Genomic DNA, 55,980 nt, shown 5'->3' on the forward strand with positions numbered 1-55,980 from the left:
CGGCGATTTTCAGCAGGATGTGCGAACGCTCCTGCACGCTGGTGCGGCCCCAGGCGTCGGCAGCGGCGTGAGCAGCATCGAGAGCCTTGTCGATGTCGGCGGCGTTGGAGCGGGGGAATTCGCCGATTACCGAGCCATCGACCGGGCTGGTATTGCTGAAGTACTGACCGCTGAGCGGGGCGACGAACTCACCGCCGATGTAGTTGCCATAGCGCGGCTTGAGGGTGACGAGGGCGCCGCTGGTTCCAGGCTTGGCATAAATCATGAGCGTTCTCCGAAACGATGTTGTTGTAGTTGTACGTAGCAGGTGAGCTGACGTTCAGCCTGGGTCGATCATGAGCCGATTTCATGGGCGCAACTTGACTGCACAGGGGGCTTGCTGTCGTGCAAAGTCAACTTTGCAGGCGCCGACGCTGCCTGTGTCGTAATGGGTCAAGTCGTCCGCTGCGTTTTGGTGCGGATGTTTCAAAATGACTCACTCGCCCGGCAGGGCGGGGCACGGAGGTGGCGTTTGAACCGTGGTTTTGCGGTGCGACAGTGCAGGCGTATTTCTTGCTTGCCGAAACGCATTGTTACCAAGGAGGCCCCGATGAGTGCCTTTTTCTCCCAGGCGGGTGGTTCGTTCGGCGCTTCGCTGTTGTCCGGTGCGCCGGCTAATGCGGGTGTGCTGGCGGCTGCTGCGAGTGGCCTGTGCGGCTTCATCGAAAAGCAGGGCGGTGACCCGGATCGTATCCTCGGGGTCTCCGGCATCGACCCCGAGTGCCTGCGCCATCCGACCCTGAGCCTGGCGCTGCCCAATTACTGCCAGGTGCTGGAAGAAGCCGCGCATCAGTCTGGCTGCGATAACTTCGGTCTGTACTACGGCCAGCAGTTCAAGCCGCAGGCGCTTGGCCTGCTTGGTTATATCGGGCTGTGTTCGGCGACCCTGGAACAGGCGCTGATCAACTTCGCCCGTGCCTTCCCGCTACATCAGCGCAACAGCCTGATCCGCCTGGTCGATGAGGGCGAGTGCTACCGCTTCGACTATCAGGTACGCCATGGCGCCATTCTCAGCCGCCGCCAGGATGCCGAGTTGACCCTGGGCATGGCCCTCAACCTGGTGCGTCATGTGCTTGGCCCGCAGTGGGCGCCGCGCGCGGTGCACTTTGAACACCCACGGCCGGAGCATTGGCACGAGCACTGTAAGGTGTTCGATGCGCCGGTGTATTTCGAGCAGCCGTGCAATTCCCTGCTGATTCCCAAGCGCGGCCTCGACCGCGCCATGCCGGACAGTGATCCGGTACTGCTGATGGTCATGCAGGACTCGCTGAACCAGATCAGCGCCCTGTGCGGGCGTGGTGAGCGGGATATGGTCAACGATGTGCGCGAGCAGATTCGCCAGCGTCTGCTGTACGGCGAGCCGGCGCTGGAAGATGTCGCGGAAATGCTCGGCATGGCCAGTTGGTCGCTGCAGCGGCGTCTGCGTGAGCAGGGGCTGAGCTTCTCACAACTGGTGGACAACGTGCGTCGCGAACTGGCCAGCCGTTACCTGCGTCAGCCGCAGCTACCCATTTCGCACCTGGCGCCGTTGCTCGGTTATTCGGAAACCAGCGCCTTCTCGCGCGCCTTCCGCCGCTGGTTCGGCGTCAGCCCACGGCAGTGGCGGCGTGAGGATAGTTCGCTGAGTTGAGGTCAGTAGGCGGCGCGGATGGCGCGCACGTCGTAGCCGTGAATCACTTGGCCGCGCAGGTCGATCACCGGCACGCCCCGGCCACCCAGCGCCTGGTACTGGGCGCGGCCAGCCGCATCGTTCTCGATATCCACTTCGCGATAGACAATGCCATCCTCGGCGAATAACTCGCGGGTCTTGGCGCAGTAACCGCACCACTGCGTCGCGTAGAGCACGATCTCGCCGCTGGCATTGCCGGCCTGTGGCGGGTTTAGCCAGCGGTCGATCTTGTCCCAGTTCTGCCACAGAGCCAGCGCGGCGAGCAGCAGCACAATCGTCTTCATGGTTGCGCGTCCTTGTGCGATAGCGCGGTCAGGTTTGTAGGGTGGGCTTCAGCCCACCAACAACGATCTCAGCTTCCTAAGGTAGCTCGGGTGCTGACTTGGACTGCTTTGGTGGGCTAACAGGCTGTTGAAAAACTATCTGCGTTGCCACTGCTGCGTTAAAAACAGGCTCGTGCGCGAGTCCGATCAAAATGCTCATTTACAGCTCGTAAACTCCGCTTTTTCGCCTGTTTTTGCCTTGCATTGGCTGCCTCGCCTACGTTTTTCAACGGCCTGCTAAAGCGGATCGCCGCCCGGCCCGCCCTACGAATGCATCAATCCTGCCGCCGCTTGAGCTGATCCTTCAACTGGGTCGGCAACTGACGAATGATCAACATGTCGCGGCCCTCGTCGTATTCGATCTTCGAGCCCAGCAGGTGCGCCTCGAAGCTGATCGACAGCCCTTCGGCCCGCCCGGTAAAACGCTGGAACTGGCTCAAGGTGCGTTTGTCCGCCGGAAATTCCGGCGCCATGCCGTAGTCCTTGTTGCGGATGTGCTCGTAGAAGGCCTTGGGACGCTCCTCGTCGATCAGCCCGGAGAGTTCTTCCAGGGTAATCGGTTCACCCAGTTTGGCCTGGCCGCTGGCGTAGCCGACCAGGGTCTTGGTCTTCTCGCGGGCCTGTTCTTCGGGCAGGTCTTCGCTTTCCACGAAGTCGCTGAAGGCCTTGAGCAGGGTGCGGGTTTCGCCGGGGCCGTCGACGCCTTCCTGGCAACCGATGAAGTCACGGAAGTAGTCCGAGACCTTCTTGCCGTTCTTGCCCTTGATGAAGGAGATGTACTGCTTGGACTGCTTGTTGTTCTGCCACTCGCTGATGTTGATGCGCGCGGCCAGGTGCAACTGGCCCAGATCCAGATGTTTGGCCGGCGTCACGTCCAGCGCGTCGGTCACCGCCACGCCTTCGCTGTGGTGCAGCAGGGCGATAGCCAGGTAGTCGGTCATGCCTTGCTGGTAGTGGGCGAAGAGCACGTGACCGCCAGTGGAGAGGTTGGATTCTTCCATCAGCTTCTGCAGGTGCTCGACGGCCTGGCGGCTGAAGGCGGTGAAGTCCTGCTCGCCATCGAGATAGGCCTTGAGCCAGCCGCTGAACGGGTAGGCGCCGGATTCCTCGTGGAACAGCCCCCAGGCTTTGCCCTGCTTGGCGTTGTAGCTCTCGTTGAGGTCGGCCAGCAGGTTCTCTATGGCTTGCGACGTGGCCAGCTCACTGTCGCGGGCGTGCAGCACGGCAGGGCTGCCGTCGGGCTTCTTGTCGATCAGGTGGACGATGCAGTGACGGATCGGCATGGCGGTCTCGTGGGCAAATGAAACAAGAGGCGAAGTTTACCCGAAGCGGGTCATGGATTCTGGTGCGCATGCATCGGTGAACGCTATGCAGCTGCTCGCGGCTAAAGCCCACAGAAGTCGTCGCGGGCTCAGTCCAAGTGATGGACAAACTTCACGTTGTCCACGAACTGTAGGAGCCCCGCCCCGGGGCGAATGGTGGGTTCAGCTCATGATCGAGGTTGCCTGAACCATTCGCCGCGAGGCGCGGCTCCTACCCGTCAGAACTGGCTACTCCACCCTTACGCAGAGTGGATGACGCTGCCCACCATTGCGTCAGTCCAAGTGATGGACAAACTTCGCGTTGTCCACTAACTGTAGGAGCCCCGCCCCGGGGCGAATGGTGGGTTCAGCTCATGATCGAGGTTGCCTGAACCATTCGCCGCGAGGCGCGGCTCCTACTCGTCAGAAACGGCTACTTCACTTTTACTTTTACTCAGGGTGGAGACGCTTTTTCCATCCGCTGCGCATCGGTGGACATGAAAAAACGATGTCCACCCTACGGCTGCCGCCGCCGCTGCAACTCGCGCAAGCGCTCGATCACATAGCGCACATGCATGTGCAGCTCGTACAGCTCATTGGAATACGACAGCGGCACTTCCACCGCGGCGAGTTCGTCTTCCAGTTTCTCCAGGCGCTCGATTTCGCTGCCGAGCGCGTCCGGCAGGGAGCCAGCGTGCAGTTTGCGGTCGATCTCGCGCAGGTACTTGTACCAGCGGTAGATGCGCGCGCGGATACGCCACTGGTAGATCGGCCCGACGGCCTTGAACAGCGGGATCATCACCACGATCAGCGGGATCAGCAGGATGATGTAGCGGTCGGCCAGCGAGGCGATGCGAAACGGCAGGTAGCGCTGCAAAATCGGCAGCCCCTTGGCGTAGTAATGCCCGGCATCCTTGTGCAGCTCGAAGGTGCGCGGCTCTGCGCTGGGGAAGGTGCCGGCGGCGTCGAGCAGGGTGCCGCTGCGCATCACTTCACGGCTGGCTTCGAGAAACAGCGGTACCAGGCCAGGGTTGAAGTCGTCGTTGACCACCAGGGTAGCGACTGGAGAGAGGGTGACGATGTCGCGATCCGGCGCATTGCTGGCCAGGTCGAGCAGACCTTCACCGACCTTCACCTGATTGAAGAACGGCAGTCGCGCCTCGTAAGCGGCGGCGCGCCGAAAGTGTGCCAGGGCGATGTCCGGGTTGGCCGCCAGTTGCTGAACCAGTGCGTTCTCTGCCGGACCGACGAAGAACGCTGCATCCAGTTCGCCGGCCATCAGCGCCCGAGCGGCTTTGCCACCGCCGAGGCTCTGCCAGGTGTCGGGATATTGTTCTGGCTCGATGGCATTGGCGCTGAGAATGGCATCACTGGCGGCGCGGGTGCCGCTGCCTTCGCCGCCCAGGCCGAGGCGCAGCGGCAGCAGGTCGGCAATGCGATCCAACTCAACGTCACGGCGATAGAACAGCCACAGCGGCTCCTGATAGATCGCCCCCAGGCTCTGCAACTGACGTTGTTCGTCAGGCGCCAACTGGCGCTCCAGGCCGCTCTGCACCAGGGCGATCTGCACCTCGGGCGCTTCGGCGAGCAGGCGTTGCAGGTTGTCACGCGAGCCAGAGGTGGGCACCAGGGTAAGCTCGAAACCTTCCTTGGCCAGTTCTTCCTTCAGTCGCTCGGCAAAGTGCTGATAGGCGCCGCCTTGCGTGCCGGTGGCCATGCTGGCACTCATCGGTGGTGGCGGCGCGACGAACTGGAACAGCGCCCAGACCAGCGCGGCCATCACCGGCACGATCCACAGGTTGGCCAGGATCATGATTTTCAGGTCATTGAGTATGCGGCGCATGAGGCTTCCTTTCGGCAAATTCAGCCTAAGGATAGAACCCATGTTCCCCACGGTCATCCGTGGTGAGGATGACGCTCTTTCATCCGCCACCAGGCGTGCGCGGAGGATCGCTACGCCAACGCCTTGTGCCGGGCGCGCAGATGATCGAGCAGCAGCAGGGCGACGAGCAGCGCCACGGCATACAACGCATCGCTGCCGAGCATCACCAGCACCGCCGCACAGAGCAGCGTGCTGAGCCCGGCCAGCAAACGCCAGATGCCTCGCAACAGCACCCAGCCCGCTGCCATGCTGAACAGGTAGATCAGCACGAAGTTGCCATTGGCATAGCGAATCAGGTCATCCACCGACAGCTTCAGCGTGGCCGACAGTACGGCGCACAGCGCGCAACTGATCACCACCAGCAACAAGGCCTTGCCCGGCACGCCCTGGCGGTTGCGCACGGCCAGGCTGGCAGGCAGGCGACCTTCTTCGGCCAGGCTCCAGATCAGCCGGGCGAACCCCTGGATGTATACGTTCATCGAAGCGAAGCAGGCCAGGTAGCCCAGCACCGCCACCAGCGCGCGCGCCTGCTCGCCGAGCAACTGCTCGAACAGGCGCGGTAGCGCGGTGGTATCGCTGTGCACGTCACCGTAGGTGGCAAAACTCAGCACCGCCACCGAACAGGCCCAGTACACCAGGCCAGCCAGCAGCACACCGAGCAGCAGCGCCAGGGGGAAGTCGCGCTCGGGGCGTTTGAACTCCTCGCCCAGGTGAGTGAAGGCCTCGATGCCGACGAAGCACCAGAACATCACCCCCAGCGCTGTCGGCAGCAAATGCCATTGGCCGTCCATGGCTGGCAGCAGCGGTTGGCTGGTGCGCGGCAGATCACCCATCCACCAGATCAGCGCAACGCTGGCAACGATGGCCACGGCGATCAGCCCCTGCAGCAGGCCCGAAGCTTTTGGCGGGCGCTGGCCAAGCAGCAGAATGGCAGCCAGCGTGACCAATTCGATGGCCAGCAGGCCGACGCGGTCGAGGTCGAGCAGCGCCAGCCAGAAGCCGCTGGCGATATGCAGCGCAGCCGGCAGTCCGACCGGCAGTACGGCGAGAAACAGCAGCGCACTGACGCCTTCCATGCGCAGGCCGAAGGCGCGGCCGATCAGGTGCGGCGCGCCGCCGGCATGTGGGAAGCGCTTGCCCAATTGAGCGAAGGTGAAGGCCACCGGCAGCACCAGAGCAATGAGGATCATCCAGGCCCATAGCGACGCCGCGCCTGCGGCCGTGGCGGCCAGCGCTGGCACCACGAAGATGCCTGTGCCGAGCAGCGAGGTGCTGAGCAGGGCGACACCCTGCAGCAGGCCCAACTCCTTGTTCAATCGACTCATGGGGTATGCTCACGCCTTTATTGGAGCCGCCATGGTAGAGCGCCGCCCGCTTGCAGGCTGTCGCCTTTTGCCGACGAAATGGCGGTTTCCTCCGTCAACCTGATTGCCACCCCGAGAAGCCCGTGGACAAGTTCGATCGCCAGATCCTCGCCCTGCTGCGCAGCGACGCGCGCACCTCCGTCAGCCACATCGCCCGTGAGGTCAACCTGTCACGTTCGGCGGTCAGCGAGCGCATTCGCCATCTGGAAAAGAGCGGGGTGATTCGCGGCTATCACGCGCAGGTCGCGGTGCCGGGCGAGGGCGGGGTCAAGGCCTTTCTCGAGCTCTTCTACCAGAACGGTCGCTGCCAGGATTATGTCGAGCGCATGCGCGAATACCCGGAAATCCGCCATTGCAGTGGCATCAGCGGCGAGACCGACATGCTGGTACTGGTCGAGGCGCCGAGCATGGCGCGCCTGAGCGAAGTGCGCGCGGCCATCGAAACCTTCCCGCACATGCAGCGGGTCAAGACTCATGTCGTCGTACAGGACTGGCCGCTATGAGCTTGCGCATCCTGCACACCTCCGACTGGCACATGGGCCAGCATTTCATGGGCAAGACCCGCCAGGCCGAACACCAGGCTTTTTGCGCCTGGCTGCTGGAGCAGGTGCACGCGCATCAGGTGGACGTGCTGCTGATCGCCGGCGATGTGTTCGACACCGGTGCGCCGCCCAGCTATGCCCGCGAGCAGTACTACCGGCTGGTAGTGGAGTTGCGCGACGTCGGCTGCGCCCTGGTGGTGCTCGGCGGCAACCACGACTCGCCAGCAATGCTCGGTGAAAGTCGCAGCCTGCTGGGGCAACTGGGCACCCAGGTGGTGCCGAGCGTAGGCGTCGACCTGGCTGAACAGGTACTGGTACTCAATGATCGTACTGGCCAGCCGGGCGCCATCCTCTGCGCCATTCCCTTTATCCGCCCGCGTGACGTCATGGCCAGCCAGGCGGGGCAGAGCGCGCAGGACAAGCAGCAGTCGCTGCAGCAAGCCATCGCTGAGCATTACCGGGCACTGTACGAACTGGCGGTTATCAAGCGTAACGAGCTGGGCCTGACGCTACCGATCATTGCCACCGGTCACCTCACCACAGTTGGCGCCAGCGCCAGCGAATCGGTGCGCGAGATCTACGTCGGCAGCCTGGAAGCCTTCCCCACCAGCGCCTTCCCGCCGGCGGACTACATCGCCCTTGGCCATATCCACCGCCCGCAAAAGGTCGGCGGCCTGGAGCACATTCGCTACAGCGGCTCGCCGATTGCCCTGTCCTTCGACGAGGCGCGCCAGCAGAAGGAAGTGCTGCTGCTGCAGTTCGGCGAGGCTGCGCTGCACTCGATCATAGCGCTGCCCGTGCCGGTATTTCAGCCAATGGCCAGCCTGCGCGGCTCGCTGAAGGAACTGGCCGATGCCATCGCCGAAACCGCCAAGCAGGGCATGCCCGAACGGCCCGTATGGCTGGAAGTGCAAGTGAGCACCGACGACTACCTGAGCGACCTACAAAGCCGCATCAACGCCCTGTGCGAAGGGCATCCCGTGGAGGTGCTGCGTATCCGTCGTGAACGCGGCAATGCGGCAGCCAGCTTGGCCTGTGAAGCGCGAGAGACGCTGGACGAGTTGAGCGTGGAAGATGTTTTCGCTCGCCGCCTTCAGCAAGAGACGCTGGACGAAGAGGATGCCCTGCGCCTGCAGGGTTTGTATCGGCAGGTGCTGGAGGCGCTGCCCAAGGCCTAGCGGCACAGACCTCGTAGCCCGAATGCAATTCGAATGGCGGTCGTGACAACCCAGCCAAGTGCTTGCCGCGCTCACCCCAGCGGGCTGACTACACCGGCAAAGCCCTGTCCCAGCACATGCGTATAGATCTGCGTCGTACGTATATCCGCATGCCCCAGTAGCGTCTGCACAGTGCGAATATCACTCCTTCGACGCAGTAACTCGGTGGCGAAACTGTGGCGAAAGGTATGGCAACTGGCAGGCTTGTGCAGATTGGATTGCCGCACGGCATGTCTGACAGCTTTCTGAATGGCACTGACATGAAGGTGATGACGAACGATCTGCCCGTCCTCATCCGTGCAAAGTCCGGTCGACGGGAACAGCCACTGCCACTCGAATGAACATCCCGCCTTGGGGTATTTGCGACGTAGCGCAAATGGCAGGCTGACGGGAGCGTGATAAAAACTGTCCCGCTGCTTCCAGGCGCGAAACATACGCTCTCTGCGCTCCAGCAGCTGTGTGATCAAGGGCGCCGGCAGAAGTGTCGTTCGGTCTTTGGCGCCTTTGCCGTCATGAATGGTGATGATCTGCTTATCGAAATCCACATCCTTGATACGCAAACGTGCAGCTTCCACCACTCGCAAGCCGGCGCCATACATCAGCGAAGCCAGTAGCTGATGCGGTTGGCCGAGCCTGGCAATGAGCGCCGTGGCTTCCTCATGCGTAAGTACGCAAGGAATACGCGCTGAGCGTTTTGCGCGCACCACCTCACCCACTTGCCCGAGTGGTTGTTGCAAGACCTTGTCGTATAGGAAAACCAGCGAATTGAGTGCCAGATTCTGGGTGGCGGCAGCCACCTGACGCTCAACTGCCAGCCAAGTGAGAAAAGCATTGACCTCGGTAGCACCAAGCTCCAGTGGATGGCGCAGCTTATGGAAACGGATGAAATAGCGAATCCAGTACCAGTAGGATTTTTCGGTGCGGATGCTGTAATGATGCAAGCGCATCACCGCCCTGAACTTCTCCTGCAGGCGAGGTTTGCTGGAGGTTTCCATGGTCGACTCCTTAGCTGTGTTTTTGTACAGTAGTAATGGTAGAGCAAAAATGAGGAAGTCAAGCGAATACATCCAGGCATCAGGGGCTGGCTGGTAATGCCATGATTTGAAAAGAGTTTTTCCAGGGCGGCGATGGCGATAGTGCGGAGTTAGATGGAAGGCTCTACTATCGGATTAGTACCGCCTTCCATCTAATCACTGTTAGGAGGCAACATGGCTCGTGCCTTGGACTGGGAGACCGCTAATCGCAATGATCGTGCTCGCAAAGAAGATATTGAGCCTGTAACTCCGCCACGCAAAGGGTCAAACATCGATCTTGCGAAACGGTTAGAAACAGCAATTAAACTAATCGAGTCAGAGCAGTGGGCCACAAAAAAGCCAGGATTCAAATCCCAATACCTAGTACAAATAGCCAGCGCTTACGAAAAGATCATTGCTTCTAAACCAAGCTTCAAGTCAAGCGTATTAGGGAAAAAGGTATCAACAATACTGCGTGAGCACTCCTAACAATGCGCTCAACTATCGCTCACTTCGTTCGCTGGACGTCCAAAAGCTGCGCTTTTGGCCGCCAGTTAGCTTAATCGTTAGGCACTGCAACAAAATCGCAAAGGGCGTACTCTTAAGCCAAAAGAGATATTACATTGAAAAAAATATTAATATTAATAGCCATTTTTACCTCGCATCCGCTCATTACACATGCTGAAAATTACAGACTAGATGGGCTTTATGAAATATCTATACCCAAAGATTGGCGTATTGTATCTAGTTCTCATGCGACCGAGCTAATGAACCAAGCGAGCACAATTGCCAATAAAGCAAAAGTAGAACACTATGTCGATCTAAAAGATATCGCCACACCTTTCATGATCTACAAAGAAAATGGCAATGAAGTATTCCTAACAAGAATCCTGATCGGACCTCCAGAGTTAACAAAAGAAGAATTTGATAGCCTGACAGTTTCAGATATAAACACGCTAGGAAATGAGCTATCCAAAAGACAAAGTGAAATCATGAAAGTCTCTGGAATCAAGCTAGTTTCATCGCAGTCCGGCACCGGGACATTTAAAGGCACTCCTGCAGTTCGGACTGAAAGTTTATCTTACAACTCCATGGGATTTAAAGTTTCGCGTGCACAGTACATTGTGTATCGAGCATCCGCAACACTGATAATTAGCCTTGAGCACACCGTATTTAGCGGCGAGCCAAACTACAAACTAATCGAAAACCAAATATCCAGCTTCAATGTCCTAGCGCAGCGATGAAATCAAAAATATCTTACAAGCAACTCCTGGCAACGAGCTCAACCTGCTCGTTTCACGGGCTTGAGCCTAGCTGAATCCGACACTGCAAAAAAACGCCAGACAAAAACTAATCGAGAGAACTCATGAAATCAGCAATAGTTGCAATGTTAAAATTTAACGGAATTATACTTTTTATATTTTTAGCCATTGTACTATACGTAGAGCAATCTGGAATCCGGCCGCCTAGCATAAAACTTACTGGGCTGGCAGTACTCTTGCTAGCAGCATGCGTTATCGGAAACATAAAAATAGTCATAGGAAAGAGAAACGAAATAATAACTTCAATTAAAAATGGCGCAATAGAGGCTGCTGCCGCAACTATTGAGTTTAAAGAAACTGCAAATTTACGCGCACAAGAAAGAATCAAAGAAAAAAATAATAAGGATTAATAAAAATCAGCATCGCACCACGCCTAACAAACGGTTCAAATCGCTCGCTCTGCTCGCTGGGACGGGCTAAAGCCCGCCCCTTAACCAAACGTTAGGCATTAAAAACATGAAATCGCAGCATAGAGACTGGTATGGAATGTTTGCCTTAGCTATATGCGTTCTCGTTTGGGCGCAAATTGCTAGATCATTTTTCATACACACCTATAACGAGAGCATGATGTACAAAGTATTCTTTAATGCTTTCTCGTATGCTCCAATATCTTATGCCGCTAGTATTTTCGCAGCAGTTAAAAAGCGTTTAAACGGCAAGAATAAATTTGGCACTGCAGAAATTGCTCTACTCGGCTCTTTATTGCCAACGGGAATATTTTTATCGCAAGACATTCCGCAGCGAATATACGACAGCCGTGATCTTGCAATAACTTTTGCTTTGATTTTACTTATTCTTCCAACAATTATTTCTATTGTTTCCTGTTGGCTTGCCAAACGGCGTTATAATTCTATCTATTCGTCAAAAGCCTAACAAATGGTTCAAGCCGTTCGCTTCGCTCACTCGGGACCGGCTAAAGCCCAATGTCATCAACTTTGGAAATTATCCATAAATATCATATAATTAGCGCTCAAATCAGTGCATGGGAGAAGCCCTTTTGACTACCTATACCGCATCGCTTGACACCGCCAGCTAAGCCCTGGTTTGAAAATTGTACAAAAAATAACCAGTCCGCTCGATTGTCCCGCCTTCATCGCCGCCCACCGCCAGAATCCTCAAGACTTTACCCGCCGACGCCAGCTCACCTTCAAGAACCTCGTCCTGTTCCTCTACATACCTAGGCCCAGAAATGCACATCCTTATCCCGAGGGTCGCTTCGCGTCACATACCCGAGGCAGAAGCCGTATGCGGTAGTTCCGCACGTACGGATCTGTGCGGGGGGCGGCAGGTAACTGCCGTCCCTACCGCGACCATGCCAGTTTATGTACTGTTGATTGATTCGTTTGGTGTTCCGGCGCCATTAAGGCGCGCCGCGAAAGTACTGATGCTCTGCTCGCCGGGGAGTGTTAAGGTCTGAGTTTGCTCGCGCGAACCTGCAAAATCGTTCTTCCAGAGGAGTCAGATTCATGTCGTATAAAGCCATCTATCTCAAGCCGGGCGGCGGCTATGACAATGTCGTTATCGGCAGTTGCGAAGCGGCGGCGCCAAAGGTTGGTGAAATTACAGTAAGGCTGCGTGCCAGTTCCCTTAATTACCATGACTTTGCCGTCGTAAGCGGCCTGTGGGGACCGAGCGTGCAGCGGATTCCCATGGCAGATGGTGCTGGAGAGGTGGTTGCCTTAGGTGAGGGTGTCACCGAGTTCGCCGTAGGCGATCAGGTCGTGAGTACGTTCTTTCCTGACTGGCTTGATGGCGAGCCGCAGCAGGAGGGTTTTGGAACGGTACCGGGCGATGGTGTCGATGGTTATGCTCGGGAAGCCGTTACGGCGCGAGCCACGTCTTTTACCAAGGCGCCCCAGGGCTGGACTCATGCTGAGGCTGCAACGCTTACCACGGCCGGCCTGACCGCCTGGCGCGTGTTGATGGCCGACGATTCGTTGAAGCCTGGGGACAGCGTTCTTATACAGGGCACCGGCGGTGTTTCGATCTTCGCGCTTCAGTTCGCCAAAATGGCCGGCGCGACGGTCATTGCCACCTCTTCCAGCGACGGGAAGCTGGAGCGGTTGAAGGCCATGGGGGCCGACCACCTGATCAACTATCGCCGTACGCCCAACTGGGGCGAGAAAGTGCGTGAGTTAACCAATGATCGGGGCGTTGACCACGTCATCGAAGTAGGCGGGCCCGCGACCCTGGAGCAGTCGATGATTGCGGCACGTATTGGTGGGCATATTTCTGTGATTGGTATCCTTACCGGCGTTGCCGGGGAGCTGAGCATCGTTACTGCGCTGACACGGCAGTTGCGACTGCAGGGTGTGCTGGTTGGAAACCGTACCCAGCAGCAGGAGATGATCAGGGCTATCGATGCCAATGGCATGCGTCCGGTTATCGATAGCCATTTTCCGCTGGACGAAATTGTTGAGGCGTTCCGCTATCAGGAAAGTAATCGTCACTTCGGTAAGATCTGCCTCGATATCTAAGCAGGATTGCTTCCTGATCGCTAGGGTCTGTTGCCGTTTCGACGCGGCCGTGCGCGAAACGGCAACAGACCCTAGGTAACCCAGGTCCTGAACTGTATGCTTCTGGGCATCCCGTCTTGCGCAACTAAACCAGTCGCCACCTATGCGGCAGCAGCTCCGCAATCTCACTTGCCCGCTGCGTCGGCAGGCGCGTGAGGACGTCCTTCAAATAGGCGTACGGGTCATGCCCGTTGAGTCGAGCTGACTGGATCAAACTCATGATCGCCGCTGCCCGTTTACCGCTGCGCAGTGAACCTGCAAAGAGCCAGTTCTTGCGCCCCAACGCCCATGGCCGGATCTGGTTCTCTGCCCAATTATTGTCAATGGGTACGGCGCCGTCATCGAGATAGCGCGACAGCGCCGTCCAGCGTTTGAGGCTGTAATCCAATGCTTTGCTGATGGCCGAGCCATCGTGCACAAGTAGGCGCTGGGTGATCATCCAGGCATGCAAAACGTCCATCACCGGCACGGCTTTTTCTTGTCGTATTCGGCGGCGTAAATCCGGTTTTAGGTCGCGGACTTCATGCTCGATTTCGTACAGCAGCTGGATGTACCTCAAGGCCTGCTCGGCAAGCTGGCTTTTATTGGTGGCGTGTAGCTCGAAGAATTTGCGCCGGGCATGGGCCATGCAGCCGATCTCGGTGACACCGAGTTCAAAGCTGGCCTTGTAGCCACCAAAATCATCGCAGACCAGCTTGCCCTTCCAATCTTGCAGAAAGTTGCGGACGTGTTCTCCGGCTCGGCTGGGGCTGAAGTCGTAAACGACCGCTGCCACGTCCGAGAACTGGCTGGTGGCGTAGGCCCAGACATAGGCGCGATGGGTCTTCTTCTCGCCGGGCGCGAGCATCGAAACCGGGGTTTCGTCGGCATGGATCACGTGCTGGGCAAGCACCGCGTCGCGCAGGGCATCGACCAGCGGCTGCAACTGCACACCACAGTTGCCGACCCATTGGGCCAAGGTCGAGCGGGCGATGACCAAACCGGCTCGACCGAAAATCGATTCCTGGCGGTAGAGCGGTAAATGATCCGCGAACTTGGCGATCATGACATGGGCCAGCAGCCCTGAGGTTGGGATGCCCTTGTCGATGACCTGAGCCGGAACCGGTGCCTGGATCAGGGTTTCGCACTGATCGCAGACCCATTTGCCACGGATGTGCCGCTCAACGGTGAACACGCCCGGTGTGTAGTCGAGTTTCTCGCTGACATCCTCACCGATACGCTTGAGCGCGCAACCGCACTGGCAGTGGCTGTTATCGGGTTCATGGTGGATCAGAGTGCGTGGAAACTGTGGCGGCAAGGCGGTGCGTTTAGGTTTTTGCCGAACCTCAGTCGAAGCGCGAGCAGGTTTCAGCGCTTCAAGTTCTGCTTCGATGGCCGCAATGTCGGTGTCGATCAGGTCATCAAGCAGACTGACTTGATCCGGGCTCAATTGCTCGCTGCGCTTGGCAAACTTGAAGCGCTTGAGCTGCGCAATCTCGTGGGTCAGCTTTTCGATAAGCGTTTGGTCGCGGTGGATCTTCTTGCCCATTGTCTCGACTTTCTGATCGAGACTCTCGACACGTTGCATCAACTGCGCCGCCAGAGCGCGCAGTTGTTCAGGGGGCAGTTGGTCTAGATTGGGCAGCGAAGTCATGCCGCCGATTTTGCCCGAGCAGGCTAAACCCGACGAGAGGCTCATCGGACAATTGCACGGTCAGGCAGGCCATGGCAGGCATCACAGAATAGAAATTGCGCTATCCGGCCAAGTCGTTGCCAGGGTAAACCCAGCACCAGGGCGTGTAGTTGTTCGGCACCCAATTCCATCTGAGAGCCGTGTCGAGAACCGGGCCAGAAGAACTTGCCTTGGTGCAGGCGGCGCGCCGCCAGCCAGATACCCAACCCGTCGTGCACCAGCACTTTCATCCGATTGCCGCGGCGATTGGCAAACAGATAAGCACAGTGCGGCTGCGCCGCACCGAACACCGCCACCACCCGCGCCATTGCGGTGTCGGTGCCAGCACGCATGTCCATAGGCTCGGTGGCGAGCCAGATGGAGTCGATGCGGATCATCGCAGCAGATCTCGCAGAAAGGTCGCGCAGGCAGCGGCGCTTTCGGTCGGCCAGTTCACTTTGATGGTACCGCGCGGGTGTGGGATTTCCAGGCAGATAGTCGATGACGCGGAATCCGACTTTGTCCCGATAGCCTGCAAGGACAGAGGAATGAAAGCAGGTTGCAGCGCCATGGCTTTCTGCGTGTGCACTCGGATCCATTTATGGACGAGGTTTGCGTTGAGGCTGTGGCTCAGCGCAACGCTGGCAATCGAGGCCCCGGGCTGGGCGCACTCTTGAATGATCTGGGCCTTGAAGGATTTGGAGTAGGAACGGCGTTGTGGCTGCATGAAAGACCCGCTTAAAAGGCTAGAAATGGTGTCCACTTAAATCAGGTGGACACCATCGCCTTTGGCGTCGGGGCCAGGAAGGTGTGTTGGCCGGACGGATACGGCTTGTCGTGGCGGGAATACGAGGAAGGTCTTCTCCAGCGGGTAACCGATTTGCACGCAAAGCTCCACAGCGGAGCTTATCGGGCAACGCCATCACGACGGGTCTACATTCCCAAAACCGATGGCAGGCAACGTCCGCTTTGGTCGTTTTGCTGCGAGAAATCGTAGGAAGCGAGGCTTGGGTAAACCGGAAACGTTTGACTTTCTGGGCTTCACACATTGTTGCAGCACCAACAGAAGCGGTGGTTTTCAAGTGCTGCGACTGACGGTCAAGAAGCGAATGTGTGCAACGCTACTGGCCATTCGGGATGAGCTGAAACGTCGACGTCATGAACCCATCCGGGTTCAAGGGCAATGGCTCACTCGGGTGGTGAGTGGTTACCTCAATTACCACGCGGTGCCGGGAAACCTGATACGTCTTGGTGGTTTTCGTTCGGCGGTCTGCCGCCTCTGGCGGCAAGCTCTCAAGCGGCGCAGCCAGCGTAACCGGCTCCAGTGGTCACGCTTTGGTCGTCTCGCAGACATCTACATACCGAAGCCCAGAACTGCACATCCCTATCCGGAGGAACGCTTCGCGTCACGAACCTGAGGCAGGAGCCGTATGCGGTAGTTCCGCACGTACGGATCTGTGCGGGGGGCGGCAGGTAACTGCCGTCCCTACCGCGACCACAAAAACGCCGGGCATTGCCCGGCGTTGTGCGTTCAGCTCAGGGCTCAGGCCGCTTGCGACTCGGCCTGGCTCAGGGCGCGGTTCAGCGCGCTGAATAGGGCGCGGAAGCTCGCGGTGGTCAGGTTCTCGTCGATGCCGATGCCGTGCAGGGCACGACCGCCGTTGACGCGTAGCTCGATGTAGGCCGCTGCCTTGGCATTGGTGCCGGCACCGATGGCGTGCTCGCTGTAGTCCATCACCTCGACGGCAACCGGCAGGGCTGCCGCCAGGGCTTCCAACGGGCCTTTGCCGATGCCGTGCCAGTGGTGTTTTTCAGCACCTTCGATGACCTCGATATCCACCGCGCTGGTGCCGTTTTCTTCCTGCAGACGATGGCCTTTCAGGGTGTAGGGGCTGCGCGCTTGCAGGTATTCGGTTTCGAGCAACTGATAGATCTGCGCAGCAGTCATTTCCAGGCCGAGGCGATCGGTTTCACGCTGTACCACCTGGCTGAACTCGATCTGCATGCGCCGCGGCAGGCTGATGCCGTATTCCTGTTCGAGCAGGAAGGTGATGCCGCCCTTGCCGGACTGGCTGTTGACGCGAATCACCGCCTCGTAGTCGCGGCCAATGTCGGCCGGGTCGATCGGCAGGTACGGCACTTCCCACAGCGCATCGTCCTTCTGCTGGGCGAAGCCCTTGCGGATGGCGTCCTGGTGCGAGCCGGAGAAGGCGGTGTGTACCAGGTCGCCGACGTACGGGTGGCGCGGGTGTACCGGAATCTGGTTGCAGTCCTCGACCACCTTGCGCACGGCGTCGATGTCGGAGAAGTCCAGCTCCGGGTCAACGCCTTGGGTGTAGAGGTTCAGCGCCAAGGTCACCAGGCAGACGTTGCCAGTGCGCTCGCCGTTGCCGAACAGGCAGCCTTCGACGCGATCGGCACCAGCCATGACGGCCAGCTCGGAAGCGGCGACGCCGGTGCCACGGTCGTTATGGGTGTGCACGCTGATCAGCACGCTGTCGCGGCGGTCGACGTGGCGGCCGAACCACTCGATCTGGTCGGCGTAGTTATTCGGCGTGGCGCACTCGATGGTGGCCGGCAGGTTGAGGATCAGCTTGTTCGCCGGGGTCGGCTGGAACACGTCGATCACTGCGTTGCACACCTCGACGGCGAAGTCGATCTCGGTACTGCTGAACACTTCCGGCGAGTACTCGAAGCCCCACTGGGTCTCGGGCGCGGCATCGGCCAGGCGCTTGATGGTGGTGCCGGCGGCCACGGCGATGGCTTTGACACCGGCCTTGTCCTGGTTAAAGACGATCTTGCGGAAGCTCGGTGCGCAGGCATTGTAGTAGTGGACGATGGCCTTCTTGGCACCTTTGAGCGACTCGAAGGTGCGCTCGATAAGGTCGTCACGGGCCTGGGTCAGCACCTGGATGGTCACGTCGTCGGGGATGTGGCCGCCTTCGATCAGCTCGCGGACGAAGTCGAAGTCGGTCTGCGAGGCGGACGGGAAGCCCACTTCGATTTCCTTCAGGCCCACGGCCACCAGGCACTTGAAGAAGCGCATCTTCTTCTCGGCATCCATCGGCTCGATCAGCGATTGGTTGCCGTCGCGCAGGTCGGTGGACAGCCAGATCGGCGCCTTGTCGATGATCTTGTCCGGCCAGGTGCGGTCCGGAATCTGGATCTGGGTGAACGGACGGTATTTCTTCGACGGGTCTTTGAGCATGGTCATGAGAGGATCCTGCGAAATGGGAGTCGAACACGAGGCCGGGCGGCCATGTAAAACGGATTTTCAGGCGGGGCTTCGCAGTCGCGGGCTGACCAGTCGCAGGCATGCGAGCTGGCGGACGAGAAAGATGTTTTTCATGTGGGCACCCTATCCATAGCAGGTGGATATGGCAATGCTTGCTTAAAAAACGCCGATTTATTGCTGGATAGCTTTTGTTGGCGGATTTTATTGCTTTGAAAGTGATGTTTTCGGCGAATCGTGTTTCCAGGGGGCGTGCACAGGCTCGCCTCCGTCCCTCGATGATCCGTCTTCAGTCGGCGTAGTCGTAGGCGCCGCCTTTTTCCAGGGCACGGCGATAGGCTGGCCTGGCATGGATGCGTTGCAGGAAATCGCTCAGGCGCGGGTGGTTGTTGAGTACGCCACGGGCGGCAGCTGCTTCAAGCGGGAAGCTGAGCTGAATATCGGCAGCGCTGAAGGCATCACCGGCAAACCAGTCGCGCTCGCTCAGTTGGCTCTCCAGGTAGTCGAAATGCAGCTTCAGCTGCGGCGAGATGAACGCCTGACTGACCTTGTTCGCGATGCCTCTGGCGATGGGTTTGATGAAGAACGGCATTGGCGCGCTACGCAACTTGTCGAACACCAGCTTGAGCAACAGTGGTGGCATCGCCGAACCTTCGGCGTAATGCAGCCAGTAGCGGCAGCGCAGGCGCTCCGGGCTGTCGGCGGCCGGTAGCAGCCAGTCGCCGTAGCGTTCGGCCAGGTATTCGATGATGGCGCCGGATTCGGCCAGGGTCAGCTCGCCGTCGGTGATCAGCGGCGACTTGCCCAGAGGATGCACTTGGCGCAACTCGGCAGGGGCGAGCATGGTCTGCGGGTCGCGCAGGTAGCGCTTGATCTGGTAGTCAATACCTATCTCTTCGAGCATCCAGAGAATGCGTTGCGAGCGCGAGTTGTTCAGGTGATGCAGGGTAATCATGGCAAGCTCCGACCGATTTTGGGGCAAAGGCTCTGTAACACGTCGTTCAGGGACGCACCACTAGCGTTTCATTGAGCCGCCCCGCGCTGTTCGACGATTGCTGGCCGCAGTTCGCGCATGTCTGCACCGCTCGGATGCTGGAACACGCGCAGGCCGAACTCGGGGAGGATGGCCAGCAGGTGGTCGAAGATGTCCGACTGGATACCTTCGTAGGCATTCCAGGCGATGGTATTGGTGAAGCAGTAGATTTCCAGCGGCAGGCCGTCGGCAGTCGGGCTGAGCTGACGCACCAGCAGAGTCATGTTCTGGTGGATGTTCGGATTGTGCCGCAAGTAGTGCTCGACGTAGGCACGGAAGCTGCCGATGTTGGTGATGCGGCGGGTGTTCACCGCTTCCTTACCGTGCTCGGCCAGCTTGGCGTTCCACTCCCGCAGTTCCTGGTTCTTGCGATCTAGGTACTCATCCAGAAGCATGAAGCGGCGCAGCCGTGCGATCTCCTCGTCGCTGAGGAAATGTACGCTGGTCTGATCCAGAAACAGCGCACGTTTGATCCTACGCCCACCCGACTCCTGCATGCCGCGCCAGTTCTTGAACGGGTCGTTGATGAAGCGCTTGGTCGGGATGGTGGTAATGGTCTTGTCCCAGTTCTGCACCTTGACCGTGTGCAGGGCGATGTCGATCACGTCGCCGTCAGCGTTGAGCTGAGGCATCTCGATCCAGTCGCCGACACGGATGATGTCGCTGGAGGAGATCTGCACGCTGGCCACCAGCGACAGCAGGGTGTCCTGGAAGATCAGCATCAGCACGGCGGCCATGGCGCCGAGGCCGGAGAGCAGGATCAGCGGCGAGCGGTCGATCAGCGCCGCCACCATGAGGATCGCGGCAATGGCGAAGATGGCGATCTTGATCACCTGCAGGTAGCCCTTGATCGGCTTCAGGTGCGCATTGGGCCGGCGCTGATAGAGCGTGTTGAGAATGTCCAGCAGGGCGCCGATGGCCAAGGCGATGGTCAGCACGATGAAGGCGCCGCAGACGTTCTGCGTGACCGTTACCACGGCTTCGGGCATGCCCGGCACCACGGCTACACCGGAGGACAGCACCAGCGCCGGGACGATGTGCGACAGGCGCTTGATGATGCCGCTTTCCTTGATCTGGCCATGGCGACCCAGGGTGGTCGCGCCGACCACGCGGTAGATGGCGCGCACCAGGATACGTTTGACGATCCAGTTCGACAGCCAGGCGGCGACGATCAGGGCAAAGGTGGCGGTGAAGGTGAGCAGTTCAGGCTGTTCGTTCAGCCAACCCATCCAGGTATCGAACTCATTCGGCATTTCCGGCTCCGAAGCAGGCAGGAGGAAAGACCGACGCTTAAAGCCGGTCATTTTGGCCGCCGTACCCTAACAAAAATACGCCAGCAACCCAAACCGCAGGTATTGCAGGCTGCGTAGTTTCAGGGCTTGAACGCACCGATGAAGATCGCCGGGTCAACCCGTGCGTCGTTGAGGCTGACGTTCCAGTGCAGGTGCGGGCCGGTAGCGCGCCCGGTGGCGCCGACCTTGCCGATATGGCCGCCACGGGCGATCTCGTCGCCGAGCTGCACATCGATCTCGGACAGGTGGCAGAACATGCTGATCAGCCCCTGGCCGTGATCGATAAATACCGTCTTGCCGTTGAAGAAGTAGTCGCCGATGAGGATGACCTTGCCGGCGGCTGGCGCCTTGATCGGCGTGCCACGGTTGGCGGCGAAATCCAGGCCCGAATGCGGGTTGCGCTCTTCGCCGTTGAAGAAGCGCCGCAAGCCGAAGGGGCTGGACAGCGGGCCGTTGACTGGCCGGTCGAACAGCAGGTTGCTCGGCTGGCGTGCGCTGAACTGCTGGTAGGCGCGGGTCTGCTCGGCCAGTTCGCGTTCGATGCGCTTGAGGTTCTCGGCGTTGGGGGTGACCTGCTGCTGGTTCTTGATGGTGATGCGCTGCTCGGTGTAGTGCTTGGCACCGACCTGGAAATTCAGCTTCTGGCCGCCCTCGACCTCTATCTGCTGAGTGCCCGGCTTGACGCTGAGTGGAATGCCGACGATGGCGATCCAGCGCTTGCTGTCCTCATGCACGGTCAGCACCGGCTTGCCCTGATAGCGCACCTTGGGCGCCTGCGCCGGGTTGCCCAGATCGATCACCGCCACACCGCCCGGCACCGGCTTGTTCAACAGGCGGGTGATAAAGCCTTCGGCGTGGGCGGGCAGGGCCAGGCACAGAGCCAGGACGAACAGACACAACTTGTGTAGGAGCGAGCTCTGCTCGCGAAAAGAGGGGCTGAAAAAGCTTCGCGAGCAGAGCTCGCTCCTACGCAGAGATGCTGGCATTAGTTCAATCCAGTAGCGACAAGGTCGCCGGTTGTATGTGGTTGTCTTCGATGCGCACGTCTAGCTCACCCTCGCCAAGGCGCGCCTTGAGGCGCTGGCCGGGCTGGGTCTGCGCGGCGCTGCGTACGGCCTGGCCACGTTCGTCTAGAAGGATGCTGTAACCGCGGCCCAGGGTGGCCAAGGGGCTGACGATCTGCAGTTGCGCAGCCAGGGCACCCAGTTGCTGGCGCTGGCTGCGGAGCTGGCTGTGCATGGCGCGCGGCAGGCGCGTGGCCAGGCCATCCAGGCGCTGGCGCAACAGAGCCAGGCTGCGCCCCGGATGCTGCGCGGCGAGGCGTGCGTCGAGGCGGGCCAGGCGTTCGCGTTGATTGGCCAGTTGCTGGTTGAAGGCGCGGCGCAGGCGCATGTCCAGGTCATCCAGGCGCTGGGCCTGCTGGCGCAGGCGTTCGCCGGGGTGGCGCAGGCGTCGGCTGGCGCCTTCCAGGCGCAGGCGTTCGCGGGCTAGACGGCCCTGCATGTGCAGCGCCAGGCGCCGTTGCAGGTTGTGCAGGCGCTGCACCAGCTCGCTGCTGTCCGGGGCCAGCAGTTCGGCGGCGGCCGAGGGCGTCGGCGCGCGCACGTCGGCGACGAAGTCGGCGATGGATACATCGGTCTCATGGCCCACGGCGCTGACGATGGGCGTGACACAGGCGGCCACGGCGCGGGCCACGACTTCCTCGTTGAAGCACCAGAGATCTTCCAGCGAACCGCCGCCACGGGCCAGGATCAGTGCGTCGTAACCTTGCGCATCGGCGCGCTGCAGGGCGCGGACGATCTGCGCCGTGGCCTCGCGGCCCTGTACGGCGGTGGGGATCAGGTTCAACTCCACCTGCGGCGCGCGGCGGCGGAACACGCTGATGATGTCGCGGATCACTGCGCCGGTGGGCGAGGTGACGATGCCGATGCGCTTGGGATGAGCGGGCAGGGCAATCTTGCGTTCGGTAGAGAACAGACCTTCGGCGCCGAGCTTTTCCTTGAGTGCCTCGAAGGCCAGGCGCAGGGCGCCGTCACCGGCTGGCTCGACGGCATCGAGAATCAACTGGTAGTCGCCGCGGCCCTCGAACAGCGAAACCTTGCCGCGCACCTTCACCGCCAGGCCATCACGCAGGGCCTGGCGCACGCGTGCGGCGTTCTGCCGGAACAACGCGCAGCGCACCTGGGCCTGGCTGTCTTTCAGGGTGAAATAGATGTGGCCGGACGCCGGGCGGGCGAGGTTGGAGATTTCTCCCTCGACCCAGATGCCGGCGAACACGTCCTCCAGCAGCAGGCGGGCGCGGTTATTCAGTTGGCTGACGCTGAGCACCTCGCGGTCGAGGTTCAGGCGGGCAAAAGGGTCATTGATCATGGGGCGGCATGATAAGCGCAGAGGCGCTCAACTGTCTTCGAGCAGACGCCCGAGCAGCCAGGCTGCCACCGGGCCAAGTTCACGCTGGCGCGACCAGATGGCGTCCACCGTGACCCGCCGTGGCCAGCCATTGCAGGGCAGCTCATGCAGGCCGCCAAAGCCGTAGGCATCGACCAGTTGCCTGGGCAGTTCGGCCCAGCCGAAGCCCAGACGGGCCATTTCCAGCAGCATCAGGTAGTCCGGCGCGGCCCAGCAGCGTCCGCCGCTGCCGGGCAACTCGTCCGTGTTCGCATCGTCATGGGCGACGCTGCTCAGGCGCAGCAGACGCCAGCGCGACAAGTCGTCCTGACGCACTCGTGGCAGCTTGCTCAGCGGATGATCCTTGGCCACGAACAGGCCGAACTCGCTGCTCATTTCCAGGCGGGCGTGGGCGATATGCGGTGGATAGGCCGCTTGCGCGGCGAGCAGTCCCAGCTGCGCGCGGCCCTGGGTGATCAGGTCGAGCACATCGGCCTGTTCGGCGATCAGGCTTTCGAACTGCAGATCGGGGAAGCGCTGATCCAGTTCCTGCAGGCGAACTTCGTATTGTTTCGGCTGGTAGGCGTCGGACAGTGCCAGGGTCAGTCGCGCCTCCTGGCCTCTGGCCAAGCCTGCGGCGTGTCGCGCCAGGCGGTCGCTGGCGCAGAGCACTTCTTCAGCGTGGGCCAGCAGGCTGGCACCGGCTTCGGTCAGCTGCAGCTTACGTGGGCCGCGTTCGAACAATGCCACGCCCAGATCGATCTCCAGGCGCGCGACGGCCTCGCTGATGGTCGACTGGCTTTTGCCCAGGCGCCGCGCTGCAGCGCTGAGCGAGCCGCTGCTGGCGGCTTGGGCGAAGGCCTGGAGGGATTCGGGGGAAATATTCATATCGGTTTTGCCGATGGCAGCTGCCTTTGGATTGGCTGATATTCCGATGATCATAGCGCTCGTTGTCACCTATCACGAGGTTTGTTTCATGACTCACCCCCTGCCGCGCTCCCTGCGTGAGCGCATCGGTCACGCCCTGGCCTTCGAAGGTATTGCCGTGCTTATCTGCGCACCGGCCATGGCCTGGTTCATGGACAAGCCACTGCTGCACCTGGGTGTGCTGACCCTGATGTTCTCAACCGTGGCGATGCTGTGGAACATGCTGTTCAACTACCTGTTCGACCGCGCACAGAGTCGTCTGGGCTTCGAGCGCGGCCTGTGGGCGCGGGTCAGTCATGCGCTGCTGTTCGAGGTGGGCTTGATCGTCGTACTGGTGCCTCTGGCTGCCTGGTGGCTGTCGATTGGCCTGCTCGAGGCGCTGCTGCTGGATATCGTGCTGATTCTGTTTTTTCTGCCCTACACCCTGGCGTTCAACTGGATCTATGACCTGTTGCGTGCGCGTTGGCTGGCCCAACGTCAGGCGCAGCTGGACGATGCGGTCTGTCGAGGGGCTTGATTGGCTGGCCGCAGCGCCTAAGCTGCCGCCCTTTCCCTATCAGCTCCGAGCACCATGACCGCGCAACTGATCCTCGTCCCGCAGATATCCACGCTTCCTGCACATGAGCAAAAGGCCCAGGCTATGCTGCGCTGGCTGGTCAAGCGGGAGATCGTCGAGGCGTTGCCGACCACCTGCGGCCAGGGCGGCAATGGCATGGCCTACGCCATCGGGCCGGGCGCTCGGCGTATCGCCCAGCGCCCAGAGTTGCTGCCCTATGGCCAGGCTCACAATGGCCTGGAAATCATCACCCACCGCTGCATCTATATGCCGACACGCAGCTTCCTCGAAGAAGCGGGCTGTGCCGAATGCCGCAGGGAAGTGGGCGTGCCGCTGTTCGACAGCCTCGAGGTTTGGTGGCCAGGGGAAACCGACAACTTCACCTGCCCGGAATGCGGGCATGAAGATGACATCAACGGCTTCCTGTTCCTGCAGCCATGCGGCTTTTCCAACCTGGGTTTCATCTTCAACGGCTGGGCCGAGGCAGGTCTGCACCAGGCGTTCGTCGAAGAATTCGGCGAACGCCTGGGCTTTGCCGTGAGGCAGGTGCGGGTCGACGATCCGGCTTGAGCGGTTTTCAGCCGATTGTGGGAGGGGCTTTAGCCGCGACTTCATATGGTTTCAGTTGCCGCTGAATCGCCTCCCACAGGCGCTCAGCAGTTGCCATCGGGATTGGCTCAAAACTTGACGTTGGCCGACAGGCGCAGTTCGCGTGGCTCGCCCACTGCAACGCGCAGGTTGCCGCCGCTGGAGGGGTAGAAGCGCTCGTTGAACAGGTTACGTACGTTCAATTGCAGGCGTGTCTTTTCTCCAAGCAATTGGCTGTCCCAAGTGACGAAGGCATCGGCCACGGTGTAGCTATCCAGCCAGAATGTGTTGGCGTTGTCGCCAGCACGCTCGCCGACATAACGCGCGCCGCCTCCCAGTCGCCACTGACCCAGCTCCAGGGGTAGATGCAGGTGATGGACGATGTAGAGACTGCCGACATTGCGTGCGGCGTTGACCAGCTCGTTGCCTTCGTTGCTCGGGTCATCGAGGATTTCCGTATCGGTGTAGGCGTAGCTGCCGAGCAGCTCCCAGCGCTCGCTCAGGCGGCCACTGATATCCAGTTCCACGCCGCGCGAACCGACCTTGCCTGCTGCTTCCGATACGGAGTTGTTGGTGACCACGACGTTTTTCTTCTCGATATCGAACAGCGCAAGGCTGGCGCCGATGCCTTGAGGCAGATCGAGTTTCACCCCCAGCTCGTAGCTGCGGCCTTCTTCGGGATCGAATGCCTGGCCAGTATTGGTATCCGAGGCATTGGGCACGAAGGAGTGGCTGTAATTGCCATAGAACGCCACCTGGTCGCTCAGCTGGAATACCAGGCCGCCGAAGGGCAGGAAGGTGGTATCGGTACGGTCGGTGGTGCGGGTATAGGCGGCCCCATGGCTAATGCTGATCAGATAAGTTCGTCACCACCCCCTCCTACTTGCAGTAGAGGGGCGTTTTTCGTAGGAGCCAGCTTGCTGGCGATGCTTTTTATGGCGGATCGCCGGCAAGCCGGCTCCTACAAAGATCGAGTGCAACGGCTTAACTGACTGGCATTAGCCCCATGGCCCTGTTCGACGAACTGCTCGAAACGCTGATAACGACCGCCAAGCACCACGATCCACTGGTCGTTCAGGTGCCAGTTGTCCTTCGCGTAGAGCGAGCGTGAATGCAGCTCGTCGCTGCGATCACTCTGCGCCGCGTTGAGTGCGGAAGGTGCGGCGAGGTTGCCGTATACCGGGTTGTAGATATTAAAGCCACCCACTGCCGGGCCGCGCCAGGTGTCGCCACGGAAGTTGTCGACTCGCTCGGTGTCGGCACCGATCAGCAGGTCATGACGCTGGCCGAACAGGTTGGAGTTGCCGATCCAGTCCCAGGCCAGGTATTGGGTCTGGTTGTCATGCGTGCTGCCATCGGAGCGGCGGCTCATTGCGCCCGTGCTGGCATTGAGCGTGTTCGGCCGTGCTTCGGCATAGTCGTAGCGCTCGTTGTTCCAGCCGTAGGTAAGGCGGGTCGACCAGTCGTCGCTGAGCTGATATTCGGCGGTGGCAGTGAGCAATTCGTCGATGCCCTCTGCCTTCGACCAGCTCTCGCCGAAGCGGTCGTTGTAGGACACATTGGCTGGCTTGCCATTGACGATCACCGTGCCGCGATCCACCAGCGTGCTGTATTCCTTGTATTCATAGGCGATGTTGAGGCGTAGGCGTTCGCCTTCCTAGCTCAGCGAGGGGGCAATCAGGCTGTTTTCCTTGGTGCCGAAGTTGCGCCAGTAGTCCTCGTTCTGCCGCTCGGCGATCAGGCGAAAGGCCAGGCCACTGTCGGCAATCGGACCGGTCACGTCGACTGCCAGGCTGCCACCGCCGAAGCTGGAGTTGTCCGCGCTCAGTCGCGTGCCCCATTGGTACTGCGGCTTCTTGCTGATCACGTTGATCAGGCCGCCCGGCTCCAGTGCGCCATACAGCAATGAGGCGGCCCCTTGAGCACTTCCACGCGTTCGGTGGTGGCGCTGAAGTTGCGCGACAGGCTGGAGCGGATGCCGTCTCGCAAAATTGAACCATCGGCGTTGCTACCGAAGCCGCGCTTGATGAAGCCGTCCTGGGTACCGGCCAGGGTGTTGCTCTGGGTTATGCCACTGACGAACTTCATCGCATCGTCCAGCGACTTGACCTGAAAGTCTTCGAGGGTCTGGGGTGTCACCACCAGTACCGACTGTGCTTCATCCCTGAGTTCCACGGAAGATTTGCTCGCCGAGCTGGCGCGTCTGGCCTGATAGCCGTCATCTTCCTGAGTAGGCCTGGCCACCACTTCCTGGCTGGGCAGCTGCAACTCTTGAGCGAGTGGTTGGCTGGCGGGCAGCAGGCAAAGGGTCAGCAGGACGGCGCATGGGCTGCCCAGGCAAGAGCGGGTGAAGTTCATTTGGTACTCGAGTGCAGGTGTTTTTGAGAATCATTATTTTATTGTTTTCAATACAGGCCTGCCTAGGGATGCACTTTGCATTGAGTGCAGCGAGGTCGCTGGGTATAATGCCGCGCTTCTTATTTTCCCGCTCGGGAGCCCTCCATGCTGCGCATCAGCCAAGAAGCACTCACTTTCGACGACGTCCTGCTCATCCCCGGTTATTCCGAGGTGCTGCCCAAGGACGTCAGCCTGAAGACCCGCCTGACCCGCGGCATCGAACTGAACATCCCGCTGCTGTCCGCTGCCATGGACACGGTCACCGAGGCGCGCCTGGCCATCGCCATGGCACAGGAAGGCGGCATTGGCATCATCCACAAGAACATGACCGTCGAGCAGCAGGCTGCCGAAGTGCGCAAGGTCAAGCGCTTCGAGTCGGGCGTGGTGAAAGATCCGATCACCATCGAGGCCGATGCCACCGTGGGTGATCTGTTCGACCTGACTCGGCAGAACAATATTTCCGGTGTGCCGGTGCTGCATCATGGTGATCTGGTCGGCATCGTTACCAGTCGGGATGTACGTTTCGAAAGCAATATGGCTGCCAAGGTGCGCGACGTGATGACGCCCAAAGAGCGTCTGGTCACCGTCAAGGAAGGCGAAGACACCCAGGTGGTACGTAAACTGCTGCACAAGCACCGCATCGAGCGCGTGCTGATCGTCGATGACCAGTACCGCCTCAAGGGCATGATGACCGTCAACGACATCGAGAAGGCCAAGGCCTACCCGCTGGCGAGCAAGGATGATCAGGGCCGTCTGCGCGTGGGCGCTGCCGTGGGTACCGGTGCCGATACCGGTGACCGTGTTGCGGCGCTGGTCGCAGCCGGCGTCGATGTGATCATCGTCGATACTGCCCACGGCCACTCCAAAGGCGTGATCGACCGCGTGCGTTGGGTCAAGCAGAACTTCCCGGAAGTCCAGGTGATCGGCGGCAACATCGCCACGGGCGCCGCTGCCAAGGCGCTGGTTGAAGCCGGCGCCGATGGCGTCAAGGTCGGCATCGGCCCGGGCTCCATCTGCACCACCCGTATCGTCGCTGGCGTTGGCGTGCCGCAGATCAGCGCCGTGGCCAACGTCGCCGCTGCTCTGGCCGGCACCGGTGTACCGCTGATCGCCGACGGTGGTATCCGTTTCTCCGGTGACCTGTCCAAGGCCATCGTTGCGGGCGCATCGGCTGTGATGATCGGCTCCATGCTGGCCGGTACCGAAGAAGCACCGGGCGAAGTCGAGCTGTTCCAGGGCCGCTCCTACAAGGCCTACCGTGGCATGGGCTCGCTGGGCGCCATGGCGCAGGCGCAGGGCTCCTCGGATCGCTACTTCCAGGACTCCTCGGCCGGTGCCGAGAAGCTGGTGCCGGAAGGTATCGAAGGCCGTGTGCCGTACAAGGGTGCCATGAGTGCCATCGTTCACCAGCTGATGGGCGGCCTGCGCGCCTCCATGGGCTATACCGGTTGTGCCACCGTCGAAGAGATGCGTACCAAGCCCGAGTTCGTGCGTATCACTGGCGCCGGCATGGCTGAGTCGCACGTGCATGACGTGCAGATCACTAAAGAGGCTCCCAACTACAGAGTTGGTTGATTCGCCACACTGTTATGAATAACGGGGCTGTTCGATCAGCCCCGTGTCATTTGTGAACACCTACGAGAGACGGCCATGGCCCACGATATTCACGCCCACCGCATCCTCATTCTGGACTTCGGTTCCCAGTACACCCAGCTGATCGCGCGCCGTGTGCGCGAGATCGGTGTCTATTGCGAACTGCACCCCTGGGACATGAGCGACGAAGATATCCGCGCCTTCGCTCCGCGCGGCATCATCCTCGCCGGTGGTCCGGAGTCGGTGCACGAAGCCAATAGCCCGCGCGCACCGCAAGCGGTGTTCGACCTGAATGTGCCGGTATTGGGCATCTGCTACGGCATGCAGACCATGGCCGAGCAGCTTGGCGGCAAGGTGGAAGGTTCCGACCTGCGTGAATTCGGTTATGCCCGTGTCGACGTGGTCGGCAAGAGCCAACTGCTGGCCGGCATCGAAGACCATGTCGATGCCGACGGCGTGCTCGGTCTCGACGTATGGATGAGCCACGGCGACAAGGTCACCCGCCTGCCGGAAGGCTTCAGCATCCTGGCCAGCACGCCGAGCTGCCCGATCGCCGCCATGTGCGACGACACCCGCCATTACTACGGCGTGCAGTTCCATCCGGAAGTGACCCACACCAAGCAGGGCGGTCGCATCCTCTCGCGCTTCGTGCTGGAAATCGCTGGCTGCGAAGCCCTGTGGACGCCGGCCAACATCGTCGAAGACGCCATCGCCGCCGTGCGCGCTCAGGTTGGCGACGCCAACGTGTTGCTCGGCCTGTCCGGTGGTGTGGACTCCTCGGTGGTCGCGGCGCTGCTGCACAAGGCCATCGGCGACCAGCTCACCTGCGTCTTCGTCGACAACGGCCTGCTGCGTCTGCACGAAGGTGATCAGGTGATGGCCATGTTCGCCGAGAACATGGGCGTCAAGGTCATCCGCGCCAATGCCGAAGAGCAGTTCCTGTCCAACCTGGCCGGCGAAGCCGACCCGGAGAAGAAGCGCAAGATCATCGGCCGCACTTTCATCGACGTGTTCGATGCCGAGGCCAGCAAGCTGGACAACATCCAGTTCCTCGCCCAGGGCACCATCTACCCGGATGTGATCGAGTCGGCTGGCGCCAAGAGCGGCAAGGCTCACGTGATCAAGAGCCACCACAACGTCGGCGGCCTGCCGGAGGAGATGAACCTCAAGCTGGTCGAGCCGCTGCGTGAGCTGTTCAAGGACGAAGTGCGCAAGATCGGCCTGGAGCTGGGCCTGCCTTACGACATGGTCTACCGCCACCCGTTCCCGGGCCCGGGCCTGGGCGTGCGCATTCTCGGCGAAGTGAAGAAGGAATACGCCGACATCCTGCGTCGCGCCGACCACATCTTCATCGAAGAGCTGCGCAAGGCCGACTGGTACCACAAGACCAGCCAGGCGTTCGTGGTGTTCCAGCCGGTGAAATCGGTCGGCGTGGTCGGTGACGGCCGTCGCTACGCCTGGGTCGTTGCCCTGCGCGCCGTGGAAACCGTGGACTTCATGACCGCTCGCTGGGCGCACCTGCCCTACGAGCTGCTGGAGACCGTCAGCGGCCGCATCATCAACGAGATCGAAGGCATCTCCCGCGTCACCTACGACGTGTCGAGCAAGCCGCCAGCGACCATCGAGTGGGAGTGATGTCGGGTCCTTCTGGGCTCATTGAGATGTATCGGTAGCAAGTTGCAACGTGTTGATTTAAAAGAAAATTCGTTGCAATGGTTATCGAGGCTTATCGCCGATTAGCAGAACGGATTGGCGGTAGCGGTGACGGTAGTAAACAGCGGTCGGATTGAGACCGTTCTGTTTACTATCCGGTCAAAACCGGTCTTTGACGGTAAATCGCTCCTTGGGAAAGCTTGCCCCGTGCGGCTTTCCCGGCATCAACAGGTCTCCTGACCCTTGACGGTAAAAGCCGTCATGAACAGGAGTAAAAACCTCGATGCTTACTGATAGCAAACTGCGCAATCTCAAGCCCAAGTCCAAGCTGTACAAGGCTTTCGACCGCGATGGTATGTACGTGACGGTATCGCCTACCGGTACCGTCACCTTTCGCTACGACTACCGTCTCAATGGACGCAGAGAAACGCTAACCATCGGACGCTATGGTCCGACTGGCATATCCCTGGCCATGGCTCGCGAGAAGCTGTTCGATGCCAAGCGCATGGTCGCCCTGGGCAAGTCTCCCTCCCTGGAAAAGCAGCGCGCGAAGCGGCGCCTGAACGCTGCCAAGAATTTCGGTGAAACGCTGACGAAGTGGTTGGCCGGTGCGCGCATGGCCGACAGCACGCGCGCGATGCGCAAAAGCATCATCGACCGAGACATCCTGCCGGTCTTCGAGAACCGGCTGCTGACCGAAATCACCCCTGACGATCTGCGAGCCCTGTGTGCCAAGGTGAAGGCTCGAGGAGCGCCGGCAACTGCGGTCCATATTCGCGACATCGTGAAACAGGTCTATGCGTTCGCGATCCTGCATGGAGAGAAGGTCGAGAATCCGGCTGACGACGTTAAGGCGTCTTCCATCGCCACTTTCGTGCCGAAGGATCGAGCGCTGAGCCCGACCGAAATTCGGCTGGCCTTCCATCAACTGGAGACTATCGCCGCGTATCCCACGATCAAGCTGGCCTTGCGGCTGGTGCTGCTGACCTTGGTACGCAAGAGCGAGCTGATCGAGGCAACCTGGGACGAGGTGGACTTCGAGAACGCCACCTGGACGATCTCCAAGGAACGGATGAAGGGGCGTAACCCGCACGTTGTCTACCTGTCGCGCCAGGCCTTGGACATCTTCGTGGCGTTGCACACCTGTGCGGCCGGTTCCCGCTATGTGTTGCCCTCGCGCTATGACATCTACCGCTGTATGTCGCACGCCACCCTGAACCGCATCACCCAGCTTATCGCCTCCCGTGCGAAGGAAGCAGGCCTGCCGTTGGAGCCGTTCACCGTCCACGACCTGCGCAGGACTGGTTCCACGCTGCTCAACGAGGTGGGCTTCAACGGCGACTGGATCGAGAAATGCCTGGCTCACGAGGATGGTCGCTCCTCGCGCTCGGTCTACAACAAGGCCGAGTACGCGGAACAGCGCAGGCACATGCTGCAGGAGTGGGCGGACATGATCGACGCCTGGATCGATGGCCGCACTCATGTTCCCCAGCTACTGCCGGACAGCGTTGTAGTGCCGGTGTTGAGTGCCACGGTTTAAGGAAAGTGCAAGGTTGTCAGTTGACAACCTTGCCGGTCATGCGAATACTGGAGATCACTGATGACCCGTCCTTCTCACTCGAAGAAAGAGGTCGAAGAAGCACTCAGGCATGCCGAAGAGCAGGGCTGGCGCATAGAGCTGGGTGGTAGCCACGCTTGGGGACGAATCTACTGTCCCTACAACGATGAAGAGTGTCGCTGCGGCGAGTTCTGCATCACCAGCGTGTGGAGCACACCGAAGAACCCAGGCAACCATGCGCGTGCCCTTCGGCGCGTCGTCGACAACTGCACCACGCACCGTAAGCAGCGGCAGACCGCTGAGGGCGCAGAGGAGTAGCGCTATGGAATACATCTTCACCCTGAAATACCAACTGGCCGACGATGACCGTGATCCGGAAGCGTTGGTCGAGCGTCTCGGCGAGGCTGGCTGCGACGATGCCCTGATCGGCATTGGTCAGCCAGGTCGTCTGGCGCTGGAGTTCACCCGTGAAGCGGAGAACGCTGAGGCGGCTGTGCGCAGCGCACTGGCCGACGTGCGCAGTGCCTTACCGTCGGCCAGGCTGATCGAGGTGGCACCGGACCTAGTCGGACTCACCGATGTGGCGGAGATCGTCGGCGTGTCGCGCCAGAACATGCGCAAGCTGATGTTGGCTTATCCAGGCAGCTTCCCTACTCCGGTGCACGAGGGCAGTGCTTCGATCTGGCATCTGGCGGACGTGCTGGCCTGGCTGCAAGCCAAAGGCAGCTATTTGCTGCCTGGTGGCGTTCTGGATGTGGCTCAGGTAGCCCAGCAGGTCAACCTGGCCAAGGAAGAACGACGACTCACTCGCCCGGCCTCCAAGGAACTGCAAGCCCTTGTCGGATGAGGACGGCGCCGGCTTCATGCTTGGCTTGAGCCCGCCCGGACAGGGCGGGTTTTCCGTAGGTAAACATCCGGCTTGCTGATATTGACCCGAGGCGCCCGCTTGCGCTCCTCGATCCAGGCCTCCACCTCGGCCAGATCCCAGACCACGCAACGTGGTGTCAGGTTGAAGCGCCGGGGGAACTCGCCGCGACGCTCCATCTCGTAGATCGTTGATTCAGCCAGGGGGACGATCTGTCTCAGCTCATGCTTGCGAATTGTTCGCCGGAAGGGTAGGGGGCTGCCCTTCGGGAACTGCGGAAGCGACTCGTAGGCTTCCGTGCCCGGTAAGGGGAGGGACTGGTCAGAGGCGGTATCGAGAACCTCGGTAGTACGCGAAGAAGTATCCATCTCTATCTCCATGATTACGCTCCATGGGAAAGAGAGTGGATTTCAATACCAGGTAATGCACCTTGCTGTGGCGTAGTCGGAGGCTGCTTCTGGTGATTCTGTTGAAAAAGTTCCGCCGCACTCTTTTCCCAGCAAAGTGGTCTCTACCGAGCGGAGAGACACTTGCTTAAGTTGGATAATGTCCATCGCAAAGAATGTTTATGACCCAGACCAGGTAAATAGCGTGCGGAAGGCGGAGGACTCTGTTCCAACCGCGGCGAGGTGCTGATGTTGGAGGGGGCGATCTTCGAGCGTCAGGATTGAGTCGAACGGTTTGCGGATCGGTATCCCTGTCCTGCAAGTCTTGAAGGTTCCGTCCAGGTGGGAGTGGCGCCTGCCTCTGCGCGAAGGGGCTGCACAGCAGCCCCAGGGCTCTGCCCGGCAGTCCGTTGCCTGGCCGCTGCAACGGGCTGGGTTATGAGGGCTGGAGGCTGCGCTCCAGGCTACGCCGCATCGCCCAGTAGTAGGTCAGGGCTGGTACTAGCAGGCCCACCACCCAGGCCAGGTCGACGCCGTTCAGCGCATTGGCGATGGGGCCCACGTATAGCGTGGTGTTCATAAACGGTATCTCCAGCAGGATCGCTAACAGGAAGCTGCCGCAGGCCACCATGTTGACCCGGCCGTAGCGACCGTCCAAGTCGAAGATATCCTCCACGCAGTAGTCTCCTTTCCTGAGGCAGTAGTAGTCCACCAGATTGATGGCGGTCCACGGGATCAGGAAGTAACTCATGAAGAAGATGAAATTCAGGAAGTAACTGATGAAGTCTTCCTGGCTGACGGTGCAGAGCGCAGTGGCGATGACGCTGATCACCAGCATGAACAGGCCCCGCATACGTGGTGTTACTCGCAGGCGGGCGAAGGGCTCGATCACCGTGACCGTCGACATGAATGCGCCGTACAGGTTGAACACGTTGATCGCTACCTGGCCGTAGACGATGAAGATGAACAGCGGCACGGCGGCGGCGCCGAACAGCATTGCGAGATGGCTGCCGACGTTGTCGGAGAAGCCGTCGACGGCCACGCACAGCATTGCGCCGAGGATCATCATCCAGGCCCCGCCGACCACTGTTCCACCATAGCTGAACCAGAACACCCGAGACATCGGCGTGTCGCTCGGTAGATAGCGGGAATAGTCGGCGACATAGGGCGCATAGGACAGCTGCCAGGTGACCGCAATGCTGACCGCCACCATGAACTTCGACAACGAGAATCCCACGGGCGACCATTGAGTCTCGGGAATTGGCAGGCCCAGCGCCAGGCCGGTCGCGACCAGGAACACCAGGACCGAGAGTAGTGACAGTACCTTTTTGCAGCCGATGGATCAGCCGGTAGCCGTAGAGGGCCACGACGAAGCACAGCGTGCCGATCAGGTAGATGTTGGCGTCGCCACCCAACGGGCTCACCGATTCGATGGCCTGGGCGGCCAGCAGGGTATTGCTGACGAAAAAGCCCAGGTAAATGAGCATCACGAACAGCAGCGGCAGTACCGCGCCGATCACGCCGAACTGGGCGCGGCTCTGAATCATCTGCGGGATACCCAGTTTCGGCCCCTGGGCCGAGTGCGAGGCCATGAAGATGGCGCCAATTAGCGAGCCCAGAATGATGGCCAGGGCGCTCCAGAACAGGTTGAGGCCGATCACCACCGGCAGCACGCCCGAGGCGATGGTGGTGATGTTCATATTGGCGCCGAACCAGATGTAGAACAGTGAACCGGGTTTGCCGTGGCGCTCTTTCTCGGGGATGAAGTCGATGCTTCTTTTCTCGACGTGCATGGCGATCACTCCTGTTTACGCCCGGGTTGACCCAGGGCGGATTGAAGGCGGGCAATGGTGGCGACGAACTGCTCGGGATGGTGTGCGAACTGATCGGGCTCGCTTGGGCGGCAGGACTGGCAGGCTCTTCCCTCAAGGACTTGCAGGAATTGCTCGGTGGCGAAGAGTTCGATGGCGTAAATCCAGTTGGCCATGATCAACAGCGCCGCGTTGTGGGCGGATTCAGTCGTGCTGGTGCAGGCATCGGCGATCAGGTCGACGGCGTAGCCCAGGGCGAAGGCGTCCAGCACTGTGGCCAGTACGCAGGCGTCGGTGAGCACGCCGCTGATGACCAGCCGGCAGGTTCCCATTCCCGCTAGCTGCTGAGCGAGGTCGGTGCGGTGGAATGCACTGTAACGTGGCTTGTCGATCACTCGCTCGCCGGCTCTGGGCGCCAGGCAGTCGACGATTTCCACCTGGTGGGTGCCGGCACGATAACTCCGCGGGCGACCGGCGGCGTCGACCGGCTCGCCCGGAGGCAGATCGCTGCCGTCCGTCGCGTTGACGTGCCGGGTGTAGATAATGGGGATGCCCGTCTGCCGGGCTGCATCCAGCAGGCGGATGTTGTTGTGGATAACCCGGTCGAAGCCATGCAGGGGAAAACCGTCTTCCTGCTGCATGTCGATGACGAGTAAGGCTCTGTCTGTGTTCATAAGCAACTCTTGTTGTTGTTCGGCCATGAATGCGCGTCGACTGCAGCATCGGCCGGGCGCACGAGGGCGCCATGGCGCGACGACGGGGAGTCGGACGCGGGCGAAATTCAGCGAGGAGAGTTGTTTAGCGGACTATCTGCCAGAAGCCATTCTGCTTGGCGGTAACTGAGGAACGCAGGCGCTTGAGGAATACATGGGCGGGTGTACACGTGCCGCGCAGATAGGCCATGGCGGCCCCGGGCAGTGGCTTGACGGTGCAGAGGGTGAGGCCAGTCGTGTGCATGGCGTTCGACCACCTGTGGGTTGGTGAAAGGCGGCCGGATCGCCCGATCCGGCCGCTTGCTGCATCGATTAGCGGAAAGCGGGCACCACGTGCTTGATGAAGAGCTCCAGGGATTTCTTCTTCTCGGCGTGCGGCAGGCTGTTGTCGGCCCAGAAGCTGAATTCGTCCACGCCCAGCTCCTGGTAGTGGCGGATGCGCGCGATAATTTCTTCCGGGGTGCCGATCATGGTGTTCTTGCGGATGTTGTCCAGCTCGAACTCCGGGCGCTCCTTGAACTTCTCTTCCGGGCTCGGCGGCAGCAGGCCGTTGACCGGGGTCTGCTTGTTGCCGAACCAGGCGTCGAAGGTGCGGTAGAACTTGGAGATGGCCGCGGCGCCGACCTTCCAGCCGTCCGGGTCGTCCTTGGCGTGGACGTGGGTGTGGCGCAGCACCATCAGTTGCGGACGCGGCACCTCGGGATTGTTGGCCAGGGCGGCCTCGAACTTGTTCTTCAGATCGACCACTTCCTCGTCGCCCTTCATCAGCGGGGTGACCATCACGTTGCAGCCATTGGCCACGGCGAAGTTGTGCGAGTCCGGGTCGCGTGCGGCGATCCACATGGGCGGACCGGGCTGCTGGAGCGGCCGCGGCGAGGAGGTGGAGGTGGGGAACTTCCAGATCTCGCCGTCGTGGGCGACGTCGCCCCGCCATAGCGCCTGGACCACCGGCACCATCTCGCGCAGGTACTTGCCGCCGTCGGTGGCCGGCATGCCGTTGGCCATGCGGTCGAACTCGTACTGGTAGGCGCCGCGGGCCAGGCCCACCTCCATGCGCCCGTTGCTGATCACGTCGAGCAGGGCACATTCGCCGGCGACGCGGATGGGGTGCCAGAAGGGCGCGATGATGGTGCCGGCGCCGAGGCGGATGGTGCTGGTGCGCGCGGCCAGGTAGGCCAGCAGCGGCATCGGGCTCGGCGAGATGGTGTACTCCATCGCATGGTGTTCGCCGATCCATACGGTGCTGAAACCGCCGGCTTCCGCCAGCAGGGTCAACTCGGTGAGGTCCTCGAACAGTTGGCGATGACTGGTCTGCTCGTCGTAGCGCTCCATATGCACGAACAAAGAAAATTTCATGATGCGTTCCTCGAACCTGTGTCTGGTTGGCCATGGCCTGGCCGACTGTGGTGACGCGTTCATCGCGCTCGGTGTTTGTTGATTGCACTGGCGCCGCAGCGGCGCTGCAGCAAGGCAAAGCGGATTGCTATTTATTGGTATACCATAATACTGTATATCTGCAAGGCCTTTTTAACAGAGTACAAGCACCAGCAAGGAGCGGGGATGAACATCAAACACAAGCTGATCCTGGCATTCGCGGCGATCGCCAGCCTACCGGTGGTCCTGGTCGCGGTTCTGGTCATCCTCAATGTGCGCGGCGAGGCGCGGCAGGGTTTTCTCGACAGCAGCAGCCGCGAGATGCGCCAGGTGGACAACGCCATGCAGCTGTTCTTCGAGGGAATCGGCCAGAACGTCGACTACCTGGCGGGGCACCCCTTGTTGAACAGCCTAGACCGCGACGTCAAACGCTACCTCACGGCCGACGCCGCCCAGTTCGGCGAGGGTGAGCACGACGCTCGGGTGTTCGAGCTTTTCGCCGCCCTGGCGGCCAGTCATCCGGCCTACGCCTATCTGTCGTTGGGCACCAACGAGGGTGGTTATGTGTTCTGGCCCGGCGATGCCAGCCTGGCCAACTACGACCCGCGCACCCGCCCCTGGTATCAGCGGGCGATGGCCAACCCCGGTAAGACCCTGCGCACCGAGGCCTACTACTGGGCGGCGGACGATGTGGTGCTGGTCAGCACCGTGCGCAGTTTCGCCAACCGCCTCGGGAAGGAGGGTGGGGTGGTGAACATCGACGTGTCGCTGCAGCAGCTCACCGACATCGTGCGGCAGATCAAGCTGGGTGACAGCGGCTACCTGATGCTGATGGAGAAAAACGGTACGGTGCTGGTGGACCCTAGCCAGCCGCAGCATAACTTCAAGGCCCTGGCCGAGCTAGGCGAGGGCTATGCGCGCCTGGCCGCGACTCAGCAGGGGCTGGTCGAGGTGGAGCTGGACGGCGAGCATTACATGGCCAATGTCTACAGCTCAGAACAGCTGGGTTGGCAGTTCGTCGGGCTGATCCGCGAGAGCGAGGTGATGGCCGCCGCAACCCGCCTGACCTGGATCATCGTGCTGATCGCGGCCCTGGTCGCGCTGGCGTTCGCCGTCACTGGCGCGCTGTTTGCCGGGTTGATCGTGCGGCCGATCCGCGCCGTGGCCAGCGGGCTGGCAGACATCGCCCAGGGCGAGGGCGACCTGACCACCAGCCTGGCGGTGCGCGGGCGCGACGAAACGGCGCAACTGGCCGGCTGGTTCAACCAGTTCCTCGGCGCCATTCGCCAACTGATTCAGCGCATCGGCCAGGCCGCGGCGCAGATCTATCGCATGTCGAGCAGCTCCACCGCGGTTTCGCTGGAGATGGCCAACGCCGCTTCTCGCCAGCGCGAGGCGGTGGACATGGTGTCCACCGCCTTCCATGAAATGGTCATGACCGCCAACGAGGTGGCGCGCTCCTGCAGCCAGGCCGCGGACTCGGCCGACAACGGCCAGCGCCAGGCGCACGACGGCCAACGGCAGATCGACCAGGCGGTGGCCAGTGTCGATCGCCTGAGCCGTGAGATCGAGCATTCGGTCGCGGCGATGCAGCAACTGGAGCAGGACAGCAGCGATATCCAGTCGATTCTCGGCACCATCCGCTCCATCGCCGAGCAGACCAATCTGCTGGCGCTGAATGCCGCCATCGAGGCCGCTCGCGCCGGCGAGCAGGGCCGGGGTTTTGCCGTGGTGGCTGATGAGGTGCGCGCTGGCCAAGCGTACCGCCGACTCCACCGGGGAAATCGACAGCCTGCTCGGCAACCTGGCGCGGCGCACCAACGAGATGGGCAAGCAGATGCATGCCAGCCTGGACGTGTCGCAGCAGACGGTCGGCTCGATCAACGATGCGCGCAGCAGCTTCGAGCTGATCCGCGAGTCGGTGGACGTGATCCGCGACATGAACACGCAGATCGCCACCGCCGCCGAGGAGCAGCACCAGGTGGCAGAGGAGATCAACCAGCACATCAGCCAGATTCACCACAATGCGCAGCGTGTGGCGGAGCTCGCCGGCAGCTCCAGCGAGGATGCGCAGACCCTGGCCGGGCTCTCCGATGAACTGAACCAGCTGGTATCGCGCTTCAGAACCTGAGGCGCGGCATGATCACGCGGCGATGTGTCCCAGTGCCTGCGACACATCGTGGCTTGCCGCGAGCAAGGCGGCGAGAAAGCCTTCCTGGGCAACTTGGGTATCCATCACCGCGTCCGGGCCGGACAGGTTGATAGCGGCGACGATGGCGCCGCTGTGATCGCGGATGCCGGTGGCGATGGCGGTGGAGTAGTCGGAGCGGTGCAGCACCCAGCCACGCTGGCGGTCCTCGGCGATCACCTGCTGTAGCTCCGGCAGGGTGCGCGGGGCTGGCGGCGGATAGTCGTCCAGGCGCACGTGCTGGTAGAGCGCGCTCAGCTGTACCTCGCTCAAGCCACTCAGCAGCACGCGGCCCAGGGCCGTACTGTGGCAGGGCAGGCGAGTACCGACGGGAATGTTCACCGCCAGGCGCTGCGGGGCCATGGCGCGGTACAGGTAGAGGCTATCGGTCTGCTCGCGGATGCTCAGGTGACATGACAGCGAGGTGCGGTCGCGTAGGTCGTTTAGATGGGGCATGGCCACTTCGACGATGTCGCGGCTGGCCAGGTAGGCAAAGCCTTCGCTGACTACCTGGGGGCCCAGTTCGAAGGCATGGCGGCCGACCTTGCGCAGGTAGCCCATGTCGACCAGTGTCTGCACGATGCGGTAGACGGCCGAAGGGCTGACCCCGAGACGTTCGGCCATGTCGTTCATGCCCAGGCTGCGTTCGCGGGCATTGAACATAGCGAGGATGCTCAGGCCGCGTTGCAACGCCGGCACGCGGTAATCGGTTTCCCGATCCGGGGTTTCGATGGCGGTCATTCATGGGGCTCCATGGGGCCCTGGCATTGTTGGGTGCCCCAGCATGGGTGTCTGACATGAGGCCGAATGGTGGATCGGTGAAGCGTGATCCACCCTACGGTTTGCGAGTTGCCACCCGGTTCCCGTAGGGTGGAAATAGCTGTTTATTTCCACCATGTGGCCATTGGCGGGGCATCAGGCCAGCTGCTTTTCCAGCACGTCCAGCGCCACCGGCTGGCCGCCGAACTCGTTCATGGCATCGAGCATGGCGTCGCGGAAGTACTCGAGCGACGCTCGGTCGCAGAGGATATGCAGGCGCGGCAGATCGCCCGAGCCGGCATTGATCACTATGACGTTGATCCGGGCTGCTGAAGTCTGGGCCACCTGGCCGGTGGGGAAGGCCTGTGGACGCAGGTCGACTCCGCAGAGCTTGGCCATCACCTCGGCCACGTGCCGACCGGACAGTTGCAGCCAGGCGTGGCTGTCCTGGCGCGGCAGCAGGTAGTTGCCCTGATCGGTCAACTGCCACCCAGCTTCCTCGCTGGCAATCCGCTCGCCTCGATCGGCCAGGCTGCCGAGCAGCAGGTACTCGGTCTGCGACAGGCGTGCCACCAGCGATCCGTCGGCCTGGAGCAGTGCCCGGTTGGGCACTTCTGGCAGTTGGTAGCCGCGCTCTCTGAGCCAGGTGGCGCTGTCCACGCCGCGAAAGCCCACCCGCGGCAGGTCGGTGAGGTCGATGAGCGCGCAGCGCTCGAGGGTATTGAGGCTGGTCATGGCTCAGAGCTCCTGGCGCTGGTTGTCGGGATCGAAGAAGGGCAGTTGCACCACCGTGGCCTGCACCACCTGGCCGCCATCGACTCGGATCGGAATCCGCATGCCTGGCTCGGCCTGGTCGGCGCCGGCGTAGGCCAGGCCGATGATCTGGCCGAGGGTCGCCGAATACTCGCAAGAGGTGACGTTGCCGCTGATGTCGGGCCCATTGAGCACCAGGTGACCCTCCAGCGGCTGCGCACTGCCCTTGGGCAGGGTGAAACCGACCAGCTTGCGCTTGAGCGGCTGCGCTTCGAGGATTTCGATCGAGCGCTTGCCGACGAAGAACGGTTTCTTGCGGCCGATGGCCCACTGCATGTCGATCTCGCCGGGATGGGTCATACCATCTGTGTCCTGGCTGATGATCACGTGGCCTTTCTCCAGGCGCAGCAGGCGTTGGGTCTCGACGCCGAAGGGGCGGATACCGAACTCTGCGCCGGCCTCCATTAATGCGTCCCACAGCCGTGCCCCATGACGTGCCGGTACGTGGATTTCATAGCCCAGCTCACCGACGAAACCGACCCGCATCAGCCGCGCCGGTATGCCGGCGACGCTGCCGGTGCGTGCGGCCAGATAGGGGAAGCCCTCGGCGGACAGGTCGACGTCCGCGCAGAGCTTCTGCAGCACCTGGCGCGACAGTGGCCCGGCCAGGTTGACCGCCGCCAGGGCGGCTGTGACGTTGGTGATGTCCACGTTCAGCCGCCACTGCGCGTTCCACTTGAGCATCTGCTGGTAGATGCGGTCGACGCCGCTGGTGGTGGCGGTGACGTAGAAGTGATTGTCCGCCAGCCGCGCGCAGACGCCGTCGTCGATCACCACGCCGTGCTCGTTGGTCATCAACGCATAGCGAGTGCGCAGCAGCGGCTGCTTTTTGAATGGCAGGGTGTAGATGCGCTCGAGCAACTCGGCGGCATCCGGGCCGCGCACGTCGAGGCCGCCGAGGGTGGACACGTCGATCAGGCCGACCTTCTCGCGCACGTGGCGGGCTTCTTCCTGCATGCAGCGTTCGCGATCTTCGGCCTTGCCGTAGAACGCTGGACGCTGCCAGATACCGGCGGGCATCAGCTTGGCGCCGGCGGCGACATGGCGGCTGTGCATGGCGGTGTGACGATAGGGGTCGAAGGCGCGGCCGGCGACGTGGGCCAGTTTTTCTGCTTCGAACGGCGGCCGCGCGGTGGTCACGCCGGTTTCGCCGATACTGCGGCCGGTGGCCTGGGCTACCAGGCGCGCGGTGGGCAGCGCCGAGTGGCGGCCCTGGGACGGGCCCATGCCGACGGTGGAAAAGCGCTTGACCAGTTGCACGTCGCGGTAGCCGATGCGGGTGGCGTTGACGATGTCGCGAACCTGCAGGTCTTCGTCGAAGTCGACGAAATCCTTGCCCTTGGGATGGGGGAATATCGGCCACTCGAAGTTGACCCGCGCCTCGCCGCGCAGGCTCGCTTCGCCAATGCCGGCATCCAGGCCCAGTGCTTCGACTGCCCGTGCGGCGGCGCGGGCGCCGTCGGCGAGTACGTTGTCCAGATGGTGGCGACCGCCGACCGAACCGGCGATCGCCAACCCTTCCGGCAGGCCACTGATGGCGAACTCGGCGCGCTGCTCGTCGTAGGCCAGCTTGCCGCCTGCTTGGCACAGCAGCTGGTAGACCGGCATGTAGCCGGCGGACATGCACAGCAGGTCGCAGTCGACGTGAACTCCCTGGGCGGCAACCTGGCCCTGGGCGGTGATGCGGCGGATATCCGCGCCGCTGACATGGCGCATACCCTTCTCGTGCAGGGCCTCGTACACGGTGCTGCCCAGGTGGCAGGGGATGCCCTGCTTTTCCACGGCGACCTTCAGCGCGACATCGGCCGGCTGCAAGCGCATGTCCACCAGGGCGGCGACCTGCACGCCCTGTTCGGCCAGGTCGAGGGCGGCCAGGTAGCCGTCGTCGTTGCCGGTGAGCAGCACGGCGCGATGGCCAGGCTTGACCGCGTAGAGCTTCATCAGGCGCTGGGCAGCGCTGGTGAGCATGACCCCGGGCAGGTCGTTGTTGCGAAACACCACCGGCTGGTCGAAGGAGCCGGCGCTGACGATGCACTGCCGCGCACGCACCTTGTACATCCGTCGGCTCTGGATCACCGGCAGGTAGTTGTCGGTGAACCAGGCGTTGCAGGTGGCCTGCGTCAGTACCTGGATATTGGTGTGGCCTTGCACGGCGCTCACCAGATCACGGCGCAGCGCCTCGGCGCGGCGGCCCTCGATATCGAAACGGGCGTAGGTCAGCGAGCCGCCGAGCAGCGGCTGCTGTTCTATCAGCAGCACTTTGGCCCCGGCATTGGCGGCGGTCAGCGCGGCGGACAGCCCGGCCGGGCCGGCGCCGACGATGGCGACGTCGACGAACAGGTAGGCCTTGTCGTAGTACTGCGGCTTGAAGTTCAGATCGAGCACGCCGAGGCCGGCCTTCTTGCGGATCAGCGGCTCCCACACCTTCCATATGCCCTTGGGCTTGTAGAACGAGCGGTAGTAGAAACCCACCGGCATGAATTTGGAGAACTTGCCCAGGTAGGCGTCGCGGTCGTTGTCCAGCGAGCCGTTAAAGTTCTGCCCGCTGACGGCGAGCCCGGCTTGGAGCGCCTGGGTGTCGGCCAGCACATTAGGCTCGTCGGGCAACTGCACCAGGGTGTTGGCGTCCTGCCCGGCCATGCTCAGCGGGCCGCGCGGGCGGTGGTACTTGAACGAGCGCGAGAGCAACCAGCGGCCGTTGGCGAGCAGGGCGCTGGCGATGCTGTCGCCGGCAAAGCCTTGGTACTCGCTGCCGTCGAAGCTGAAGCGCAGCGGCTGGTCGCGGTCGATCAGCAGGCCCATGGGGGCGGGGAGGCGGTTCATCGGGCGATCTCCTCGGCGTGCGCGGCGAACTCGACCCGCTGGGTGAAGAGTTCCTTCGGATCGAAGGTACGAATGATCTGGTCGGTGACGGTGTGGCGCTCGGCGAGGAACCAGTAGCTGGAGGCGTTGTGCAGCCACCACTCGCGCACCACGCCGGCGGCGTTGTCGCTGTTGAATACGTAGTCGGCCCACTCGGCATCGCTGCAGGTGGCCGGATCGGGCATGACCTTGAATTCGCCGCCGTAGGTGAATTCGCTGATGTTTCTTGGCCCGTTGAGCGGGCAGTTCATGATTTTCATCTTCCGCTCCTTTAGTGACTGGCCGCCGTGGCGCCCATTTCGTTGACCTGCTGGAAAGTGGAAAAACGCGCCAGGGCGAACGGGCGGATCAGCTCCGGCACCTTGCCGCCCGTGGCTACCAGCTCGGCCATGGTCTTGCCGCAGATGGGCGTGGCCTTGAAGCCCCAGGTGCCCCAGCCGGCGTCGAGGTAATAGTTGTCCACCGGCGACAGGCCCATGATCGGGCTGTAGTCCGGGGTCATGTCGGTGATCCCGGCCCACTGGCGCATCAGCTTGGCGTTGGCCATGAAGGGGAACATCTCGATGGCATGGGCCAGCAGGCTCTCCTTCAGGTCCAGGGTCGAGCGGGTGTTGTACAGCGGGTAGGGGTCGGAGCCGCCGCCGAAGACGATCTCGCCGCGGCTGGTCTGCTGCACGTAGCAGTGCAGGGCGGAGGAACTCACCAGCGGATCGAGGAAGGGCTTGAACGGCTGGGTCACCATGGCCTGCAGCGGGTAGGTGTGGATCGGCGCGCGAATGCCGGCCTTCTTCAACATCAGCGAGCTGGCGCCGGCGATGGCCTGCACCGCGCAGCCGCACTTCACTGTGCCGCGGTTGGTCTTCACCGCGGTGATGCGGCCGTTTTCGATCACCAGATCCTGCACCTCGGTGAGCTGGTGGATTTCCACGCCGCGCTTGGCCGCCTGCTTGGCGTAGCCCCAGGCCACGGCATCGTGGCGGGCGGTGGCGCCGTCGATGTGCCAGAGCCCGGCGAGCACCGGCAGGTGGCCGGGGTCGAGGTTGAGGGTGGGCACCAGCTCGCGGATCTGCTGGCGGTCGATCATCTCGGTGCGCCCGCCGAAGTGCTTGTTGACCTCGGCGCGCTGGCGGAAGGCGCGCACCGTGGCGTCCGTGTGGGCCAGAGTGAGCTGGCCGCGCTCGGAATACATGATGTTGAAGTCGAACTCGTTGGACAGCTCCTTGAACAGCCGCACCGACTCGGCGTAGAAGCGCACGCCCTCGCTGGTGAGGTAGTTGGAGCGGATCACCGCGGTGTTGCGCGCGGTGTTGCCGCCGCCGAGGTAGGCCTTCTCCAGCACCGCGACATTGGTGATGCCGTGATACTTGGCCAGGTAGTAGGCGATGGCCAGGCCATGGCCGCCGCCGCCGATGATGACCACGTCGTAGGACGGCTTGAGTTCGCAGGGTGGCGGCAAATCCACCTCCACCGGGTAGTCGGAGCTCAGGCCGTATTTCAGGAGATTGAAGGGCATGCTGCCTCCGCGCGCTGGGCAAGGGTGGACGGGGCCGGCTGCTGCAGGCGCGCGGCGACCAGGGTATTTTTCATCAGGTAGGCGATGGTCATCGGGCCGACGCCGCCAGGGACCGGGGTGATGGCCGAAACCTGCGGCAGGGCCGAGTCGAAATCGACATCGCCCACCAGCCGCGAGCGGCCGCCTTCCTCGATGCGGTTGATGCCGACGTCGATCACCACGGCGCCGGGCTTGAGCCATTCGGCATCGACCAAGCGCGGGCGGCCAACGGCGGCGACGACGATGTCGGCCTGGCGGCACAGCTCGCGCAGGTTGGCGCTGCGCGAATGCACCACGGTCACCGAGCAGTGGGCCTTGAGCAGCAGGGCGGCCATGGGCTTGCCGACGATATTGGAGCGGCCGATGACCACCGCGTGCTTGCCGGTCAGGTCGCCGCAGCTGTCCTGCAACAGGCGCAGGCACCCGGCCGGGGTGCAGGGGGTGAGCACCTCACGGCCCTGGCTGAGCCCACCGACGTTCTCGGCATGGAAACCGTCGACGTCCTTCAACGGGCTGACGGTCTGCAACACGCGGTGCTCGTCGATGTGTGCCGGCAGCGGCAACTGCACCAGGATGCCGTGCAGCGACGCATCGGCATTCAGCTCGGCGATCAGCGCCAGCAGCCTGGCTTCGGCGGTATCGGCCGGCAACTTGAATTCCAGCGAGCGGATGCCGCACTCCTCGGCTCGCAGCACCTTGTTGCGCACGTAGACCTGGCTGGCCGGGTCGTCGCCGACCAGCACCACGGCCAGGGCCGGGACGATGCCGGCCGCTTTCAGGGCGCGCACATCCTCGGTCACTTCGGCCAGCACGCGGGCGGCGGCGGCCTTGCCGTCGATCAGCTTGATGGGGGCTTGTGTGTTCATCGGAAGATCACCGTGCGCTCGCCATTGAGGAAGACCCGATGCTCCAGGTGGTATTTCACCGCCTTGGACAGGGCCACGGTCTCGGTATCACGGCCGATGGCCACCAGATCGTCGGGCAGGTAGGCGTGGTCCACGCGCTGCACTTCCTGCTCGATGATCGGGCCTTCGTCGAGGTCCGAGGTGACGTAGTGCGCGGTGGCGCCGATCAGCTTCACGCCGCGCTCGTAGGCCTGGTGGTAGGGTTTGGCGCCCTTGAAGCCGGGCAGGAAGGAATGGTGGATGTTGATGGCGCGGCCCGAGAGCTGCTTGCACAGATCGTCGGAAAGGATCTGCATGTAGCGGGCCAGCACCACCAGCTCGGTCTGGGTCTCGTCGACGATCCTCATCAGCGCCGCTTCCTGCTGGGCCTTGCTGTCCTTGGTCACCGGCAGGTAGATGAAGCGGATGCCCTCGCGCTCGGCCATGGGCCGCAGCTCGAGGTGGTTGGAGACGATGGCGGTGATCTGCATGTCCAGCTCGCCCTTGTGGTGACGATAGAGCAGGTCCACCAGGCAGTGATCGTACTTGCTCACCATCAGCAGCACGCGCATGGGCTGGGCGGTGCTGTGCAGCGCCCATTCCATGTCGAAACGCTGGGCCACGGCCACGAAGCCTTGCTCGACTTCGTCGATATCGCCTTCGTAGCGGTCGTTGAAGCGAAACACCGCGCGCATGAAGAAACGGCCGCTGGTCTCGTCGTCGAACTGCGACATCTCGCTGATGTAGCAACCCCTGTCCGCCAGATAGGTGGTGACCGCCGCAACGATGCCCGAGGCTGCCGGGCAACTGATCTTGATGATGAAATGGTCGGTGGCGTGTTGCATGTTTGGTCCTCGATTGTTGGGCGGCAGCTCAGTGCAAAAGTGGAAAATTTCGTGGGTGAAGCGAAACTTCATCTATGAATGTTTATTACTGCTGGGAAAAAAAGTTTCCTGATGCGCTTTTATAGGCGAAGCGAAGCTGCAGGTCTAGCTTGATGGGAAAATTTTTATCTTGGCAGGAAACTCTTGTCGCGTTAGCGATGGAGTGCAGAACGGTGCGCGCGGCGCACCCTACGGCGTGGCGGGAAACAGAGGGGTAGGGTGCGCCATGCGCACCGGAATGGCGTTACCGGGCGCACCCTGTGGGGGAAACGGGCCTTACTCGTTGCCGTAGTTCATCACCGACAGCAGGCGGATCGGCACCTGCAGCAGTTGCTCCGGGCCGTGCGGGATGTCGCCGTCGAAGGTCAGGCTGTCGCCGGCCTGCAGGTGGTAGAGCTGGTTACCGTGGCGATAGACCAGCTCGCCCTCCAGCAGGTGGAGGAACTCGGTGCCGGGGTGAGCGAAGGTGGGGAACTCCTCGCTGGCGTCGTCCATGCTCACCATGTAGGCCTCGAAGTTCTTCTTCGGTCCACGAGTGTGGTTGAGCAGGTGGTAGGTGTGGCCCTTCTCGGTGCCGCGGCGAACCACCTCCATGCCCTCGCCGGCCTTGACCAGGATGGCGCTGCCGTCGGGTTGGTCGTACTGGCTGAACAGTTTGGACATGGGCATGCCGAGCACGTCGCAGAGACGGCTCAAGGTATCCAGGCTGGTGGAGACCTGGGCGTTCTCGATCTTGCTCAACATGCCCTGGCTGATTCCGGCGATACGGGCCACGTCCGCCAGTTTCAGTTCCTGCGCCTGGCGCTGACGCTTGATCTGCATGCCCAGGTACTGCTCCAGGCGGAGGCGGGGAGGGATCTCGGTGGTCATGGGCGGTGAGTCCTGCACGATTTCAGTTCAAGAAAGTAAATTTCGCACTGAGAAAGTGCGAGTCCGGGCGTCCCGCTCCGGATGGCGACACGGGACTTTCCCACAGTGAAAAGGATTTTCCCATATAAACAGTAGCTCGGCGCCAAACCGAGTTCTTCCTCTGCGCGCCTTTCAGATTGGCAAGCTGCTTGCATTCCTGATGGGAAACTAAGTTTCCTGTGTGGAATTCAATGAAAAAGCCCGACCGCTACCTGCTCATTCAGACGATCCGGACTACGGTGGCAGTCGTGCGCCGCCCCGTCTTCGATCGCCTGCCATCCAACGACCGCCTTGCCCTTTTCCAGGAGTGAAGACCCATGTTGCCAACTGAAACGCAGCGCATCATCGATCAGCACGGCATCAAGTACGTGCTGGCCCAGTTCGTCGATATCCACGGCGCCGCGAAGACCAAGTCCGTGCCGATTTCCGGCCTCAAGGCGGTGGCCGAGGACGGTGCCGGGTTCGCCGGTTTCGCCATCTGCGGCATGGGCATGGAACCGCATGGGCCGGACTTCATGGCCCGTGGCGACCTCTCCACCCTGATCCCGGTGCCCTGGCAGCCGGGCTACGGCCGAGTGGTGTGCATCGGACATGTGGAAGGCAAACCCTGGGCGTACGACACCCGCTACGTGCTGCAACAACAGGTCCAGCGTCTGACCGACAAGGGCTGGACCCTGAACACCGGACTGGAGCCGGAATTCAGCCTGTTCCGCCGTGGTGCTGACGGCAAGCTACAACTGGTGGACGCCACCGATAATCTGGACAAGCCCTGCTACGACTACAAAGGCCTGTCGCGCTCCCGCGAATTCCTCGAGCGCCTGACCGAAGCCCTGCAACCGGTGGGCTTCGACATCTACCAGATCGACCACGAGGACGCGAACGGCCAGTTCGAGATCAACTACACCTACAGCGACGCCATGGAATCGGCGGACCGCTTCACCTTCTTCCGCATGGCCGCCGGCGAGATCGCCAACGACATGGGCATGATCTGCTCCTTCATGCCCAAGCCTGACCCGAAGCGCGCCGGCAACGGCATGCACTTCCACCTGTCCATCGCCAGCGCCAGCAACAAGAACCTCTTCCACGACCCGAACGACCCTAGCGGCATGGGCCTGTCGAAAATGGCCTATCACTTCGCCGCCGGCCTGCTGGCCCACGGCCCGGCCCTGTGCGCCTTTGCCGCGCCCACGGTCAACTCCTACAAGCGCCTGGTGGTGGGGCGCTCGCTGTCCGGTGCGACCTGGGCGCCAGCCTTCATCGCCTTCGGTGCCAACAACCGCTCGGCCATGGTGCGCGTGCCCTACGGCCGCCTGGAGTTCCGCCTGCCGGATGCCGGCTGCAACCCCTACCTGGTCACCGCCGCGATCATCGCCGCCGGCCTGGACGGCATCGACCGTCAGCTGGAGCCGGACACCATCTGCAACGAGAACCTCTACAACCTGAGCCTCGAAGAGATCGCCGCGCGCGGCATCAAGACCCTGCCGCAGTCGCTCAAGGAAGCCACCGACGCCCTGGAAGCCGACCCGCTGTTCCGCGAGGTGCTCGGCCCCGAAATCGTCGACGAATTCATCAAGCAGAAGCGCATGGAGTGGGTGGAGTACAGCCGCCACGTCTCCGACTGGGAGATCCAGCGCTACACCGAATTTTTCTGACAGCCCGTCGCCCATTTACCTGCCCCGAGGAGACACGCCATGTGCGGAATCGTAGGTCTTTACCTGAAGAAGCCCGAGCTGGAAGGCCAGCTCGGCAAACTGTTCGAACCCATGCTCGAAGCCATGACCGACCGTGGTCCGGACAGCGCCGGCTTCGCCATCTACGGCGATGAAGTGGCCGACGGCTGGGTCAAGCTGACCCTGCAGGCCATCGAGGCCGACTACGGCTGGAAGCACCTGATGGGATCGCTGGAAGGCCGCCTGGGTTGCTCCCTGGACTGGTTCCAGAACGCCAGCGCCGCGGTGCTAAAGGTCAACTGCGATGAAGAGCGCGTACGTGCCGCCCTCGCTGACCTCGCCCCCGACGTGCGCATCATGAGCGCCGGCCAGAGCATCGAGATCCTCAAGGGCATGGGCCTGCCGAAGGAAATCTCTGAGCGCTTCGGCCTCGCGAACATGAAAGGCAGCCACATCATCGGCCACACCCGTATGGCCACCGAAAGCGCGGTGACCATGGAAGGCAGCCACCCGTTCTCCACCGGCGCCGACCTCTGCCTGGTACACAACGGCTCGCTCTCCAACCACTTCCGCCTGCGCCAGGAGCTCAAGCGCCAGGGCATCGTCTTCGAGACCGAGAACGACACCGAGGTGGCCGCCGGCTACCTGACCTGGCGCCTGCAGCAGGGCGACAGCCTGAAGGAAGCCCTGGACAAGTCCCTGGAAGACCTTGACGGCTTCTTCACCTTCGCCATCGGCACCCGCAACGGCTTCGCGGTGATCCGCGACCCCATCGCCTGCAAGCCGGCGATCCTCGCCGAAACCGACGACTACGTGGCCATGGCCTCGGAGTATCAGGCCCTGGCCAGTCTGCCGGGCATCGACAACGCCAAAGTGTGGGAGCCGGAGCCGGCGACCATGTACATCTGGGAACGTGCCTGAGGAGCCTGCGCATGAAAACCATCGACCTTTCCAGCGCCTCGGTGCGTGAGCTGAACCAAGCCCTGCACGGCGACGTACAGGACCGCGAATGGCTGGTCACCCATCCGGACGGCAAACACAACCTCGCCGTTGGCGTGAACCAGGCCGTGAGCATCGATATCCAGGGCCACGCCGGTTACTACTGCGCCGGCATGAACCAGAAGGCCTGCATCACCGTGCACGGCAACGTCGGTGTCGGTGTGGCGGAGAACATGATGAGCGGTTCGGTGCGGGTCAAGGGCAGTGCGTCCCAGGCCGCGGGCGCTACCGCCCATGGCGGACTGCTGGTGATCGAAGGCGACGCCGGCGCGCGTTGCGGCATTTCCATGAAGGGTGTCGACATCGTGGTTGGCGGCAGCATCGGCCATATGAGCTGCTTCATGGCCCAGGCGGGCAGACTCGTGGTGTGCGGCGATGCCGGTGACGCCCTCGGCGACTCGCTGTACGAGACCCGCATCTACGTCAAGGGCACGGTCAAATCGCTGGGTTCGGACTGCATCGAGAAGGAGATGCGCGCCGAACACTTCGAAGAGCTGGCCGAGCTGCTCGGCCGCGCCGGCTTCGCCGAGGATCCGGCCAGCTTCAAACGCTACGGCTCGGCGCGCCAGCTGTACAACTTCAAGGTCGACAACGCATCGGCTTACTGACCAAACCCAGAACCCGGACGGTGCGTGCGGCCTTGGCGGCCCCGCGTACCCTTCAGGCGGGCACCAACACGACGTAGGGTGCGCTGTGCGCACCATCGCCCCGACGAGGAATCTGCAATGAGCGAACACAACACCCCGGTACTGCGCGAGTCCGCTACCTTCGACCGCTTGACCATCCAGGAGATACAGCGCGCCGCCGAAACCGGCATCTACGACATTCGCGGCGGTGGCACCAAGCGCAAGGTGCCGCACTTCGACGACCTGCTGCTGCTCGGTGCTAGCGTCTCCCGCTACCCGCTGGAAGGCTACCGCGAAAAGTGCGGCACTGACGTGGTACTCGGCACCCGCTTCGCCAAGAAGCCGATCCACCTGAAAATCCCCGTCACCATCGCCGGCATGAGCTTCGGCGCGCTGTCGGCCAACGCCAAGGAAGCCCTCGGCCGCGGCGCCAGCATCGCCGGCACCAGTACGACGACAGGGGATGGCGGTATGACCCCCGAAGAGCGCGGCCAGTCGCAACATCTGGTCTACCAGTACCTGCCGTCGCGCTACGGCATGAACCCCGACGACCTGCGCAAGGCCGACGCTATCGAGATCGTCCTCGGCCAGGGCGCCAAGCCGGGCGGCGGCGGCATGCTGCTAGGCATGAAGGTGACCGAGCGGGTCGCCGGCATGCGCACCCTGCCGATCGGCGTCGACCAGCGCTCCGCCTGCCGCCACCCGGACTGGACCGGCCCGGACGACCTGGCGATCAAGATCGCCGAGCTGCGCGAGATCACCGACTGGGAAAAACCCATCTACGTGAAGATCGGTGCCAGCCGCCCCTACTACGACGTCAAGCTGGCGGTGAAGGCCGGCGCCGACGTGATCGTCCTCGACGGCATGCAGGGCGGCACCGCGGCGACCCAGGAAGTGTTCATCGAGCACGTCGGCATCCCCATCCTCCCGGCCATCCCGCAAGCCGTGCAGGCCCTGCAGGAAATGGGCATGCACCGCCAGGTGCAACTGATCGTCTCCGGCGGCATTCGCAACGGCGCCGACGTGGCCAAGGCCATGGCCCTGGGCGCCGACGCCGTGGCCATCGGCACCGCTGCCCTGGTGGCGCTGGGCGACAATCACCCGCGTCTGGATGACGAGCTGAAGAAGATCGGTTCCGCCGCCGGCTACTACGACGACTGGCAGAACGGCCGCGACCCGGCCGGTATCACCACCCAGGACCCGGAATTGTCCAAGCGCCTCGACCCGGTGGAAGGCGGCCGCCGCCTGGCCAACTACCTGCGCGTGCTGGTGCTGGAAGCGCAGACCATGGCGCGCGCCTGCGGCAAATCGCACCTGCACAACCTCGACCCCGAGGACCTGGTGGCCCTGACCGTGGAAGCCGCCGCCATGGCCCGTGTGCCATTGGCGGGCACCAGCTGGATTCCCGGCCAACAGTTCTGAGGTCTTTGCTCGCCCCGGGCGCGTCAGCGTTCGGGGCGTTTGCATTTCTGCGGGAGTTGCTCATGAGCTTGTTCAGTGCCAATGCCGCCGGCTGGGGCTTCCTGCTTCTGGCCGGCCTCAGCGAGATCTGCTATGCCGCTGCGATTCCCCGTACTCAGGGGTTTACCCGTCTGTGGCCAAGCCTGTATTGCGGCTTCTTCATCGCCCTTAGTCTGTATCTGCTGGCTCAGGCGGTGCGCACTCTGCCGGTGGGCACCGCCTACGCCGTGTGGGTCGGCATCGGTGCACTGGGCACCGCCGTCTACGGCATCATCTATCTCGACGAACCGGCTGACGCTGCGCGGCTGGCTTGTCTGGGGCTCATCCTTGCCGGTGTGGTGGGACTCAAGCTGGTTTCCGGCACGATAGCCTGAGTCATCCGGCCCGGTCTTGCGCACAAGGCGCCGCGGGTTCTCCGGACTCGCGGCGTTTCTGCGCTTGTGGACGGTAATGCGGGATTCCTGTGCGCCGCAGCGACGGCGCTGGACAGTGGCGGGCGTGACAGGCGTGCGTCTGCTCCGTGCTGGTAGAGCACAGTCTGGCTTGAGTCGCCAGGCTGTGCTGTGTGGGTGAACGGCGCAGACTCGAGCACGCGCAGTACGCGGTGAAGAATGCAGCGCTGGTGCAGGAGGGGCGCGGGTGCGGTCAGAGTGCCGCTGCTGGGTGCGGCTCGATGCGCAGGCGTCAGGCGCTAGAGGCGGGAGTTGCTGCGGGGAGGAGGAAAGCCGGCAGCGGACTGCCGGCCGGAGTGCTTACTTGAGTTTGGGCAGCTTGTCGTCCGGTAGGGCGTAGCTGTGCTTCTCATGAATCATGGTGGCGATCAGCGCGTAGAGGCTGACGCCAGCCACCAGCAGGCTGATGAAGACCAGGATCGCCGGCTTGTCGGCGAAGGTGAAGACGGCGCTGGCGCCGTCGAAGGTAGTGATGCTCATGGGCAATGCTCCTGGGGGTGGGCCCGCCGCCGGGCGGCGGCAGGCGGCATGGCCGTCAGGCCGGTTTGCTTTCGCCGATCAGGCTGGCAGGTGCCGGGGCGGCGCCGCCAACGCTGGTACTCGGGCCGTACATCGAGTTCCATTCCGGATAGGCCTGGGCCGGGACCTCGGTCAGGTCGAGACCGCGTTCCTCGGCGTGGGCCGGTACGCGCAGCATGCCGAACTGCTTGAGGGCGTAGGACAGCACGTAGCCGGGGATGAAGCCCAGCGCTGCCAGTACCACGGCGCCGCCGAGTTGGCCGAGGAAGCTGATCGGCGCCATGCCGTTCACGTTCGGGTAGCCGGCCAGGAAGATGCCGCTGATCACCAGGCCGGCAAAGCCGCCGAAGCCGTGTACGGCGAAGGCTCCGACCGCGTCGTCGAGGCGGAACTTGAGCAACAGGTTGTTGACCAGCGGCGCGGTGGCAGCGACGCCCATGCCGATCAGGTAGGCCAGGCCGGGGTGGTAGAGGTCCAGGCCCGGTGCCACGGAGATGATCCCGACCAGGCCGCCGGACATCATCCAGAACGGCTCGCGGGTGGTCAGGTAAGCGCCGATCAGACCGCCGGCGAAGCCCATCAGGGTGTTGAAGGCGAAGGCCGAGAGGGTGGTCGGCTGACCGTAGATGTTGATCCACTGGGCGCCTGCGTTGTAGATGATGCAGCCGCCGAGGAAGCCGAAGAAGCCGACGATGATCAGCATCAGGCCGACCACGCTCATCGGCATGCTGTGGCCGACGATGGCGTTGGCGCTGCCGTCCGGGTTGAAGCGGCCGATCCGTGCGCCGAGGTTGATCACCACGGCCAGGGCGAAGAAGCCGGCGATCATGTGCACCACGCCGGCGGCACCGACGTCATGGTAGCCCCACTTGACGGTCAGCCAGCCTTCCGGGTGCCAGCCCCAGGCGGCAGCGACCAGCCAGAGGAAGCCGCCGAGGACGATGGTGAGGATGATGAAGGCGCTCATCCGCGCCCGCTCGATCAGCGCGCCGGAGAGAATCGAGCCGGTGGTGGCGGCGAACATGGCGAAGGCCGCCCAGAAGATGCCGGTGGCGTTGTCCTGGATGTTCGGCCCCATGGATTCGCTCCAGGGCATGCCGGCGAGGAAGGCATCCATGCGTGGCACGATGCCGTCCGGGAAGGCGTTGTATACCGCCCAGCCGAGCAGGAACACGCTGGGGATGATGAAGCCGAACGCGAGGATATTCTTCACCCCGGCCGCCAGGGCATTCTTCAGGCGCGATGCGCCGATTTCGTAGGACAGGAAGCCGGCATGAATGCAGACCATCAGGGCGATACACCACCAGTAGAATATTTCCATACTCAGGGTGTTGGTCATCTCTATCAGAGCCTGCAGCTCCTCCAGAGTGGGGGTTTTCTGCTCTTCCATCAGTCGATCCTCGAGACGAATTCGTGGTGATAAAGCGGTGTTGGCAGTTTTTATTGGAATGTGCGCCCGCAGGCCCTTGGTGTTTATCTGTAGTTATAAAAAGTTCTCTGCATGAATAGGCAATCCCTGTGCCAGAACGCTTTGCGCGTGCCGCCCCTGAGTGACGGGGCGGTGGCGGCGAGCGCGGCGAAAAAGATGCCCCGTTTCTGCCCGTACAGCCTGTGATATGCCTGAAGTTGGGTCGTGTTTCAGCGCTTCTGCTGCAACATGGCCTGGATCTGTTGCACCGAGTCCTGGGTGCGCCTGGCCAGATTGCGCACCTCGTCGGCGACCACGGCGAAGCCGCGGCCCTGCTCGCCGGCGCGGGCCGCTTCGATGGCCGCGTTGAGGGCGAGCAGGTTGGTCTGTTCGGCAATGCCCTTGATCACCCCGGCGACCTGGGCGATCTGCCCGTAGGTGCTGTGGATGTTGGCCTGCTCGCGTTCGTGCATGCTGGCGGCGGTTTTCTCGTCGCTGATTTCGCGCACCGCACCGGTGACATAGAGCAGCTTGCCTTGCGCATCGCGCAGGCAGCGGCCGCGTTCGCGGAACCACAGCTCGCCACGGGTCTTGTGGCGCATGCGGTACTCCACGGCGTAGAAACCATCGTCGCTCTTGTCCAGCATCGAGGCGCTGAAGGCCTGCATGACCTGTTTGAGGTCGTCCGGGTTGACCACCTTGAAGTAGCTGTCCCAGCCATCGGGAAATTCCGCCTGGCTGTAGCCGATCAGTTCGCGGAACTGCGCAGACCAGCGGATCAGGTTCTGC

Annotated in this window: 54 protein-coding genes and 4 pseudogenes (1 of these 58 only partly in view); 23 read left to right on the forward strand and 35 right to left on the reverse strand. The window is 62.1% G+C overall.

Going from position 1 to position 55,980, the window contains the following annotated elements:
• Positions 1-265, reverse strand: a 265-nt coding sequence (locus tag PSOLE_RS04750) for an aldehyde dehydrogenase family protein (RefSeq protein WP_140418988.1), incomplete at its 3' end; no start/stop codon positions are given.
• 324 nt (positions 266-589) lie between these two features.
• Between PSOLE_RS04750 and qhpR the strand changes: the two genes are divergently transcribed.
• Complete coding sequence (gene qhpR / locus PSOLE_RS04755) at positions 590-1,669, forward strand: AraC-like transcriptional regulator QhpR (protein WP_039964972.1); 1,080 nt, start codon at positions 590-592, stop codon at positions 1,667-1,669.
• A 2-nt stretch (positions 1,670-1,671) separates the two neighbouring features.
• Here qhpR and PSOLE_RS04760 read toward each other — a convergent pair whose 3' ends face one another.
• The 4 genes from PSOLE_RS04760 to yjeH form a co-directional block, all read right to left on the reverse strand.
• A complete protein-coding gene (locus tag PSOLE_RS04760; protein WP_004424189.1) occupies positions 1,672-1,992 on the reverse strand; it encodes a glutaredoxin family protein in 321 nt (106 codons plus the stop codon).
• A 314-nt stretch (positions 1,993-2,306) separates the two neighbouring features.
• Positions 2,307-3,314, reverse strand: a complete 1,008-nt coding sequence (yejK, locus tag PSOLE_RS04765) for a nucleoid-associated protein YejK (RefSeq protein WP_074861308.1) — start codon at positions 3,312-3,314, stop codon at positions 2,307-2,309.
• Between the two features lie 535 nt (positions 3,315-3,849).
• Complete coding sequence (locus PSOLE_RS04770) at positions 3,850-5,175, reverse strand: TAXI family TRAP transporter solute-binding subunit (protein WP_004424185.1); 1,326 nt, start codon at positions 5,173-5,175, stop codon at positions 3,850-3,852.
• 110 nt (positions 5,176-5,285) lie between these two features.
• Positions 5,286-6,539, reverse strand: coding sequence for an L-methionine/branched-chain amino acid transporter (gene yjeH, locus PSOLE_RS04775; protein WP_074861306.1), 1,254 nt, complete (start codon positions 6,537-6,539; stop codon positions 5,286-5,288).
• A gap of 122 nt (positions 6,540-6,661) precedes the next feature.
• On the opposite strand from yjeH, the gene PSOLE_RS04780 reads away from it, so the two are divergent.
• Together PSOLE_RS04780 and sbcD are read left to right on the forward strand one after the other, a co-directional pair.
• Positions 6,662-7,081, forward strand: a complete 420-nt coding sequence (locus PSOLE_RS04780; RefSeq protein ID WP_074861305.1) for an Lrp/AsnC family transcriptional regulator — start codon at positions 6,662-6,664, stop codon at positions 7,079-7,081.
• Positions 7,078-8,298 (forward strand): exonuclease subunit SbcD, encoded by a 1,221-nt coding sequence (gene sbcD, locus PSOLE_RS04785; RefSeq protein ID WP_074861303.1) that lies wholly within the window; start codon positions 7,078-7,080, stop codon positions 8,296-8,298. Before PSOLE_RS04780 ends, sbcD begins: the two co-directional genes overlap by 4 nt.
• Positions 8,299-8,369: 71 nt before the next feature.
• Here sbcD and PSOLE_RS04790 read toward each other — a convergent pair whose 3' ends face one another.
• A complete protein-coding gene (locus PSOLE_RS04790) occupies positions 8,370-9,332 on the reverse strand; it encodes an integron integrase (protein ID WP_074861302.1) in 963 nt (320 codons plus the stop codon).
• Between the two features lie 213 nt (positions 9,333-9,545).
• Here PSOLE_RS04790 and PSOLE_RS23585 point away from each other — a divergent pair, with 213 nt between their 5' ends.
• The 6 genes and pseudogenes from PSOLE_RS23585 to PSOLE_RS04800 all read left to right on the forward strand — a co-directional run bounded on the left by PSOLE_RS23585 (position 9,546) and on the right by PSOLE_RS04800 (position 13,149).
• Complete coding sequence (locus PSOLE_RS23585; protein WP_139205061.1) at positions 9,546-9,839, forward strand: hypothetical protein; 294 nt, start codon at positions 9,546-9,548, stop codon at positions 9,837-9,839.
• Between the two features lie 134 nt (positions 9,840-9,973).
• Positions 9,974-10,594: a hypothetical protein gene (locus tag PSOLE_RS23595; protein WP_158212579.1), complete on the forward strand. Its 621-nt coding sequence runs from the start codon at positions 9,974-9,976 to the stop codon at positions 10,592-10,594.
• 122 nt (positions 10,595-10,716) lie between these two features.
• Positions 10,717-11,022, forward strand: a complete 306-nt coding sequence (locus PSOLE_RS23600; protein WP_139205064.1) for a hypothetical protein — start codon at positions 10,717-10,719, stop codon at positions 11,020-11,022.
• Positions 11,023-11,128: 106 nt separating this feature from the next.
• A complete protein-coding gene (locus PSOLE_RS23605; protein ID WP_125875284.1) occupies positions 11,129-11,545 on the forward strand; it encodes a hypothetical protein in 417 nt (138 codons plus the stop codon).
• A gap of 171 nt (positions 11,546-11,716) precedes the next feature.
• Positions 11,717-11,866: pseudogene (locus tag PSOLE_RS04795) on the forward strand (IS4 family transposase); the annotation flags it as partial.
• Positions 11,867-12,138: 272 nt separating this feature from the next.
• Positions 12,139-13,149 carry a zinc-dependent alcohol dehydrogenase family protein gene (locus tag PSOLE_RS04800; protein ID WP_003462818.1) on the forward strand — a complete coding sequence of 337 codons (1,011 nt, stop codon included), beginning with the start codon at positions 12,139-12,141 and terminating at the stop codon, positions 13,147-13,149.
• A gap of 124 nt (positions 13,150-13,273) precedes the next feature.
• On the opposite strand, the gene tnpC is transcribed toward PSOLE_RS04800, so the two are convergent.
• The 3 genes from tnpC to tnpA are packed head-to-tail and all read right to left on the reverse strand — an operon-like array spanning position 13,274 to position 15,566.
• Positions 13,274-14,821, reverse strand: a complete 1,548-nt coding sequence (tnpC, locus tag PSOLE_RS04805) for an IS66 family transposase (RefSeq protein WP_074856595.1) — start codon at positions 14,819-14,821, stop codon at positions 13,274-13,276.
• Between the two features lie 41 nt (positions 14,822-14,862).
• Positions 14,863-15,237, reverse strand: coding sequence for an IS66 family insertion sequence element accessory protein TnpB (tnpB, locus tag PSOLE_RS04810; protein ID WP_139204913.1), 375 nt, complete (start codon positions 15,235-15,237; stop codon positions 14,863-14,865).
• A complete protein-coding gene (tnpA, locus tag PSOLE_RS04815) occupies positions 15,234-15,566 on the reverse strand; it encodes an IS66-like element accessory protein TnpA (protein WP_003462815.1) in 333 nt (110 codons plus the stop codon). The genes tnpB and tnpA overlap by 4 nt, the downstream gene beginning before the upstream one ends.
• 280 nt (positions 15,567-15,846) lie before the next feature.
• Between tnpA and PSOLE_RS04820 the strand changes: the two genes are divergently transcribed.
• Complete coding sequence (locus tag PSOLE_RS04820) at positions 15,847-16,257, forward strand: RNA-dependent RNA polymerase family protein (RefSeq protein ID WP_244597211.1); 411 nt, start codon at positions 15,847-15,849, stop codon at positions 16,255-16,257.
• A gap of 125 nt (positions 16,258-16,382) precedes the next feature.
• Here the strand turns inward: PSOLE_RS04820 and leuA are convergent, their stop codons facing one another.
• The 6 genes from leuA to PSOLE_RS04850 all read right to left on the reverse strand — a co-directional run bounded on the left by leuA (position 16,383) and on the right by PSOLE_RS04850 (position 23,672).
• On the reverse strand, positions 16,383-18,053 hold the full coding sequence (gene leuA / locus PSOLE_RS04825; protein ID WP_003462787.1) for a 2-isopropylmalate synthase: 1,671 nt from the start codon (positions 18,051-18,053) through the stop codon (positions 16,383-16,385).
• A 307-nt stretch (positions 18,054-18,360) separates the two neighbouring features.
• On the reverse strand, positions 18,361-19,026 hold the full coding sequence (locus PSOLE_RS04830; RefSeq protein ID WP_074856582.1) for a glutathione S-transferase family protein: 666 nt from the start codon (positions 19,024-19,026) through the stop codon (positions 18,361-18,363).
• A gap of 68 nt (positions 19,027-19,094) precedes the next feature.
• A complete protein-coding gene (locus tag PSOLE_RS04835; protein ID WP_074856579.1) occupies positions 19,095-20,357 on the reverse strand; it encodes a mechanosensitive ion channel family protein in 1,263 nt (420 codons plus the stop codon).
• A 119-nt stretch (positions 20,358-20,476) separates the two neighbouring features.
• Positions 20,477-21,382 (reverse strand): peptidoglycan DD-metalloendopeptidase family protein, encoded by a 906-nt coding sequence (locus PSOLE_RS04840; protein ID WP_244597210.1) that lies wholly within the window; start codon positions 21,380-21,382, stop codon positions 20,477-20,479.
• Between the two features lie 4 nt (positions 21,383-21,386).
• Positions 21,387-22,766 (reverse strand): exodeoxyribonuclease VII large subunit, encoded by a 1,380-nt coding sequence (gene xseA / locus PSOLE_RS04845; protein ID WP_074856574.1) that lies wholly within the window; start codon positions 22,764-22,766, stop codon positions 21,387-21,389.
• Positions 22,767-22,793: 27 nt separating this feature from the next.
• Entirely contained in the window at positions 22,794-23,672 is an 879-nt protein-coding gene (locus tag PSOLE_RS04850; RefSeq protein WP_373855140.1) for a LysR family transcriptional regulator, read from the reverse strand.
• Between the two features lie 88 nt (positions 23,673-23,760).
• Here PSOLE_RS04850 and PSOLE_RS04855 point away from each other — a divergent pair, with 88 nt between their 5' ends.
• Positions 23,761-24,228 carry a multidrug/biocide efflux PACE transporter gene (locus PSOLE_RS04855; protein WP_039964952.1) on the forward strand — a complete coding sequence of 156 codons (468 nt, stop codon included), beginning with the start codon at positions 23,761-23,763 and terminating at the stop codon, positions 24,226-24,228.
• A gap of 54 nt (positions 24,229-24,282) precedes the next feature.
• Positions 24,283-24,837 carry a sugar ABC transporter ATPase gene (locus PSOLE_RS04860; RefSeq protein ID WP_074856570.1) on the forward strand — a complete coding sequence of 185 codons (555 nt, stop codon included), beginning with the start codon at positions 24,283-24,285 and terminating at the stop codon, positions 24,835-24,837.
• Between the two features lie 107 nt (positions 24,838-24,944).
• Here the strand turns inward: PSOLE_RS04860 and PSOLE_RS04865 are convergent.
• From PSOLE_RS04865 to PSOLE_RS24545, 4 genes and pseudogenes are all read right to left on the reverse strand, one after another.
• Positions 24,945-25,694: pseudogene (locus PSOLE_RS04865) on the reverse strand (TonB-dependent siderophore receptor); the annotation flags it as partial.
• A 122-nt stretch (positions 25,695-25,816) separates the two neighbouring features.
• Positions 25,817-26,455: a TonB-dependent receptor domain-containing protein gene (locus tag PSOLE_RS24535; RefSeq protein ID WP_244597209.1), complete on the reverse strand. Its 639-nt coding sequence runs from the start codon at positions 26,453-26,455 to the stop codon at positions 25,817-25,819.
• Between the two features lie 57 nt (positions 26,456-26,512).
• Complete coding sequence (locus PSOLE_RS24540; RefSeq protein WP_003462764.1) at positions 26,513-26,761, reverse strand: hypothetical protein; 249 nt, start codon at positions 26,759-26,761, stop codon at positions 26,513-26,515.
• Positions 26,728-27,213: a TonB-dependent receptor plug domain-containing protein gene (locus PSOLE_RS24545; protein ID WP_003462763.1), complete on the reverse strand. Its 486-nt coding sequence runs from the start codon at positions 27,211-27,213 to the stop codon at positions 26,728-26,730. Before PSOLE_RS24545 ends, PSOLE_RS24540 begins: the two co-directional genes overlap by 34 nt.
• Positions 27,214-27,357: 144 nt before the next feature.
• Between PSOLE_RS24545 and guaB the strand changes: the two genes are divergently transcribed.
• From guaB to PSOLE_RS04895, 5 genes are all read left to right on the forward strand, one after another.
• Positions 27,358-28,827 (forward strand): IMP dehydrogenase, encoded by a 1,470-nt coding sequence (gene guaB, locus PSOLE_RS04875; RefSeq protein ID WP_003462762.1) that lies wholly within the window; start codon positions 27,358-27,360, stop codon positions 28,825-28,827.
• Positions 28,828-28,902: 75 nt separating this feature from the next.
• Positions 28,903-30,480, forward strand: coding sequence for a glutamine-hydrolyzing GMP synthase (gene guaA, locus PSOLE_RS04880; protein WP_074856567.1), 1,578 nt, complete (start codon positions 28,903-28,905; stop codon positions 30,478-30,480).
• A gap of 301 nt (positions 30,481-30,781) precedes the next feature.
• Positions 30,782-32,038, forward strand: coding sequence for a tyrosine-type recombinase/integrase (locus PSOLE_RS04885; RefSeq protein ID WP_003118320.1), 1,257 nt, complete (start codon positions 30,782-30,784; stop codon positions 32,036-32,038).
• A gap of 60 nt (positions 32,039-32,098) precedes the next feature.
• Complete coding sequence (locus tag PSOLE_RS04890) at positions 32,099-32,374, forward strand: hypothetical protein (RefSeq protein WP_012019489.1); 276 nt, start codon at positions 32,099-32,101, stop codon at positions 32,372-32,374.
• Between the two features lie 4 nt (positions 32,375-32,378).
• Complete coding sequence (locus PSOLE_RS04895) at positions 32,379-32,903, forward strand: helix-turn-helix transcriptional regulator (RefSeq protein WP_003118321.1); 525 nt, start codon at positions 32,379-32,381, stop codon at positions 32,901-32,903.
• A gap of 14 nt (positions 32,904-32,917) precedes the next feature.
• Here PSOLE_RS04895 and PSOLE_RS04900 read toward each other — a convergent pair whose 3' ends face one another.
• From PSOLE_RS04900 to PSOLE_RS04915, 5 genes and pseudogenes are all read right to left on the reverse strand, one after another.
• Entirely contained in the window at positions 32,918-33,301 is a 384-nt protein-coding gene (locus PSOLE_RS04900; protein WP_003118322.1) for a helix-turn-helix transcriptional regulator, read from the reverse strand.
• 442 nt (positions 33,302-33,743) lie between these two features.
• Positions 33,744-35,100, reverse strand: a pseudogene (locus PSOLE_RS04905) (purine-cytosine permease family protein).
• Positions 35,101-35,105: 5 nt separating this feature from the next.
• Positions 35,106-35,792: a cysteine hydrolase family protein gene (locus PSOLE_RS04910; protein ID WP_003118323.1), complete on the reverse strand. Its 687-nt coding sequence runs from the start codon at positions 35,790-35,792 to the stop codon at positions 35,106-35,108.
• Positions 35,793-35,916: 124 nt separating this feature from the next.
• Positions 35,917-36,075 (reverse strand): hypothetical protein, encoded by a 159-nt coding sequence (locus PSOLE_RS24210; protein ID WP_023106003.1) that lies wholly within the window; start codon positions 36,073-36,075, stop codon positions 35,917-35,919.
• 68 nt (positions 36,076-36,143) lie between these two features.
• Entirely contained in the window at positions 36,144-37,187 is a 1,044-nt protein-coding gene (locus tag PSOLE_RS04915; RefSeq protein ID WP_003118324.1) for an LLM class flavin-dependent oxidoreductase, read from the reverse strand.
• A 204-nt stretch (positions 37,188-37,391) separates the two neighbouring features.
• Between PSOLE_RS04915 and PSOLE_RS04920 the strand changes: the two are divergent.
• Positions 37,392-39,336 (forward strand): annotated as a pseudogene (locus tag PSOLE_RS04920) (methyl-accepting chemotaxis protein).
• Between the two features lie 12 nt (positions 39,337-39,348).
• On the opposite strand, the gene PSOLE_RS04925 reads toward PSOLE_RS04920, so the two are convergent.
• The 8 genes from PSOLE_RS04925 to PSOLE_RS04960 all read right to left on the reverse strand — a co-directional run bounded on the left by PSOLE_RS04925 (position 39,349) and on the right by PSOLE_RS04960 (position 48,017).
• Positions 39,349-40,134: an IclR family transcriptional regulator gene (locus PSOLE_RS04925; RefSeq protein WP_003118325.1), complete on the reverse strand. Its 786-nt coding sequence runs from the start codon at positions 40,132-40,134 to the stop codon at positions 39,349-39,351.
• Between the two features lie 174 nt (positions 40,135-40,308).
• Positions 40,309-40,887 (reverse strand): sarcosine oxidase subunit gamma, encoded by a 579-nt coding sequence (locus PSOLE_RS04930; protein ID WP_003118326.1) that lies wholly within the window; start codon positions 40,885-40,887, stop codon positions 40,309-40,311.
• A 3-nt stretch (positions 40,888-40,890) separates the two neighbouring features.
• Positions 40,891-43,788, reverse strand: a complete 2,898-nt coding sequence (locus PSOLE_RS04935) for an FAD-dependent oxidoreductase (protein WP_074856564.1) — start codon at positions 43,786-43,788, stop codon at positions 40,891-40,893.
• Positions 43,785-44,087 (reverse strand): sarcosine oxidase subunit delta, encoded by a 303-nt coding sequence (locus tag PSOLE_RS04940; protein ID WP_074856561.1) that lies wholly within the window; start codon positions 44,085-44,087, stop codon positions 43,785-43,787. Before PSOLE_RS04940 ends, PSOLE_RS04935 begins: the two co-directional genes overlap by 4 nt.
• Positions 44,088-44,098: 11 nt before the next feature.
• Positions 44,099-45,340 carry an FAD-dependent oxidoreductase gene (locus tag PSOLE_RS04945; protein ID WP_074856558.1) on the reverse strand — a complete coding sequence of 414 codons (1,242 nt, stop codon included), beginning with the start codon at positions 45,338-45,340 and terminating at the stop codon, positions 44,099-44,101.
• Entirely contained in the window at positions 45,322-46,245 is a 924-nt protein-coding gene (gene folD, locus PSOLE_RS04950; RefSeq protein ID WP_074856555.1) for a bifunctional methylenetetrahydrofolate dehydrogenase/methenyltetrahydrofolate cyclohydrolase FolD, read from the reverse strand. Before folD ends, PSOLE_RS04945 begins: the two co-directional genes overlap by 19 nt.
• A complete protein-coding gene (purU, locus tag PSOLE_RS04955; protein WP_074856591.1) occupies positions 46,242-47,108 on the reverse strand; it encodes a formyltetrahydrofolate deformylase in 867 nt (288 codons plus the stop codon). Before purU ends, folD begins: the two co-directional genes overlap by 4 nt.
• Before the next feature lie 315 nt (positions 47,109-47,423).
• A complete protein-coding gene (locus PSOLE_RS04960; protein ID WP_003118332.1) occupies positions 47,424-48,017 on the reverse strand; it encodes a helix-turn-helix domain-containing protein in 594 nt (197 codons plus the stop codon).
• A 356-nt stretch (positions 48,018-48,373) separates the two neighbouring features.
• Here PSOLE_RS04960 and glnT point away from each other — a divergent pair, with 356 nt between their 5' ends.
• The 5 genes from glnT to PSOLE_RS04985 all read left to right on the forward strand — a co-directional run bounded on the left by glnT (position 48,374) and on the right by PSOLE_RS04985 (position 53,186).
• Complete coding sequence (gene glnT / locus PSOLE_RS04965; protein ID WP_003118333.1) at positions 48,374-49,708, forward strand: type III glutamate--ammonia ligase; 1,335 nt, start codon at positions 48,374-48,376, stop codon at positions 49,706-49,708.
• 39 nt (positions 49,709-49,747) lie between these two features.
• On the forward strand, positions 49,748-50,647 hold the full coding sequence (locus PSOLE_RS04970) for a class II glutamine amidotransferase (RefSeq protein WP_074856552.1): 900 nt from the start codon (positions 49,748-49,750) through the stop codon (positions 50,645-50,647).
• A gap of 11 nt (positions 50,648-50,658) precedes the next feature.
• Complete coding sequence (locus tag PSOLE_RS04975) at positions 50,659-51,333, forward strand: GltB/FmdC/FwdC-like GXGXG domain-containing protein (protein WP_074856549.1); 675 nt, start codon at positions 50,659-50,661, stop codon at positions 51,331-51,333.
• A 117-nt stretch (positions 51,334-51,450) separates the two neighbouring features.
• A complete protein-coding gene (locus tag PSOLE_RS04980) occupies positions 51,451-52,773 on the forward strand; it encodes an FMN-binding glutamate synthase family protein (RefSeq protein WP_003118336.1) in 1,323 nt (440 codons plus the stop codon).
• Between the two features lie 62 nt (positions 52,774-52,835).
• Entirely contained in the window at positions 52,836-53,186 is a 351-nt protein-coding gene (locus tag PSOLE_RS04985) for a DMT family transporter (RefSeq protein ID WP_003118337.1), read from the forward strand.
• Between the two features lie 378 nt (positions 53,187-53,564).
• On the opposite strand, the gene PSOLE_RS04990 is transcribed toward PSOLE_RS04985, so the two are convergent.
• The 3 genes from PSOLE_RS04990 to PSOLE_RS25020 all read right to left on the reverse strand — a co-directional run.
• Positions 53,565-53,744 (reverse strand): hypothetical protein, encoded by a 180-nt coding sequence (locus PSOLE_RS04990; protein WP_003118338.1) that lies wholly within the window; start codon positions 53,742-53,744, stop codon positions 53,565-53,567.
• A gap of 55 nt (positions 53,745-53,799) precedes the next feature.
• The gene (locus tag PSOLE_RS04995; RefSeq protein ID WP_003118339.1) at positions 53,800-55,173 is read right to left on the reverse strand and encodes an ammonium transporter; all 1,374 of its coding nucleotides are present in this window, start codon (positions 55,171-55,173) and stop codon (positions 53,800-53,802) included.
• 248 nt (positions 55,174-55,421) lie between these two features.
• Positions 55,422-55,980, reverse strand: partial view of a methyl-accepting chemotaxis protein gene (locus PSOLE_RS25020; protein ID WP_003118340.1) — the 3' portion only. Its footprint extends 428 nt past the window's final position; only the last 559 of its 987 coding nucleotides appear in the window; the start codon falls outside the window, past its right edge; the stop codon is at positions 55,422-55,424.

The sequence above is a fragment of the Pseudomonas oleovorans subsp. oleovorans genome (genome assembly GCF_002197815.1).
In the GTDB taxonomy this organism is placed as follows: domain Bacteria; phylum Pseudomonadota; class Gammaproteobacteria; order Pseudomonadales; family Pseudomonadaceae; genus Aquipseudomonas; species Aquipseudomonas oleovorans.

Coding starts and splice junctions, on each gene's coding strand:
- qhpR (WP_039964972.1), top strand. CDS start 590: ATGAGTGCCTTTTTCTCCCAGGCGGGTGGTTCGTTCGGCGCTTCGCTG.
- PSOLE_RS04760 (WP_004424189.1), bottom strand. CDS start 1,992: ATGAAGACGATTGTGCTGCTGCTCGCCGCGCTGGCTCTGTGGCAGAAC.
- yejK (WP_074861308.1), bottom strand. CDS start 3,314: ATGCCGATCCGTCACTGCATCGTCCACCTGATCGACAAGAAGCCCGAC.
- PSOLE_RS04770 (WP_004424185.1), bottom strand. CDS start 5,175: ATGCGCCGCATACTCAATGACCTGAAAATCATGATCCTGGCCAACCTG.
- yjeH (WP_074861306.1), bottom strand. CDS start 6,539: ATGAGTCGATTGAACAAGGAGTTGGGCCTGCTGCAGGGTGTCGCCCTG.
- sbcD (WP_074861303.1), top strand. CDS start 7,078: ATGAGCTTGCGCATCCTGCACACCTCCGACTGGCACATGGGCCAGCAT.
- PSOLE_RS04790 (WP_074861302.1), bottom strand. CDS start 9,332: ATGGAAACCTCCAGCAAACCTCGCCTGCAGGAGAAGTTCAGGGCGGTG.
- PSOLE_RS23585 (WP_139205061.1), top strand. CDS start 9,546: ATGGCTCGTGCCTTGGACTGGGAGACCGCTAATCGCAATGATCGTGCT.
- PSOLE_RS23600 (WP_139205064.1), top strand. CDS start 10,717: ATGAAATCAGCAATAGTTGCAATGTTAAAATTTAACGGAATTATACTT.
- PSOLE_RS23605 (WP_125875284.1), top strand. CDS start 11,129: ATGAAATCGCAGCATAGAGACTGGTATGGAATGTTTGCCTTAGCTATA.
- PSOLE_RS04800 (WP_003462818.1), top strand. CDS start 12,139: ATGTCGTATAAAGCCATCTATCTCAAGCCGGGCGGCGGCTATGACAAT.
- tnpC (WP_074856595.1), bottom strand. CDS start 14,821: ATGACTTCGCTGCCCAATCTAGACCAACTGCCCCCTGAACAACTGCGC.
- tnpB (WP_139204913.1), bottom strand. CDS start 15,237: ATGATCCGCATCGACTCCATCTGGCTCGCCACCGAGCCTATGGACATG.
- tnpA (WP_003462815.1), bottom strand. CDS start 15,566: ATGCAGCCACAACGCCGTTCCTACTCCAAATCCTTCAAGGCCCAGATC.
- leuA (WP_003462787.1), bottom strand. CDS start 18,053: ATGACCATGCTCAAAGACCCGTCGAAGAAATACCGTCCGTTCACCCAG.
- PSOLE_RS04830 (WP_074856582.1), bottom strand. CDS start 19,026: ATGATTACCCTGCATCACCTGAACAACTCGCGCTCGCAACGCATTCTC.
- PSOLE_RS04835 (WP_074856579.1), bottom strand. CDS start 20,357: ATGCCGAATGAGTTCGATACCTGGATGGGTTGGCTGAACGAACAGCCT.
- PSOLE_RS04840 (WP_244597210.1), bottom strand. CDS start 21,382: ATGCCAGCATCTCTGCGTAGGAGCGAGCTCTGCTCGCGAAGCTTTTTC.
- xseA (WP_074856574.1), bottom strand. CDS start 22,766: ATGATCAATGACCCTTTTGCCCGCCTGAACCTCGACCGCGAGGTGCTC.
- PSOLE_RS04850 (WP_373855140.1), bottom strand. CDS start 23,672: ATGAATATTTCCCCCGAATCCCTCCAGGCCTTCGCCCAAGCCGCCAGC.
- PSOLE_RS04855 (WP_039964952.1), top strand. CDS start 23,761: ATGACTCACCCCCTGCCGCGCTCCCTGCGTGAGCGCATCGGTCACGCC.
- PSOLE_RS04860 (WP_074856570.1), top strand. CDS start 24,283: ATGACCGCGCAACTGATCCTCGTCCCGCAGATATCCACGCTTCCTGCA.
- PSOLE_RS24545 (WP_003462763.1), bottom strand. CDS start 27,213: ATGAACTTCACCCGCTCTTGCCTGGGCAGCCCATGCGCCGTCCTGCTG.
- guaB (WP_003462762.1), top strand. CDS start 27,358: ATGCTGCGCATCAGCCAAGAAGCACTCACTTTCGACGACGTCCTGCTC.
- guaA (WP_074856567.1), top strand. CDS start 28,903: ATGGCCCACGATATTCACGCCCACCGCATCCTCATTCTGGACTTCGGT.
- PSOLE_RS04885 (WP_003118320.1), top strand. CDS start 30,782: ATGCTTACTGATAGCAAACTGCGCAATCTCAAGCCCAAGTCCAAGCTG.
- PSOLE_RS04890 (WP_012019489.1), top strand. CDS start 32,099: ATGACCCGTCCTTCTCACTCGAAGAAAGAGGTCGAAGAAGCACTCAGG.
- PSOLE_RS04895 (WP_003118321.1), top strand. CDS start 32,379: ATGGAATACATCTTCACCCTGAAATACCAACTGGCCGACGATGACCGT.
- PSOLE_RS04900 (WP_003118322.1), bottom strand. CDS start 33,301: ATGGAGATAGAGATGGATACTTCTTCGCGTACTACCGAGGTTCTCGAT.
- PSOLE_RS04910 (WP_003118323.1), bottom strand. CDS start 35,792: ATGAACACAGACAGAGCCTTACTCGTCATCGACATGCAGCAGGAAGAC.
- PSOLE_RS24210 (WP_023106003.1), bottom strand. CDS start 36,075: ATGCACACGACTGGCCTCACCCTCTGCACCGTCAAGCCACTGCCCGGG.
- PSOLE_RS04915 (WP_003118324.1), bottom strand. CDS start 37,187: ATGAAATTTTCTTTGTTCGTGCATATGGAGCGCTACGACGAGCAGACC.
- PSOLE_RS04925 (WP_003118325.1), bottom strand. CDS start 40,134: ATGACCGCCATCGAAACCCCGGATCGGGAAACCGATTACCGCGTGCCG.
- PSOLE_RS04930 (WP_003118326.1), bottom strand. CDS start 40,887: ATGACCAGCCTCAATACCCTCGAGCGCTGCGCGCTCATCGACCTCACC.
- PSOLE_RS04935 (WP_074856564.1), bottom strand. CDS start 43,788: ATGAACCGCCTCCCCGCCCCCATGGGCCTGCTGATCGACCGCGACCAG.
- PSOLE_RS04940 (WP_074856561.1), bottom strand. CDS start 44,087: ATGAAAATCATGAACTGCCCGCTCAACGGGCCAAGAAACATCAGCGAA.
- PSOLE_RS04945 (WP_074856558.1), bottom strand. CDS start 45,340: ATGCCCTTCAATCTCCTGAAATACGGCCTGAGCTCCGACTACCCGGTG.
- folD (WP_074856555.1), bottom strand. CDS start 46,245: ATGAACACACAAGCCCCCATCAAGCTGATCGACGGCAAGGCCGCCGCC.
- purU (WP_074856591.1), bottom strand. CDS start 47,108: ATGCAACACGCCACCGACCATTTCATCATCAAGATCAGTTGCCCGGCA.
- PSOLE_RS04960 (WP_003118332.1), bottom strand. CDS start 48,017: ATGACCACCGAGATCCCTCCCCGCCTCCGCCTGGAGCAGTACCTGGGC.
- glnT (WP_003118333.1), top strand. CDS start 48,374: ATGTTGCCAACTGAAACGCAGCGCATCATCGATCAGCACGGCATCAAG.
- PSOLE_RS04970 (WP_074856552.1), top strand. CDS start 49,748: ATGTGCGGAATCGTAGGTCTTTACCTGAAGAAGCCCGAGCTGGAAGGC.
- PSOLE_RS04975 (WP_074856549.1), top strand. CDS start 50,659: ATGAAAACCATCGACCTTTCCAGCGCCTCGGTGCGTGAGCTGAACCAA.
- PSOLE_RS04980 (WP_003118336.1), top strand. CDS start 51,451: ATGAGCGAACACAACACCCCGGTACTGCGCGAGTCCGCTACCTTCGAC.
- PSOLE_RS04985 (WP_003118337.1), top strand. CDS start 52,836: ATGAGCTTGTTCAGTGCCAATGCCGCCGGCTGGGGCTTCCTGCTTCTG.
- PSOLE_RS04990 (WP_003118338.1), bottom strand. CDS start 53,744: ATGAGCATCACTACCTTCGACGGCGCCAGCGCCGTCTTCACCTTCGCC.
- PSOLE_RS04995 (WP_003118339.1), bottom strand. CDS start 55,173: ATGGAAGAGCAGAAAACCCCCACTCTGGAGGAGCTGCAGGCTCTGATA.